A 57,671-nucleotide genomic window follows, 5' to 3' on the forward strand; every position below is an offset into this window, starting at 1 on the left:
CCGCTTCACTCTTCCGAGTTTTGCTTCGCATCGTTGTGTGCGTCAGCAGCAGAGAAACGAGATTATGAAGTACTTCTCACTCACTGTCAACTCCCTTCGCCCTTTCGCTTCGCTTTTTCTTCTCAGCTTAAATAGTCAACTAACTGAGAACCATTGTTGATTCCAATTTCAAGCTTTAGATAAGACGCAATGACTTCCCGATCGCCAGTCCTAAAATCATTGGATAATCATTGCATTGAGAGCCATGACAGATGCAGTAAACTATACAACTTCTCCACGCAAGACGGAATACATGATGACTTGGGATTACCCGCAGCCTTACACACTAAAGCTGACGCCAGCAAGCAGCGATATCGATGGCCTCCAACACACAAACAATGCTGTATATGTTCAATGGTGTGAAGTGATCGGATGGGCACATTCGGAGCAATTGGGTCTCAGTCTCAGCAACTATCAAGAACTGAATCGGGCGATGGCGATACGCCATGCCGAATACGATTACTTATTACCTTCAGTCCTTGGTGACAAACTCATACTCGGCACCTGGATTGTTGCCAGCGACGGAAAGCTGAATATGGAAAGGCGTTTTCAATTAATCCGGGAAGCTGATCAGGCCATTATTATGCGCGGAAAATGGGACCTGGTTTGCATAGAAATCAGCACTGGAAAACCAAAAAGAATGCCACCGGAATTTTGCGATATTTATCTGCCTGCAATTGTGAAATAAAGCATTGCTCAGATTGATCAGCACCAACAGAAAACTTATCAAGTTCACATAAATTTACTTTTTACAAAAGTATTCTATGTAATCCTAACAGGCAATTATTAATAAAAATCACTATTTACGCTTGCTTTTGATCAAAACAAATTCTGACCGCAGTTGTTAGATTTAGTTTATAGATGCAGAGATAACAGCAGGGCGAAATAGAGATTAATTTAAATAAGTTCGCCGAGTGATATCTTCGCCATCGCAACAAAAACAACAATAAATAACAGGGCTACTGAAAACACAGATGTAAATCAGAAACAGAGAAGCAACTGAATCGGCGTACATACAGCAACAAACATTTTTTAAGGTTCTTTATGTTGATTCACACACCGACAATGTTTTTGGTGATCGTAACAACGAGTTTTACGCTGGCATTGGCAATTGCCTGGATTTCGTATCGTAAAAATAATTCGCTGTTTAATCCGCTTTTCATGTGGTCGCTGGCTCTGGCTCTCCATGGTGGCGCCTATTTGCTATTCAGCTTGCGAGGCTACATCAATGATGCGGTCTCGATCGTCGTCGGCAATTCATTTCTTTCTGCTGGCTTTGCCTTGTTTGGTGAAGCTATTTATCGATTTCATGATGAGCAACCAAACCGCTTAACTTTGTGGGCGCCGGTTGTATTTATCGCTATCAGCTTTAGCATATTGCTGGATAACCAACAAGCTCGCCTGGTTATCAGCGCCCTGGTCTTTACTTTACAAAGTGCAGCCTTACTGGCATTCGCCATAAAAATGCGAAATAACACGATTGGACGAGGCCAATATATTATCGAAACAGGGCTAGTCTCAGTCATTGCAGCCATGATGTTGAGAGAGATCAGTTTTCTTCTGGGATCGACCAAATTAACATCGATCGCCGAATCCAATTCTATCCAGAGTTACACATTTATAACGGTGCTGGTCAGCCTGCTGTTACTCTCGATCGGATTTGTTCTCATGACGCACGAGCGAGCAGAAAAACGCGCATTGGATAATCAGGCATTCACAAAATTCAGCAATAAAATCCTTGATCTTCTTTCGCTTAACCGACCTCTCGACGATATTTTGAATGCGATCATTAATGGCATTGAACGGCTTCATCCGGAAATGTTATGCAGCATCCTGCTACTTGATAAGCGCGGCAGATTCCTTAGCCGCATCTTTGCTCCCAGCCTGCCAGAGTTTTACAACAGCGCTATCCAGGGCGTCGAAATAGGTTTGGGCGTTGGCTCTTGTGGTACGGCAGCCTATACAAAGCAGCGGGTAATTGCAGAAAAAATTGCAACCCATCCTTACTGGGTCTCTTATAAAGAACTGGCACTGCAAGCAGGACTGGCATCATGCTGGTCGCAGCCAGTGCTATCCTCCAACCAGAAAGTGCTTGGAACATTTGCTATTTATCACCGCGATGAACACGCCCCCGAGAGCAGCGATATTGAACTTATCGAAGCTGTTGCGAAACTAGCCAGTGTTGCTATCGAACGCAGTTCTTCCGTAGAGCAACTCAGAGAAAGTGAGAAACATTATCGTTTGCTGATTGAAACTGCGAACGAGGGTATTTGTGTTGTCAATGATGGCGTCTTGCGTTACGCCAATCCGAAACTTTGCGAATTGACCGGGTATGACGCAAATACACTGACAAACAAATCCATCATCGACCTCATCTATCACGAAGATCAGGCTATGGTGATAGAGAATCAGAAGAAATTATTCCTGACAACAGTCAACGATCTGAAATATGCTATCCGCATTTCGACCAGACACCGCGGCGTCCGCTGGTTTGAATTGAGCGGAGTCGCATTCGAGTGGCACGGTGACAATGCCAGTCTGAATTTTCTGACAGATATTCATGACCGCAAGCTCATGGATGAAAAAATTCAGCAGCTCGCTTATCTCGATGCATTAACTCAGCTACCTAACCGGCGCTTACTGATAGAACATCTGAAGCAAGCATTAGCACGGAATATACGCAATGCGAGTTATAGCGCACTGCTGTTTTTAGATCTGGATAATTTCAAACCATTGAACGACAAGCACGGTCACAACGTTGGCGATATGTTGCTGATTGAGGTCGCACGTCGTCTGCAATTGTGCGTGCGCCAGACCGATACCGTGGCTCGCTTTGGCGGTGACGAATTTGTCATACTGATTACCGACATGGACGCAGACGAATCAAGTGCACACACACAGGCAGAAAGTATCGCAAAAAAAATTCTTTCTGCTGTGGCTGATCCTTATTTGCTACAGACTGACAACAATGGTACAACAATCACCGTCGAGCATCGATGCACAGCCAGCATCGGCGTGATCACCTTTAATAACGACGATAGCAGCGGCGAGAAATTACTGGATCGGGCAGATGCCGCAATGTACCGGGCAAAACAGGAAGGTCGCAACACCATCCGTTTTTATCAATAAACAGTCAGCAAGTTTGCCTGATTCAGAATTGTAGTTAGAGAAACGCATCACTGCATGAGCCAGAGTTGAATAAACGTTCAGGCACGGGTCTTCTGTTACAGACACAATAAAATTTGTGCCAATTCAGCGTGTGTGCGGCAGTCACCATATCCGTATATTTTTCTGCCTCTATTGCCTCAGCAATTGCATCAATACGCGGCATAATCAAACCCGGCAACCTCCGTTCTTTCCTCCGGAAAGCGTGTCGTTTTTCAGCTGATCACAGCTTACATTTATTAAGCACTTCAGCAATAACACTCATCAACTTTTCACCTCTCACCGGCTTGGATATGTAACCATCCATGCCCGCATTCAGGCATAATTCCTTATCCTCGCTCATGGCATTCGCAGTCATAGCAATAATCGGAATATGGCTGCCACTGAGACGTTCCTTGTTTCGTATATTCACGGTCGCCTCAACCCCGCCCATGACAGGCATTTGCATATCCATTAAGATCAGATCAAATTTCCGGCGTTCAAGCAATTCCAACGCAAGCGCACCGTTGCCGCAGACTTGTATCTGATGCCCAGCCTTTTCCAGAATGACGGTAGCAATGCGTTGATTTATTTCATTATCTTCAACCAACAAAATACTCAGACGACTTTGTTGCAACTTATTTTCCGCAGACATTTCGACAGAAGATAAAGCGCGCACGTCATGATCAATAAATAATTGGCCAACAGCCGCTTTCAACTCCATCATTGAAAACGGCTTATTCAGATAAGCTAAATTCATTGACTGGCAAAGATCAATATCCTGAGGTGTCAATGCAGATGTCAGCAACAATATTTTTGGTGCCTTTTTCAGGTGTGCCGTATTACCAACCTCGTTGCATGCCTCGATCAGCTGAAAGCTGTTCTTATCGGGCATGTGTGCATCCAGCACCAGTAAATCAATTTCTCGCCCGGCGTCAGTGAGTTTGACAAACTCATCCCAAAACACCTGACCATTGCAAGCCTGAATAACTTTCATCCCAGATTGACGCAAAGCATCTGCCATCAGATTCAAGTGAGTTTGATTATCATCCGCAACCAGTACCTGCAAATCTGAAAACAAGGTTGCAGGTGGCAGACGGCTGGCTTCGGGCGCTGATTGGAATGGCAAAGTAAAACTAAATTTACTGCCAATGCCGACTTTACTTTCAACGGATAAGGTTCCCCCCATCAGCTCGACCAAACGGGAAGAAATAGAAAGTCCCAAACCTGTTCCACCATATTTGCGGGTAATCGAATTATCCGCCTGCGAAAACAAATCAAAGATACTTCTGATTTTATCTTCAGCAATACCTATGCCGGTATCGATAATATTGAAATACAAATCAGCCTGCCGCCGCTCGTACTGCGTATATCGCACCTGAACAGTGATCTCACCTTTCGTGGTGAATTTAATTGCGTTGCCCAGGATATTGAGTAAGATTTGTTTCAGCCTGCCAGCATCGCCGATCACAAACCGGCAGATATCTGGCTGAATATCCAGAATCAGTTCAACGCCTTTTTTTTCCGCCTGCAAACCAAGCGGTTTAATCACCTCATCCAGCACGCGGAATAAATCGAAATTCAGGCTTTCGAGATCAATCTTACCTGCGTCAATTTTCGACGAATCGAGAATGTCGTTAATCAGTACCAGCAAAGAATCTGCCGATGCTTTGATCATATTCACATATTCTCTTTGCTGCGGATTTAATTCCGTCTCCAGAACCAGCTCCGTCATACCAATCACGCCATTCATCGGCGTGCGGATCTCGTGCGACATTGAAGCAAGGAACAAGCTTTTGGCAACATTGGCCGCCTCAGCCAACTCCTTCGCTTTCATCAATTCTGCTTCGTGTTGCTTTTGCTCAGTAATATCCTGAACTATCCCCATCACTCTCATGGGCTGATGTTCATCCGGCTTATTCATTTTTCCGATCGCCAGTATCCATCTTTCTGCACCGTCTATCGGCCTGATGATTCTGTATTCCCGTCGGAAAGTGCCGCTATTGAGCCGGACTTCGCGCATGGTCTTACGTTCATCTTCGAGGTCAGATGGATGAAGCAGCTTCAACCAGGCATCATAGGTTTTATCTGTATCGGGAGAAAGACCAAATATTTCGTCCATATTTGGCGAACTCTCGAAACGAAAAGTATTCAGATCAAAAGAGTAGCTGCCAATACGCCCGACTTCTTGCGATTGCCGTAAAATTTCTTCCCGCTCTTCCAGCTTCAACTGTGCAGTATTTTTTTCATTAAACGCACGGAATAACATAAAAAACAGCAATGCACTGATGAGGCTGAAGACACTCGCAATGATCAGGACATTTCTCTTTGTTACTTGATACGGTACCAAAATGCCAGCAACAGACTCGCCAGTGATAAAGATCATCTGATATTCAGGCAAGCGCTGGTAACCGTAGATACGCTCCACTCCGTCTATCCTGGAGATAATCTGAAAATTCCCCTGAGAAGGAACACGGTCATCTACAAAGCGACTGACGTCAATCATTATCCCTTTGCTCAGATCGATATCCGGTGAGCGAGCCAACACAAAACCATTTTCTCTCGCTACAGTAATGGTGGCGTTGGAATTAATCTTTTCTGCAAATTTGGTAAACATATCGGGACTGACAGAAATCACCAGAACACCGTTGAACTGTCCGTCTTTAAAGATAGGCCGCGTAAACTGGATCGACCATTTGCCTGAGATTTTCCCCTTCAAGGGTTTACTGATAAAAAAATGGTCTTTATGCGGGTCAAGCTGATGAACACGAAAATGTTCGCGTTCACTCAGATCAACACGCTCGGATGGCTTGGCCAGATTCGAAAACTGCATAATGCCATCTTTATCAATGACGGCGACCTGAAAAGAAATGTCGTGAATGATTTCTTGCCGGCGCTGAACCAGTTCGGCGAACTCCTTCCAATCGCCCCGCCACGCTCTGCGAAGATCCAGCAGCGCTTCATTGAGACGCTTGATATTGGACGAAGAATATTCCGCAAAAATCTGCGCCTCCTCGGTGTTACGTATCTTTGCCTCGTTGAACACCGATTGATAACTACGATTCATTTCGTAAAAAGCGACAACCCACACCAATACCAACATCAGACTGAATAACAAAAAAAGTTGTAGCCGCAAACGCTTTTTTGCCATTTTCATGATGAGTGATGACCGTATGATATTGAGGTAAGAGTTATTGAAATGACGTCAGAAGGCGACGCTCAATGCAGATGAAATCTGTATAACTACGCGAATCAAAAAACTAAAAGAGAACTCAAAAAAAGAATAATGAGTGCCTGATTACTGCCGCAGATTAGCATGAAATTTCTACCTGAAAATGGTGCTTAATCATTATTTACATTCCTGATGGCAACACATTCAGAATACAGATACGGGCCTAAGAATCAAGCAGCAAGCTGAGCTGGCGCGCTGCATCCAATACCGCCATCGCTTTGGCAATGATTTCGTCTGCTTTATTTCCGCCACTTCTAATATCCGTCACATCGCTCAATGCCGCCACGATAAGCCGCGCGCTCAGACACAGGCGCAAGGCACTGACAGGAATCTGTTGGCAAACGCCACAAGTCACAGGTTGTCCCACTTGCATACGCTTTTCATTTTGCAAGCGGCGGTACACCAACATCGTCTGGTCGCGACTCAGTGGCTCGCCGGAAGCGTGATGCAGTACAAACGGAAAAATCGTCGGCCATTGATCCCAGCCTGGCGTCGTCGCCAACACTTGTCTATCGGGCACAGGAACCGGTAACAAGGTAAGACCAGAATGCGCATCAAAATACGTCAATACCGCACGCCGGAACGCTTGCACAAACTGATTGACTGCGTCGTCAGGCAAGCTGCGAAATGCCCTTAATTCCGCCATCGCCGCCACCCAGCGCACCAGCAATCCGACATTCGCCTTCTTCTGCAAACCGTCCATTCCAGTCCAGGATGCAGGCCAGTCAGCGCGGCTGGAATAAGCATATAAACCTGCCGGTGCGTTTTGCTGCCTGTATCTGATTGCCACTTCCGGCGGGAAAAATAAAGCACCGGAAAAACTGGGGCCAGAGATAAATTTAGATCCCGTCACCGCAACTAAAAAATGCTGATCCAAATAAGCATTCAGCGTCGCATTCGTCAGCCTGAATTGGCAGGCATCCACCAGCACCTCAAGCTGATCAGGAAATGTATTCCGCAACGCCAACGCACATTGCACAGACGGCCCTATCATGCCGGTCTTGGTCACGTCGGCCAACACCAGCAACACGCGCTTACTCTGACCACACGCTGTTGTGATCAGTGCCTCGATTTCTCTGTCAATATCTTCGGCGGCGCGTGGCTTTCCATCTGCCTCGCGCAAAGCGACATTGACTAATTCAGATACGCCAACCTGCCCGACTTGCTGCCCCGGACTAACAGGCTCACCCAGCGCCGCACAATCGCTGAAATGCAAACCCTGCAACGCCGCAGGCACCGAGCTTCCGGTCTCGCCCGCCTCTACCATCACGATCATCGAAGGACTTGAAGATGCCCCGGAAAATAGCTGCGATACGATTAAATGCAAATCGGTGCCAGAGGCTGCAAACGCCACATCCACCGCATCACCGGCCTGACACAACTGCTTTAATTCCAGACGCAGGCTCTGCATTTCCTGCTCATACAAGGAATACAGCGAAGACTGTGAGGACTGCGTTTCATCACGATACGCTTGCACTATCTTCTGATAGACGCGATTTGCCGCCGCAAAACCGCGTTGAGAAATAGTCGATGCGGTTGCCGAGCCAAATGCAAACGAGCTGTCTTGCGTACTTTGCGGCTCCACAGTACAGCCGTATTTATTCACACCGTACGTGTCCAGCGTAATACGCGAATCACCTCCATCAACCAGCAATTGCGCCAACGATGGAATACTCATGCCAGACGTGAATGCTGGTTTCAGAGCAGATAAAATAGCGTCGTTGCTCATGCGCCTCCTGCTTACTGCGCGCGCAATGTTGAAGCGGATGCGCGTTTGATTAACAAGTCTCTGAATGCCGCAAACAATTTTTTCATCGTCGCCTGTTTATAGGGAAACATCTCCACTGGGTCCATGGCGTGCACGATCATGTCGCTATCGACTTCAAATATGAGTAGCTTGCCATCCGGCGTTTCACCACAGTCGATGCCGACATAATCCAAGCCTAATTTGTCGTAGATTTCTTGCAGCGCCAGCGTGTGACGTGGCACAAATTCTGTATCAAAACTCGCCATAAAGCGCTGCTCTTCCGCGCGCTTTTCAGCGCTTTCCGCCATGCCGGCATTCAGATAATGAATCATCCAATGCTGCGAAATACCCATGTGTGCAATATACGGTTTGCCATCAATCAGCATGACGCGGTATTTTCTGAACTGACCATCGGCGCTGCGATAGTCAACAAAGCGGGCGATGTAAAACTCGTTGCTCTGAATTTCCTGCAGATAGGCAGCGATTTCTGTTGGCAAAATCAGCTTCTCAAGGCCATGCCCCGCATGGGAATCGAGCGGTCGCACGATGATGGGAAAATCATCGCCGGGCAATAAATCGCCGACAGATAATTCACCACGCCCGAGTTGTTCCAACATCTGGCGGGTAATGCGGCGCGACATCGGCATTTCAACGCCACGCGCCGATTGCAGCTGCACATACGCACGGTCGCGCCCCAGATGGGCGATGCGTTCCGGCGCATTGATCACTGGTCGCGGCCATTGCGAGACGATTTCCTGCAAATCGAGCAGCAGCGTATGCTTGGCGTCGGCCTCGCCAATCGCCACAAACATCACATCATGTTCAGGTAATTGATCCAGCGCTGGAATGCCCTGCCCCACGTACAACAAATCCAGTTCGATGTCCGAATCTTCAACCAAAAAATCGACTGGCGTATTCGCCATCAGATCGCCATCGGTCAGCAGCGCCAGCAATTTGATTTTTGCCGGATGTGCAGCGGGTACCGAGTACAAAGGCTGCCGCTTCAATGCTTCCATTTGCGTGCTCGCTGCCAATTCAGCATGGCCGAGCAAGAGCAACACCGTCGATAAATCCAGCATCGCATTCGCGTCATCGTGATACTGCTGCGCCCGCGCAATCAAGGCATTGGCCAAGGGTTTTAAATCTTCGCCTGCAAACGCCCGCCGCATCAAAGGTGCGAGGCCGATATAGGTACTATGCTGAGATTCGTGAAGAGTAGTCATATCTGAAACCAGGTTTATTGTGCGGATTGCGCCAGCAGGTCGCCCTGCGCGATGGTGGCATTGATGAGTGCATCAATATCTTCGGCTCGGGTGCGATGATTCACAATCGCCGCACGTATCGCCAGTTGCCCACGAATGAATGTCGTTGATGGCGCACAGATGCCGCCCTCATGCAAAGCGACGACAATGTCTGCATTTAAGGCATCCAGATCGGCACACAAGTCGCTACGGTAACGAAAACACACGATATTTAAATTCACCGGCGCGAGTAATTCCAGCTTAGGATTTTCCTCCACCTGTTGCTTCAGATATTGCGCCAGTTCGCAGGTGTGCGCAATCATTTGCCCCAGACGTTCAGTGCCATACACCTGCAAAGTGAACCACGTCTTTAAAGCGCGGAAGCCACGCGACAAATCCGGCCCGAAATCACAAGGCCAGGGCGAACCGCCAGCCAGCCCTCTGGTTTCCCGCCGCAAATAACCGACCGGCGCAGAAAAGGTCGCCAGATGCGCCTCGCGGTTTCTGACCAGAATAAAGCCAGCGTCGTAAGGCACCTGCATCCACTTATGAAAATCAAATGCCACCGAATCTGCGCGTTCTATCCCCGCCAGCCGTGGTGCCAGTTCAGGTGATAACATCGCCAGTGCACCGAACGCACCATCAATGTGAAACCAGATTTTTTCTTGTGCCGCGATCTCAGCAAGCGTAGTCAGATCATCAATCGCGCCGACATCCACCGAGCCAGCGGTGCCTGCGATAAAAAATGGCGTCAGCCCGGCAGCGCGATCCGCTGCAATCGCCTCGCGCAATAAAGCGGTATCCATTTCAAATTGGCTGGTCATCGGAATCATGCGCAAGGCATCCCTGCCTATGCCGGCAATATCCATCGCCTGCGCGATGCAACCATGCGCCCCCGCCGAGGTGTAGGCGACCAGACGCTGCTCATAGGAAGCCAGACCTGTTTTCCGGACCTCCGTTCCCAGCGCCACCGAACGTGCCACCAGCACCGCGATAAAATTCGCCATCGACGTGCCCGTCACAAACAAGCCACTCGCGGTTTCAGGGAAACCAAACAAGGTACTGACCCAGCGGCTGACCTGACGCTCCACGTCAATCGGAATATGATTGCGCCCGCCCAGATTCGCATTCAGCCCGGCGGCCAGCATCTCCGCCAGCGTACCCACTGGATTGCCGCCGCCCTGCACCCAGCCCATAAAACCGGGATGACTGTTTCCCACCGAGTACGGCAGAATATCCTGCATAAACTGCTGATGCACCGCCACTAAATCGCCCTCGCCCTGCGGCAAACCCTGCTGAAATTTCGCCCGCACCTCATCGGGAATTGGCTGCCACACTGGCCGCTCGCGAATATGCTCTGCGTAATCAAGAATATCGTCCAGCATGCGATGCCCCTGGGCGCGCAGCGCGCTCCAGTCGGCTGGGTCCAGCGTCGCTGAATCCAGTGTAGGTAAAGTTGGTGTTGCCATAATCCGCTCATCAATAGATTGTCGTATAGACGCATTATCTCTGAGACTCGCCGGATTTAAGCCAGAAACAAGCGATCTTTTGCAGTCTTTATTCAAATCACGGCAAATTCCCGCCGAATCCCGTCGCCACACACGAGCAACTTGCGCCGCCACACCAGTCAGACACCCACGCCAGAAACGTGGCCCACGGCTTCAGAATGCCTATTTTTGCCTGTCAATGAGAAAAATATACTGGGGGGGAGTATTTTTAAATGCCCTTATTTTCTGATGAGAATAAGGCGTTTTTGGCACATACTCCCCATTTTTTGCAAAAATTGAGGTGCTGCACGGTGAATTATTGACCTCAGCTAGGTAGTGAAGTACCAGATTACCAGTCAATAGCCATTCAGCGAATAGCATCAAAAAAAACTTGCAAATATTTTAAAAAATGCTTCATGTTTTACGAAGTTTAACGGCAAAATAGTATTTTTTACATCTACGAGCAAATTGATATGGCTAGGAAAATGACAGTTCACCTGTTTAAAGTTGAGGCACACCAAAATGCAATGGCGCTGGATGTAGCGTTACCACTTATTGCGGCACAGAATATAGAGACGCGAGTTAAAGATGTTTCCGGCAATCGAGTAAGGATTGAACAGATTATCCCTCCAAAAAGTGTTGGTAACGAATCTCCATATTGGTTACTAAATTTCACGAAATTCAGATTCGAAAATTGCCCAGGTAAAGTTGGGTTGAGTACGCCGATAGAGGGTTTTGATATCGGCAAGGACGAAGGATTTGGTGAGGAAACAGCGGCTATTTACGATCCTAAGAGTAAGTTCATGATCATTCAGTATCATCACTCCGGCGTTCGTGCGAGTGCGATAGAAAGCTACTTGTCCAATTATTTTCATGATGCTGATCAAATAACTGGTTACGAACTCAAAGTAAAGCTTGATCCAACAGCTGAAGCGAAGTTAGCTAAGAAAAAGTTCATTACTAAAGTGAAGTTGAAAATTGCCCCCGCACAAATCACAAAAGAATTTCACAATCAAAATTTATCGCTTGGACAAGTTTTGGATATGGGTAGTAGTACAAACTCAAAAGATGTTGAGTTAATTCTTGCAGCAGATAGAGGTGAAAATTTAAGTGATAAATTCATTACGCCATTAATCACTTTTCTCAAAAATTTACGTCAATTTGACTTAGACAACGACTCGGCTGCAATGACTAAATTTGAGGTTTGTGGAAGAAACGAGAAGGAAGATCGCGCCGATGCAATCAATATGCTTGCGCCAAAACTTAAGCTTGTGATTGATGGGCTTACTGTCGGTGGTGACAAAAGGTATACAATTAGGTCGCGATGGGATGGACTACTTAAAGCCGCGACTGGCTGGAAAGATTATTTAAAGTAGAGGGGAATTATGCTACTCCTTGAGCGTTTGCATCCATATATCCTCGCAATTGCGGCAGGGATAGCGTGGTATAACCTTGCATTGCCATTTCCAAGAGACGAAAAGGAGTTCTTGGCTGCAGCACTGAGTTTTGGTGCAATTTTTACTGGATTCATGGCTACGGCTCAGGCAATATTAATGGCACTACCAAGTGATACTGTAATGGCACAACTAAAGACCAGCGGTTACATCGAGACTTTAATTGAATATATTGCTACAGCGATATATGGCGCTATGGCTTTTTGTATAGTGAACATTGCAGGTTTTTTTCTACTTAAAGACGGTACAAGATTACCATTGCTCTATTCGACTCTCTGGATTGCTTTAGCAGCTTTCACTATTTTCACTTTTGTTAGAGTGGCGACAATTATGTTGAAAATCATGCGACATTAATTAACGAACAAACATAGTAAATAAGAGCCAAAGCACCATGGCATACTGATTAATAAAAAAAGCCCTTGAAAATCAAGGGCTTTTCTTTATATTTTGGCGGAGAGGGGGGGATTCGAACCCCCGATACCTGTTACAGTACGCCTGATTTCGAGTCAGGTACATTCAACCACTCTGCCACCTCTCCGGCTTGGTTGTTCGCTATAAAACGAAGCCGCCGATTATAGCAAAGAAATCTTTGCTTTCCTAGCAAAGTGCGATTCGATCACGCATCCATTCGATGGAGCTGATGTTAATTTATTCCCTAAAGGCAATAATGACACGCGCTTGTCATATCAACTATTTATATTGTTGCTATTGATTGTTTTTGCGTCTGCAGCCTGAAAAGCAAGCGGCGCGTTTTTGGGAAAGTCGCCGAATGAACAGCGCAGCGTCTGAGGAAAGAATGGCCATCGTGCATCAGCACCTGGCAACCGCCAATATTGCAGCCGGTGTGACGACGGACGATGCTGATGCGATGACGCTGGCGCATTTGCAGCGCATCATCGAACAACGCTCGCTGACGGCGCGTTTCCAGCCTATCGTTGAAATGCAGAATGGCGATATTCTGGGTTACGAAGGCTTGATACGCGGCCCGTCTGACAGCCCGCTGCATTCGCCGATTAATTTATTTAAAGCGGCATCGGCACACAATTTAACGGTCGTGGTCGAACATCTGTGCCGCAAAATCGTGCTGGAAGAATTTTTCGTACAGAATCTGCCGGGCAAGCTGTTTCTGAATGTCAGCCCGGAATGCCTGATCCAGCGCGATGTGCGCTATGGTGAAACGCTGGATTACATTCATCAGTTGGGCGTGAATCCAGACCGCGTCATCATCGAGTTGACCGAATATCAGCCGACGCATGATTACGCTTTGTTGTCGGAGGCGGTGATTCATTATCGCAGCATGGGTTTTGAAATTGCGATTGATGATCTGGGCGAGGGTTTTTCGAGTCTGCGTTTATGGTCGGAATTAAAACCGGATTACGTAAAAATCGATATGCACTTCATCCAGGGCATCGATCATGATCCGGTGAAGGCGCAGTTTGTCCGGTCGATACAAAGCATTGCAGAGAAATCGGCAACGCGGGTGATTGCCGAGGGCATAGAAACGCATGCGGAATTGCTGATGGTGCGCGATATCGGCGTAGCTTGTGGTCAAGGCTATCACATCGCCCGCCCTCACCCGACGCCAAGTAAGGCGATTCCGGCAGAGGTGGCCAAGGCGCTGGTATCCCATCATCAGCAACTGTCGCGCCGGGCCTCGGCCTTCTTTGAGCAAACCGCGGCAGTCGAAAAGATTCTGAAAGAAACGCCATCGATACCATCTAGTATGCTGAATAATCAGGTCGATGATATTTTTCTGCAGAACCCAAAATTACAAATGATACCGGTGGTTGATCAGGGCACACCGATCGGCATCATCAATCGCTATCACATGATCGACCGTTTTGCGCGCCCTTATCAGCGCGAGTTGTACGGCAAAAAATCCTGCAAGGTGTTTATGGACCCGCACCCGGTGGTGGTCGATAAAAACACCCGCATGCAGGATGTCAGTCACATCATTGTGGAGGCGAATCCTGAGCATCTGATCAACGGCATCATCATTACCGATCAGGGGCAATATCTGGGCATTTGTACCGGGCCGGATCTGATGCGCGAAATCACGCAAATGCAGATTACCGCCGCACGCTATGCGAATCCGCTGACGCAGTTACCCGGTAACGTGCCGATCAATGAACACATTGATCAGCTGCTGCAAAAACAGCAGAGGTTCAGCGCCTGTTATTGCGATCTCGATCATTTCAAGCCGTTTAATGACGTGTATGGTTACCGGCGCGGCGACGATATTATTCAGATGACGGGCGACGTGCTGAAACGGCATTGCGATTCGCAAATGGATTTTATCGGTCACATCGGCGGCGATGATTTTATTATTCTGTTTCGCAGCGATGACTGGGAGCAGCGTTGTAGCGATATTCTGGAAAGCTTTGCAACCGAGATTCAGGATTTTTATAACAATGAAGACCGCGAACGCGGTGGTTATCTGAGCGAAGACCGGCAAGGAAAAAAAGTGTTTTATCCTTTGGTGAGTCTGTCACTGGGCGTGGTCAAATCCAGCCCGAATCAGTTTTATTCGCATCATCAGATTTCGATTGCAGCTTCTGAAGCAAAAAAACAGGCAAAGAAAATTCACGGCAACAGCTTGTTTGTGGATCGCCGCGCCGAAGTTAAATAAAAATAGATAAAAAAAATCCCGCGTCGTTAAATATGACGCGGGATTTTTTTCAGATCAAATTATTGCAACAAGCTGAGTTACGCTGCCGGCACTAATTTTTCCATGCCGCCCATGTAAGGGCGCAGCGCTTCCGGAATCACCACTGAGCCATCTGCCTGCTGATAATTTTCCAGCACCGCGACCAGCGTGCGTCCCACTGCAAGGCCAGAACCGTTCAAGGTATGCACAGCTTCTGGTTTGCCTTGCGCATTGCGGAAACGTGCCTGCATACGACGTGCCTGGAAGGCTTCCATATTCGATACCGATGAAATTTCGCGGTAAGTATTTTGTGCTGGCAACCAGACTTCCAGATCGAAAGTTTTGGTTGCGCCAAAGCCCATATCACCGGTACACAAACTGACGACGCGGTAAGGCAAGCCCAGTTTCTTCAGAATCGCTTCGGCATGAGCTACCATTTCGTCCAGTGCTTCCATGGATTTTTCCGGGTGCACGATCTGCACCATTTCCACTTTGTCGAACTGATGCTGACGTATCATGCCGCGTGTATCACGGCCATAGCTGCCCGCTTCAGAACGGAAGCATGGTGTATGCGCCGTCATCTTGATCGGCAAGGCATCTGCCGGGATGATTTCGTCACGCACGGTGTTGGTTAATGTCACTTCGGAGGTCGGGATCAGATACAGCGTTTCGCCCTCGCCGTCTTGTCCGCCTTTTTTCACGGCAAACAAGTCTTCTTCAAATTTCGGCAACTGGCCGGTACCGCGCATGGAATCGGCATTCACCATGTAAGGCGTGTACATTTCTGTATAGCCGTGTTCGACGGTTTGCGTGTCGAGCATGAATTGCGCCAGCGCACGATGCAGACGCGCCATGCCGCCTTTCATCACCGAGAAACGCGAACCGGTTAATTTGACTGCGGTATCAAAATCCAGCCCCAGTGCGGAACCGATATCGACGTGATCTTTGATCTCGAAATCAAACACTGGCGGTGTGCCGACTTTACGGATTTCAACGTTCGCGGTTTCATCCTGCCCCACCACCACAGATTCGTGCGGCAGATTCGGTATCGTCTGCAAGAATGCCGTCATGGCGGTCTGCACTTCTGACAGACGCACTTCTGAGGCTTTCAATTCGTCGCCGATGCCGCCGACTTCGGCCATCACTGCGGAAGCATCTTCGCCTTTGCCTTTGAGCATACCGATTTGTTTGGACAAGCTATTGCGCTTGGCTTGCAGTTCTTCAGTGCGGGACTGAATCTGCTTACGTTCACCTTCGAGTGCGTTGAACGCATCGACATCGAGTTTGAATTTACGGGTAGCAAGACGCGCGGCAACAGCGGCGATATCTTTACGCAGGAGTTGAATATCTATCATAGTGATCTGATACGAATAAGTAGAATGAGCTAATCGGCTATTGTAGCAAGGGCGGGCGAATTTCCCTAAACTTATAGCATCCGACCGCGACTGAATTTCAACGCCAGCCAGCGCATGTAAATGCAAATAATGGGGAGTATATGAGCAAAATCAGCTTATCTCTATACAAACAAAGGGGTACAGGCTGGAAAAAACAGATACCCCCGGGAGTATATTTCAGGCTTTTTTCTGCTTTTTGAGTGATTTCTGAACGTTTTTTTTGCCGCGTTTTAACGACCGCAAATGCGCTCAAACCTGATCAAGCGCATCAGCAAATCGACAGACGCCGTTAAACGCCGTCCGCCTCATCATCCAGCCGCCGCAAATACGCCAGCTTTTCTGCAATTTTGATTTCCAGTCCGCGCGGTACCGGGTGATACCAGGATTCGCCTTCCAAGCCTTCCGGCAGATAAGTTTCGCCAGCAGCATACGCATCCGGCTCATCATGGGCATAGCGATACAGTTTGCCGTAACCGAGTTGCTTCATTAACTTGGTCGGCGCATTCCGCAAATGTTCAGGCACAACGCGCGATTTATCTTTCGCCACCAGCGCCCGCACCGCGTTATAGGCTTTATAAACTGCGTTCGATTTCGCCGCACACGCAAGGTAAATTACCGCCTCCGCCAACGCTAACTCGCCCTCCGGCGAGCCCAGACGTTCATAGGTTTCAGCCGCATCCAGACAAATACGCAAAGCACGCGGATCAGCCAGACCGATATCCTCCGACGCCATGCGGACAATGCGCCGCGCCATGTAGCGCGGATCAGCGCCACCATCGAGCATGCGCACCAGCCAGTAGAGTGCTGCATCAGGATTCGATCCGCGCACCGATTTATGCAAGGCAGAAATCTGATCGTAAAACGCATCGCCGCCTTTATCAAACCGTCGCAAAGCGTCGCCCAGACATTCACTGAGTAAAGCAGGATCGACGACATTCAGATTTTTGGCAGTCGCGGCATGCGCCACGATATCGAGGTTATTCAATAATTTACGACCGTCACCATCGGCGCTCGACACCAGACTGGCTTTGGCTTCCGGCAGTATCTGCAAGCCATCGAGCTGACGCTCACAGGCGCGATCCACCATCAGCGCAAGATCATCATCCGTGAGCGATTTCAGCACATACACAGCGGCCCGCGACAGCAAGGCACTATTGACTTCAAATGAAGGGTTTTCGGTGGTCGCGCCGATGAAGGTGAATAAACCACTTTCCACATGCGGCAAAAAAGCGTCTTGCTGGCTCTTATTGAAACGATGCACTTCATCGACAAACAAGATGGTGCGGCGTTGCGAGGTCGCTTGCAGAATCTGCGCCCGTTCAACGGCTTCGCGGATATCTTTAATGCCAGATAAAACGGCCGACAAAGCAATAAACTCGCAGTGGAATGCATCTGCCATCAGGCGCGCCAGCGTGGTTTTACCCACACCCGGCGGGCCCCACAAGATCATCGAATGTGGCTCGCCAGACTGAAACGCAACGCGTAGCGGTTTGCCCTCGCCCAGAATATGCTGCTGACCAATCACATCATCCAGCGTCGCCGGACGCATGCGCTCCGCCAACGGCGCGAGCTTCTTACGTGGTGCGTTCATCATGCAATCACATCTGCCATCTCATTTGTCATCTCATTTGCCAACATTATTGGCGGAACACATCCGCCCCGGCCGGGACGACGAATTTAAACTGATCGGCTTTCAAAGCAGGATTTTTTTCCATACTTTTGAGCGTCACCAGTGACACCTGACCAAACTGATCGCGCAATTCCAAAGCGTAAGGAACGCCGTCTTTCATGCCGATGCCGATATGATCGAACTGGCTGCCTTTGGCTTTCGCAGTCGCCTCCAGCCATTCCATGCCCTGCTTTGACGGCACATCTTTGAGGACGAAATTTTTATCCAGATCAGCGGCACCAGCGCTGCCAAACAGAATCGCTGCAGGGCTGGAACCCAACGCATTACCTAATTCTTTGATCGTGACCTGATTTAAATCTTTATCGAAGATGAAGAGCTTTTCACCATCGGCCTGCAACACTTGCTCGTAAGGCTTTTGGTAAGTCCAGATAAACTTGCCGGGACGGGCGAAAACAAATGCGCCACTGAAGGTCTTGGAGACTTTAGGGTTGCCATCCACCATCTTGATCTGCTGCTGAACGAATTCACCTTTGGCACTTTTGGTGTTCGAGACAAAGGATTTGAATTGATCGACTGCGGACGCCATGGCGATTGCGGGTAACAGCGTGGTGGCAACAACACATGCCAGCAGGCCACTTGCTACTTTAACTACTTTACTTTGCTTCTTCACTGATTTTCCTTGATTACTCATCTGTACTACTTATCATATCGACCGCTTGATTCGCCTGTCGCGGATATCCATGACTACTCAGCATTTCCGACCGGGACCAGAATTTCACGGTTACCGTTCGACTGCATCGTCGATACGACCCCGCTTTGTTCCATTTGTTCCAGCAAGCGGGCAGCGCGATTGTAACCAATGCGCAAATGCCTCTGTACCAGCGAAATGGAAGCGCGACGGTTTTTCAATACGATCGCCACGGCCTGATCGTACAAGGCATCAGCCTCACCACCACCTGCAACCTCGCCCGCAGCGCCGCTCTCACCGCCCTCTTCCAAAGTGCCGCCTTCGAGTATGCCTTCAATATAGTTAGGCTCGCCCTGCGCTTTTAAATGCTCAACCACACGATGCACTTCTTCATCCGACACAAACGCGCCGTGTACCCGTACCGGCAAACCGGTGCCGGGCGGCATGTACAACATATCGCCCATACCGAGCAAGGTTTCTGCGCCCATCTGATCGAGAATCGTGCGTGAGTCGATTTTACTGCTGACCTGAAACGCGATACGGGTAGGAATATTCGCCTTGATCAGGCCGGTAATCACGTCCACCGATGGTCGTTGCGTTGCCAGAATCAAATGTATCCCCGCCGCGCGTGCTTTTTGCGCAATACGGGCGATCAACTCTTCCACCTTTTTACCGACCACCATCATCAGATCAGCCAACTCATCAATGATGATGACGATGGTTGGCAATTTATCGAGCGGTTCCGGCGCATCCGGCGTGAGGCTGAATGGATTCGGAATATGTTGTTCTTTCTTTGCCGCTTCTGCGATTTTGACGTTATAACCAGCCAGATTACGTACGCCCAGTTTCGACATCAGCTTGTAGCGGCGTTCCATTTCGGCCACTGCCCAGTTCAGCGCATGCCCGGCCTGACGCATATCCGTCACCACCGGTGCCAGCAAATGCGGAATGCCTTCGTACACCGACATCTCCAGCATCTTAGGATCAATCAGTATCATGCGCACATCGTTAGGATCTGACTTGTACAGCAGCGACAATATCGTCGCATTAATACCGACAGATTTACCGGAGCCAGTCGTACCGGCCACCAGCAAATGCGGCATCTTCGCCAGATCGGCGCAAATCGGATTGCCTGCGATGTCTTTACCGAGTGCTACGGTGAGGCTTGATGAGCTATCGTGATAAATCTTGGAGCTGAGAATTTCTGTCAGGCGGACTATCTGCCGTTTCGGATTCGGCAATTCCAGCCCCATGTAATTTTTACCGGGAATGGTTTCCACCACACGTATCGACGTCAGCGACAATGAGCGCGCCAGATCACGCGCCAGATTGACGATCTGACTGCCTTTCACACCGGTCGCTGGCTCAATTTCGTAACGGGTAATGACAGGCCCCGGATAAGCGGCAACGACCTTGGCATCGACACCGAAATCGGAGAGTTTTTTCTCTATCAGACGACTGGTGAATTCCAGGGTCTGCACGCTGACGGTTTCCTGCACGGGCGGCGCATCATCAAGCAAAGAAAGCGGTGGTAGATTCGTGTCTGGCAGTTCATTGAATAAGGACACCTGTTTCTCTTTTTCCACGCGCTCAGAACGCTGCACTGCAACCACCTGAGGCTCGATTCGTATCGGCGATGCTTCCACAATCTTAGCGCGCTCTTGCACCACTACTTCTTCGCGCTTGACTGCGGCAGTCTGACCAACTCGCCGGTCTTCCGCCGCCGCGTATTTATTTTGTATGAACACAAAAACGGTTTCTATCGCCGCACCGGTTTTTTCTGCGATCGTCAGCCAGGACACCTGAAAATACAAGCTGATCCCCAATGCCATCGCCATCAGTAACACCAGTGTCGCGCCAGTAAAACCCATAGCGCTGTATGCAGCAGAACCAATTACATTGCCAAGTACGCCCCCGGGAGCCAATGGCAATGGCAGACTCAGGGTATGCATGCGCAAAAACTCCAGCCCCATGCTGCCGCAAATCAGTAAGGCAAATCCCGTGATCCGCGCGAGCAGATAAGGCAAGCCCTCTTCTTCGCCGGTTTTCGTTTCGACTTGCATCGATAGCCGATCGGCCAGACGCCGATAAGATTTCACGACCTGACGCAAGCAAACGACGCTCCACCACCAGGCAGAGAAACCGAATACATACAAAACCACGTCCGCCAGCCAGGCACCGAATTTCCCGCCCAGATTATGGATTTTCGGGACAACGCTAGACTGTGACCAGCCCGGATCTGCCTTAGAATACGTCGCCAGTATCAATATCAGGCAAACGCTTAATGCAGCGAAAATGAGCCAGCGTGCCTCCATCAGCAACACCACCATTTTATTTGGCAGTGGCGGGGGCGGCGGGCTTTTACTGCTACGGGTGTAGGCTTCGCTGTTACTTGTAGTCATAAATCAGGAAAATGTTCATCCAGACAACCAAAGACTGACAAGATAGCATGTTAGAGGCCGCTCGCCAAACACCGGGCACCTCACGCAGCGCCAGAGGATAGACTATAATTTGCGCTGATCTGCAGATGAAAATGCAAAAAAGCTCCGTCGCTTGCTTTTTTCTAAGGCAACACCATCTGCAAGCAAATAAGGCATCGATTATCCCGTCTGGCCTCCCCTTCAACTCTTTTTATGCAGGTCTGCTCATGTCTACATCTAAAAAACACGCTCGCGTATTGATTCTCGGCTCAGGTCCAGCGGGTTATTCCGCCGCTATTTATGCCGCCCGCGCCAATCTTAATCCGGTATTGATCACTGGCGTAGAACAAGGTGGGCAGCTCATGACGACAACGGATGTCGAAAACTGGCCAGCAGATCCGCTGGGTGTGCAAGGCCCGGAACTGATGCAGCGTTTTCTGCAACATGCAGAACGTTTTAACACTGAAATCATTTTCGATTACATCCATACAACCAAGCTCGATGAAAAACCTATCCGTCTGATCGGTGATCAGGGTGAATACACCTGTGATTCACTGATTATCGCGACTGGCGCTTCAGCACAATATCTGGGTTTACCTTCTGAACAAGCCTTTATGGGTAAAGGTGTCTCCGCCTGCGCCACTTGCGATGGATTCTTTTATCGCGGCAAAGAAGTTGCGGTTGTCGGTGGCGGGAATACAGCAGTCGAAGAAGCATTGTATTTATCAAATATCGCCAGCAAAGTCACAGTGATTCACCGTCGCGACAAATTCCGCGCAGAAGCTATTCTGATCGACCGCCTGATGGCAAAAGTTGCCGAAGGCAAAGTAGAAGTCAAATGGAATCACACTCTGGACGAAGTCACCGGAGATGATTCTGGTGTCACCGGCGTAAATATCAAATCGGCGGATGGGGTAATTACACAAGTGCCTGTCCATGGTGTGTTTGTCGCGATTGGTCACAAACCGAATACCGGCATTTTTGAAGGTCAGCTGGAAATGCATAACGGCTACATTAAAACCCGTACCGGCACTGAAGGCATGGCAACCGCAACGAATGTTCCCGGCGTATTTGCAGCTGGTGATGTGCAGGATCATGTTTACCGTCAGGCGATTACCAGCGCAGGTACCGGCTGTATGGCGGCACTGGATGCACAGCGTTATCTGGAAGAATAATCCAGGCTGAATCGATGTCGTCGCTGAAAAATTTTGCTGATCTGAAATCTCTGGGTCAGCAACTCAAAACACAACAGGAAGCCAGACAGCGCGCTGAAGCAGAACGTCTGGAGCAGGAAAAGAAAGCAAAAGCAGAAGCTAATATTTTCCGCTCCAGCATAGGTTCGGTTGAACCATTGAAAGTGGCGGTCAAGCATCAGGCAACTCCGGTACGCCCGGCACCAATACCATTTCAATACATCGCCGATGAGAAAGCAGCCCTGCAGGAATCGCTTTCTGATGAATTCGATGCGGATTCATTACTGGAAACAGACGAAAATCTGAGCTATACCCGTCCCGGAGTCGGCGTTGATGTCGTCAGAAAATTACGCAAGGGGCACTGGGTGATCCAGGCGCAATTAGATTTGCATGGTCTGCGCCGCGATCAGGCCAGAGACAGTCTGGGTGATTTTCTGAGGCGATGCGGTAGAAATGGAGTCCGTTGCGTACGGATCATTCATGGAAAAGGTCTGGGTTCTGTCAATAAAGAACCCGTTCTGAAGCACAAAGTAAGAAACTGGCTGATCCAGAAAGATGAGGTGCTGGCATTTAGTCAGGCGACTGCAGCGGATGGCGGCTCAGGTGCGCTGATCGTATTATTAAAGGCCTGAGTTTCCTCAGGCCTTTTTTATCAGTTCTTGAATTTTCCGTCTTTGCCAATCATGGTCATATCAACGAATTTTGAACCATTGTGATTTGACGATGAAAAGTTAATGTCAAAACCACCAGCATCGTAACTCTTAGTGTTCAACGACTCTAAAGAGGAAATCAATTTTTCGCGGGTCAGATTCTGGCCTGAACGACGCAAACCTTCCACAAATACCTTCGCTGCAATAAAACCTTCCAGACTGGAAAAATTCAGGTCTTTAATGCCGGCTTTATTCATGATTTTTGTGTATTCACCGACGACAGTTGCGTTTGCCGCTGACCAAGGGAAAGGCACGACTTGCGACACAACGACGCCGGAACCATCTTTACCCAAAGCATCCGACAAAGCCTGACTACCGACAAAAGAGACGTTATAAAACTGGCCGGTATAACCCAACCGGCGCATCTCTTTAATTAACGCTGCAGAAGAAGAATAGGCGCTGATCTGGATGATAACGTCGGGACGTTTTGCCATCATTTTTTCAACCGCTTTGGCAACATCAAGACTATTTCTCTCTACCGTTGCAGTATCAACAATAGGAAGATTTTTTTTCTTCAGCGCACGCTCTACGCCGGTTAATCCTGCTTTACCGTACGCGTCATTTTGATAGAACACAGCGATATTTTTAAGCCCGGTATTCACCAGACGATCAACCAGATGTTCGGTTTCGTCAAAATAGCTGGCGCGAACATTGAAGATCAACTTATTGAAAGGTTCCCGCAAAGACTGAGCACCAGTATAAGGTGCAAAGAATGGTACTTTCGCTTGCGTGAATATCGGCGTTGCGGCGTTGCTGGTTGCCGTGCCAACATAACCAAACAAGGCAAATACATCGTCAGTATCTATCAGTGCCTTCGTATTGGCAGCTGCAATGTCAGCCTCGTATTTATCGTCACGCTTAATGACTTCGATCTTACGGCCAAAGACGCCGCCAGTGCTATTCACGTGATCAAAATAGGCCTTCGCCCCTGCATGCAACTGTATGCCCAGTTGCGCTGCAGGCCCCGAAAAAGCAGCAGATTGGCCGATAATAATTTTATGCTCACTAACGCCATTTTCCGCGACAGCTGGCATGGCCAGCAGCGCTGCGAATACAGCAGTGAGTAATTTGGATGCCATCATAGTTGCTTGCACTCAGTTTAAGTAATAAATCAGACCGCTTCAGAACCAGTTTCACCGGTACGGATGCGAATTACCTGCTCAACGTTCTGCACAAAAATTTTGCCATCGCCTATTTTTCCAGTATGCGCCGCTTTAATAATGGCATCAACAACGTTATCGCAAATGTTGTCGTCCACAACAACTTCTACTTTAATTTTCGGCAAAAAATCCACAACATATTCGGCACCGCGATACAGTTCAGTGTGTCCCTTTTGGCGACCAAAGCCTTTTACTTCGGTCACGGTCAAGCCCGTTACGCCAACATCAGCCAATGCTTCGCGAACTTCATCCAACTTAAATGGTTTAATGACTGCTGTAATTTGTTTCATAATAAATTTCCTTTTTTAGTCTCTGAATTTTGAGGTGATCGGGTAGCGCCAGTCACGACCAAAAGCACGGTGAGTAATCCGCACACCTATTGGTGCCTGACGACGTTTGTATTCATTTATTTTAATCAAACGCGTAATTCGTTCAACATCCTCTTCGCGATATCCTGCTTCAATAATATCGGCACGGGATTTATTTTGTTCCATATACAACTGCATGATGCCATCGAGTATTTCATAGGGCGGCAAAGAATCCTGATCGGTTTGATCCGGACGCAGTTCGGCAGAAGGTGGTCGCGTCAGAATGCGCTCTGGAATAATCTCGGCAATACTGTTTCTGTATGCACACAAACGATATACCAGTGTTTTAGGAATATCCTTGATCACGGCAAAGCCACCAGCCATATCGCCATATAAGGTGCAATAACCAACGGCCATTTCACTCTTATTGCCGGTCGTCAGCACGATAGAACCATACTTATTGGATAAGGCCATCAGTATTGTGCCGCGGATCCGCGCTTGAATATTTTCTTCTGTCGTATCTTCTTTTAAGCCGGCAAACTCTACGCTCAGGGTGGTTCTGAATGCATCGAAACAAGCGCCGATTGAAATCTCATCGTAACGCACAGCAAGGCGCTCCACCATATCGCGCGAGTCTAACAGAGAGATATCTGCGGTATACGGTGAAGGCATCATGATTGCCCTGACTTTTTCTGCTCCCAATGCATCAACCGCGATCGCCAGAGTTAACGCAGAATCAACGCCGCCAGACAATCCCAGTAAGACGCCGGGAAAGCCATTTTTAGTCACATAATCACGCACGCCAAGTACCAGTGCACGATAAACCTGAGATTCTGTTGTACCCAATTCAGGCAAGGGCTGAGACACGGGTTGCCCACCGTCAAATTCTATGACTTGCAAAGCCGTTTCGCAGTGCGCCAACTGAGCAACGAGTTCCCCTTGCGAATTTAAAACAAAGGAATTTCCATCAAAAATCAGCTCGTCCTGACCACCAAGTAAATTTGCATAAACAAGCGACATGCCTGTAGTGCTGACATTCGCGCGCATCACATCAAGACGTTGCTGCTGCTTATCCATGTGAAATGGTGAGCCATTTGGCACCAACAATACCTGCGCCCCAGCACTCCTCGCGGCCAGAGGCGCATCTTTAAACCAGGTATCTTCACAAATATTGATACCAAAGCGCACGCCCTTCACGTCGAACACACAAGCCTCAGAACCAGCAGAAAAATATCTGACTTCATCGAATACCATGTCATTCGGCAGATTGCGCTTAAAGTAGCGAACAATGACGCTGCCGTTGAGCAAAACGGAAACCGCATTAAAATGACGTCCATCTCTGGCCTCAGGATGCCCGACCAACACACAAATATCTTTGAATGCCGCAAGCTGTGCAGTCAGATCAGATAACACCTGCTGTGTTTGCAGATAAAACCCGCTTCTTAACAGTAAATCCTCCGGAGGATAACCAACCAAAGACAGCTCAGGCGTTACAACAATATCGGCTCCCTGCTCAGCTGCCCGGCGGACATAATTTACTATTTTCGCGGCATTTCCGGCCAGATCACCGACCGTACTATTCATCTGAGCAATGGCAACTTTAATCGTCATAATCGTGCAATTTGAAAAAATCAAAAAATGGAATTAGTTTCTATCGACCAGTATTATCGCATGGGCTTCGCAAGTTCTCTCTCTGATATTGGACAAGAACAATGGGACAGTTTGCTGAAATCCGATCCGTCCGCCAATCCCTTTCTTTCGTATGCTTTTTTGCACGCCTTACACTCATCCGGATCGGCCTCGGCAAAAACTGGCTGGCATCCATATTATTTAACGATATGGCAAGATAAAACCTTGGTTGGCGCTTGCCCGCTTTATCAGAAAACACATTCTTACGGTGAGTACGTGTTTGACTGGTCCTGGGCACAGGCATATCAACAGCATGGGTTGCAGTACTACCCCAAGCTACTGTCCGCGATACCATTCACTCCTGTTACAGGCAGCAGAATTATTGCGAGTGATAATACGGTCAGAAACTTATTGCTGGAAAGTCTGAAAAACCTCACGCTGTCAGGAGACTTTTCCTCGTGTCACATTCTGTTTCCTGATGAAAATCAAATAACACAGCTGAAAAATGCAGGTTTTTTGATCAGAGCGGGGGTACAATTTCATTGGCAAAATGATCAGCACTCTGACTTCGAGAGTTTTCTGAATACGCTCAGTAAGAAAAAACGCAAAAATATCCGTGCCGAGCGAAAAAAAGTACAGGAACTAGGCATTGTTTTCTCGCATATTCAAGGTTTGGATGCGAACGAGGAAGACTGGCTTTTTTTCAAGCGCTGTTACGATGCAACGTATGAAAATCATCACTCAAAACCTTACCTGAATCTTGAGTTTTTCACACAAATTGGCAGCACAATGCCGCAGCACGTCCATCTTATTTTTGCGATTAAAGATGGAAAGAAAATTGCAGCTTCGTTGTTGATATTCAATCAAAGCAAGGTGTACGGTCGTTATTGGGGTTGTGTTGAGCATTATCCCTGCCTGCATTTCGAGACAGCTTACTATCAGGCGATAGAATTTTGCATTAAAAACGGTATCCGGACCTTTGAAGGCGGAGCCCAAGGGGAACACAAGATGGCCAGAGGATTTCTACCGCAAAAGACTGCCTCGGCACATTTCTTAACGCACCCAGAGTTCAGTAATGCTGTCGCCAATTTTCTGCAAAGAGAAACAAACGGCATAGAACTGTATCTGGACGATTTGAATGAGCATAATCCGTATAAACAACCACTTGAAATTTAAGATACATCAAGGCATCCTGCTGACATGCAAAAAAACAAAACAACATCCGATAATCCGAGTAACGCAATGAATATGCACAAACGCGCTGGTCGCTTTTACCTGACTGAAAAGCTAGGCACAGGATCGAATGGCACCGTCTTTCGGGGTCATGATCCAGTCATTGACCGGGATGTTGCCATCAAAATACTCAATGCAAGCGGGAATGCTGCGGACAAAAAGCAACGTGAACAGCAGTTCATCAACGAAGCACGGGCGGCCGGCAGACTTTCCCATCCGAATATTGTGACGATCTTCGATGCTTCCAGCGAAGGAGGTACGACATTTATCGCGATGGAATTCCTCGGTGGACAAGACTTAAAAATGATGCTGGCTGCGGGACGCACTTTCGATTCCATAGAAACCACAGATATCATTCAAAGAATTGCGGATGCACTTGCCTATGCCCATGAGAAAGCAGTCATTCACAGAGATATCAAACCTGGCAATATTTTTATTCTGACGAATAATCAACCCAAAGTAGTCGACTTTGGTATTGCCCGCGCACCGAATCGCCTGCTGGATGAAAACCAACCAGCTAATGTAACGCTGTTCAATAATAATATTCTCGGTACACCTAACTACATGTCTCCGGAACAGGCCATGGGAAAACAGGTGAATGCGCAGACGGATATTTATTCTCTCGGCGCGGTCATGTATGAAATGCTGACTTTGCAGAAACCATTTCAAAGTAACGATATAGACAAACTACTGAATCAGATCGCGTATAAAACACCGAAGACACCGTCAGAAATCAATCCCGCGATACCTGAATCGCTCTCAAGAATCGTAATGAAAGCAATGCAAAAAGAGCTGAGCGATCGCTACCAGACTGCACGCGAGATGGCTGATGATTTACAAAAAGTACTGGATCGGGATAAAAGACTGAAACGCAAGAGAGGAAAAATCAGTCCAGATGGTGCAGAGAACAACACCAGCACTGAGAGTAATACTCTTCTCTGGCTTAGTCTTGCAGCGATACTGATTGCAATCGCGTTTGCGGTCATGGTCAACCTGCCGCGCTAAGGTCTTATCCATGTGGGTTTTACAAGCAATTACAAACAAGACTTAATTGATTTTGAATTAAAAACGCGGCCACAATAGCCGCGTTTTTTAGGGAAACTTACTTATTCTTACTTATTTCTGAAGCTTTTTGAAATTTTCAACGCCATCCAGAATCTCTTTTTTTGCCTCTTCCGGGCCACCCCAACCTTCAACTTTCACCCATTTGCCTTTTTCGAGATCTTTGTAGTGTTCAAAGAAATGTTGAATCTGTTTCAGGCGCAACTCATTCATATCTTCTGGTTTCTGCCAATGCGTATAAATCGGCAAAATTTTATCGACAGGAACGGCCAACACCTTCGCATCTTCACCACCTTCGTCCGTCATTTGCAATACGCCAATGGCGCGACAGCGAACAACAACACCCGGAATCAAAGGAAATGGTGTGATGACTAATACGTCAACTGGATCACCATCACCTGCGATAGTCTGCGGAACATAACCATAATTACATGGGTAGTGCATTGCCGTGCCCATGAAACGATCAACAAAAATGGCACCAGTTTCTTTATCAACCTCGTATTTGATAGGGTCTGCATTCATTGGAATTTCAATGACGACGTTAAAGTCATTTGGCAGATCACGACCTGCTGGTACGTTATTCAAGCTCATGTCACTCTTTCTTAATAGATATCAATAAATTCAATTTACCGTGCAAAATTATATCGGGTTTATGGCTATATTTGTGCGGCGCAAAAGATAAGCCAGCCAAATTACAGCGTCGTCGCTATGGCACATTGCCGGTAATGGTAGGCAGCCTCTTCATCCTGCCCAAGCGCCTCGTGCAATTGTGCTAATTTCAGATTCGATTCTGTCACTGTCCGGGCTGAAACCGCGTCAGACAAGGCTTGTTCCATGTGTCGTTGTGCCTTGCCCCATAATTTTTGACGCAAACAAAGTACGCCAAGCGTTAATGCCAGTTCAGGATCAGTCGGATGATTCAGGGACCATTTTTCGCAATGTTCAATCTGAGATAACAATGCGGCCGAACCCTCTGCAGCGGCTGCATCGCGATAAGCCCGCAACAGGCGCTCATCCCAATCCTCTGTCAGTGCTTTCTCAACGATAGAACGTGCCTCATCATACAAACCTCTGGCATTAAAAGCGTTCGCAGCCTGATATGCGATAAAGGCTGATTTTCTGTCGTTTGCCGGTATTTCAAACCAGACGCGCCGCAAAGACTCAGCATCATGCTCATGCCCCTTTAACAAATCCTCGTAGGCTAATTCCTTCAGCCTTTTCGAGAGCGCTGGATGCAGGGCATGATGCTTATCGAGAGTACGAACCAGTTTCAGTACATCGCCCCACTTCTGCGCCTGCTGATTTGCTTTCAATGCCCAACGCAGCACCTGGATATGGCGACTACCATTGGCATGTAACTCCTTAACTGCCTCAAGCGCCTTATCTGACTGATGCTGATCAACCAGCAGCTCAGTCGCACTCACAAGCCTGGCGACTTTATAGTTGTTGTCAGCCTCAATTCCCGCCAACCACAGATCTCTGCGCTCAAATTGCCCCATGTGATGCGCCGCACGCGCACCAATCAGTGCAGCCACCCCGGCATTATCTGGTAGTTCGGCTGCGCGGATCGCCGCTTTCTCAGCATAGCCGAAACGTCCTTCAAACAGGGTCTTGAGCGACTCACGCAAAGCCTTGTTGCCATCACGTTCACGCTTCTGCTGGCGGTAAGCTGCCACTTTCTTGGGCATTTTACGGGTGGTGACGATTGCTCCGAAAATCGCATAGACAATCAGAAACAGCACTGCCACCAAAAAGAGAAATAAATTTAAAGATAAATCGATTCTGTAAGGCGGATAAAACAACACGACGTTTCCTGGATTGAAACGCGCACCTATCGCCAGACCAACGGCAAGAGAAAACAGAATCAGAAGCCGGATAAAAATTCGCATACGTTAAGGCTTCACTTTGTAGTTGCGTACTGCATTTAAACTTTCAGACAAATTCGGCATTTCTATCGACAGATTGCTGCCCTGAACCTGACGTAATAAGGCTTGCGCATTCTGAGTCTGTTTCGCCCTAGTGTCGAAATACTTTGTAATCGCATCTTGTGCAGACACCAAGTCACTACGGAAAACACTCTCATTTCTGGCCAGCAAGGCAAGTCTTGCGTTAAGCAGACGCAATTTAAGATTTTCGCGTGCGAAATAGGATTGCGTCGGGGTCAACAACAAAGCGTCAGGCGTTTCCACACTGCGGACACGAATCAATTGCTTAACCTCGCCCCACATCTCGCTGGAAAAACTCTGCCAAGCGTCCTGCAAACGCATGGAGAAAGTACTTTCCTCAACCTCGGCCACTTTCTTATCCTGCTTATCCTGCTTCGATGCACGCTGAGTTTTTGGAATAATTCTCAATGGTGCTTTTGGTGGGGTCGGAGAAACCACTGACTTCTCATCTGCCCACAAAGGAATATGATCAACCTGTGTAATGACGCTGTCGAGGCGTAACGCAATGCCTGGTAAATCAAGTGCCGGCAAAGACTTCAGACGATCAATGTCTTTCGCGATTGCTCTTCTGATCGTAATGAACTGAGGCTTGTCAGATTTAGCCAGGCGCCCATCCGCATTCTGCAACGCAATCAACGCACCCTGAACATTACCTGCCAACTGCAATTGCTGACTGGCTGTTGCCAATACCTGTTCAATTTCTGCCAATGCCCATTCATCACGATTTTTTGACAGATCTTGATACAGCTGCTCCAAAGCCAGTTGCTGGCTTTGAGATTCGATTTGTTTGCTTTCAATCAAAAGAACTTTGGCCTGAATTTCTTTTGTCGTTTCCTGCACATTTTTGGCCAGCAACTTTGTTTCATTACTTGTCGTGTCAGCACTAAGTAACCGTCGCGCAACCTCCTCTTTCAGAGCACTGATCTGATTTTGAGAAGACCACCATTGCGCAGCCAACAATACGGCTAAGACGCCTGAAATCAGAAAGGCAGGATGAGTCCAGCTACCTGACGACGAAGCCGGAAGCGAATTGGCCGCAGTAGCGACCACGGATTGATCAGGGCTTTGAGGTGGCAAAGAACCCCCTGTGTTTGTTTGCTGTTCATTCATACTCAGGATTGTAACGCGACAAGTAGCTGTTCGTCGCCTGATGCGGTTAAAGTGATGGAATGAAACCCCAGCGCCTGCGCTGTTTCGGCAATACGGACGTGGGGAACGATAATGTGTTGATGTTGGATTTTTGCCACGGCATCGTCGAGGGTTAATTGTTCACACCAGAAAATGAGCGTTCGCAATGCCTCAGAACTGGTAATCACCCAGTCATTCTCTGACTGGAGCAACTGTTCTAACTGCCTCTTCACAGAAATACTGAATTCGGGAGCAGAACGCCGATAAGCAGCCAGTTGCGTCACATGAATGCCACGGGAACGAAATGCATCGGCCAAAAATTCCCGGCCTGTTGTTCCTCGCACGATCAATACCTGCTTATCAGCCAGTGCAGCAAAGTCAATCTCTGCCGCCAAGGCCTCAGAATCCGTTTTCAGTTTATTCGAGGGACTGATGATCGTCGCATTGTCAGAATGAAGACCATAGCGCGCCAAAGCAAGCCTACTCCCCTCACCGACAACACCAATCGGAACCTGTAACGGCCATTGCGTGATATGCGAAAAAAAAGCATCAATCGCGTTCGGACTCACAAAAACAACTAATCCATAACTACTGAGATTAGTTACTTTGTCGCTAATCTCAGTCTGATTCTCTAAGTGATGTATTTCGATCAAGGGAAACAATTGACACGGACGCGATAAAGCCTGAAGTTGAGCGGCAAAATCCTGAGCCTGTGCCAATGGGCGCGTGACAATCACATTCCTGCGCGACATAAGAGAATTACTCAACAATCTGTGCTTTACACAAAGCCAGGATGCCCTCAGCATCTTGGGCAGACAAGGCCTGCGCCAGTTGTAAACCCAGCGCTCCTGGCTCAGACGCATCACCAAAAATCTCGGCACTCGCCACTCGCCGTCCATCCGGGGTTGCCACCATCCCACGTAAATGCATTTTTTGATCAGCTACGGTTGCGAACGCCGCCAGCGGTATCTGACAACTGCCGCCAAAAACCTTAGACACAGTTCGCTCGGCAATAACAGACTGAGAAGTTGCCAAATGATTCAACGGGGCAAGCAACTCAAGTAAATCAGGACGCGAATTCGACACTTCTATCGCCATAGCGCCCTGTCCAGCTGCGGGCAAGCTCGCCTCAGGCTCTAAAAATCCACGTATACGCTGAGGTAATTCGAGACGCTTTAATCCTGCCGCTGCAAGAATAATTGCAGCGTATTCGCCCTCATCAAGCTTACGTAAACGGGTATCAAGATTGCCACGCAAAGGGCGAATCACTAAATGCGGGAAACGGGCAGAAATGAAGGCCTGACGCCGCAGGCTGCTGGTACCGACAACAGCCCCATTCGGCAAGCTACTAAGGGAATCATAATCGTTGGAAACAAAAGCATCCCGCGGATCTTCACGCTCTAAAATCGCAGCCAAAGTGAAACCTTCGGGCAACTCCATGGGAACATCTTTGAGGGAATGTACTGCCAGATCGGCACGCCCTTCAGCCATCGCCACTTCCAACTCTTTAACAAATAAACCTTTCCCGCCGACTTTAGATAAAGCACGGTCTAAAATCTGATCGCCGCGCGTCGTCATTCCAAGAATATCGACCTGGCAATCGGGGTATAACGATAACAGGCGATCACGAACATGTTCAGCCTGCCACATTGCCAACCGGCTCTCTCTGGAAGCAATGACCAATTTTTTGGGAGAAACTGCAGTCAAAATAATTTTCTTTCTAAATATTCAGGCAATCAGATGTCATCTGGTAAATCAAGTGTGCCGAATTTTACCATTCAGAAATCATGATTTCGTCGGTTAAACTATTGAAAATTTGCAGACTTTTTGATCAATCCAGGCAAACTTGACACATAATCGGCGGTGACGGCATCATAACGCCTTGATTAGACGCACATATTCAAAATGCCGCCACAATTGAGCGGCATTTTTTACGCACGTAAACAACGGAATTTTTATGCAAGCAAGTACAACTGAAAATAAAAACCACACCATTCTGACTGGCGACCGCCCTACTGGCCCTCTTCATCTGGGACATTTTGTCGGCAGTCTGCGCAACCGCGTCAAATATCAACATCAATATCAGCAGTACATCATGCTCGCCGATGCACAGGCATTGACGGACAATATGGACAATCCGGCCAAAGTTCATGACAACGTACTTGAGGTTGCACTGGATTACCTTGCCGTTGGCATTGACCCCACTAAATCCACGATCTTCATTCAGTCGCAAATTCCTGAACTGACAGAATTAACGTTCTACTATCTGAATCTGGTTTCGGTTGCCCGTCTGGAACGCAATCCGACGATCAAACAAGAGATCATCCTGCGTAATTTTGAGCGCGATATTCCTGCTGGCTTTCTGACATACCCGGTCAGTCAGGCCGCCGACATTACGGCATTCAAAGCGAGCCTGGTACCTGTGGGCGAAGACCAGATTCCTATGATTGAACAGACAAACGAAATCGTTCGCCGATTCAATCGTCTGGCAAAGAAAGATATTCTGGTTGAGTGTCAGGCGTTGGTGCCAGAGATCGGTCGTTTGCCGGGTATCGACGGAAAAGCCAAAATGAGTAAATCCCTCGGGAACACGATCAACCTCGGCGCCAGCCCCGCAGAGATAAAAGCGGCAGTACGCAATGTCTATACAGATCCATTGCATCTGCGCGTCAGCGATCCTGGCCACCTGGAAGATAACGTCGCCTTTATTTATCTGGATGCGTTCGATGAAGACAAAATCGGATTACAAGCAATGAAAGACCACTACACACGCGGCGGCTTGGGTGACAGCGTAGTCAAGGCACGTCTTGAAGGAATATTACAGGATCTGCTTGCACCAATTCGTGAGCGTCGCGAGGAATATGCCAAAGATCGCGGTCAGGTTCTGCAAATGCTCAAAGAGGGAACCCAAAAAGCGCGGGAAATTGCAGCCAAAACGACTGATGAAGTGAAAGCAGCGATAGGATTAAAACATTTCTAAAAAAGATGCTGTACATCATTAATTCTCCCCTCTCGCTCAGTCCAGAGGGGGAACTATCTGCTGGAGGTATCAACGTGTGATTAACCACCTTAAAACTTGTTATTAATCAAACGCACATCCCTCAGATAATCCATTATGAAGGTTCGATCTGCCACTACTGAAAGGAAGAACGATGTATAGCAAAATTCTTATGCCGACCGACGGGTCTGAGCTGGCCAATGCCAGCATTCAAGCGGGTATTGAGTTTGCAAAAAAAGTAAATGCCAAGGTAGTTGGAATTTTTGTAGCGGCGAATTATCAGTACCCTATTTACATCGACATCATTCCGCCAAACACCCCGACTGAAGAAGAATACCAGGCGGCGATGCGTGCCTTTGGCGAATCTTATCTGGAGCCAGCCAGAGTAGCTGCGCATAAGGAAGGTCTGGAGTTTGAAAGTGTCGTCAAGTTTAGTGATGCGCCTGCAAAGGAAATCGTCCATACAGCACAGCAATATGCTTGCGACCTGATCTTTATCGCGTCCCACGGACGCAGTGGCGTCGGACAATTACTTTTGGGTAGCACGACAAGCAAAGTTTTATCCATGTGTGATATTCCAGTTCTGGTGCACAGAGTCAAAAAACACTGAGCTGGTAGCCACGGACATAGGCAATAAGCAACTAATCGGGTTGTACAGTACAATAGTGCATGCCTTGCGACTCAGCTTGCACAAAATTTAACTGCACCACTGATCAATGATTAGAATTCTTATTGCCGATGACCACACTATCATGCGTGAAGGACTCAAGCGCATACTTGATGGAAACGACGACATACGTGTGGTTGCAGAAGCTATCGACGGTTTTGACACTTTGGAAAAAGTGAGGAACACACAGTTTGATGTCCTGTTAATGGATCTGTCCATGCCAGGGCGAAGCGGCGTCGACCTGATACGTCAGATCAAAGATGAATTCCCCAAGCTGCCCATCCTGATTCTCACCATGCATGAAGAAGAGCAATACGCTGTGCGTGCGATCAGAGCCGGCGCCAGAGGGTATCTGACAAAAGAAAGTGCGGGCACACAACTGGTTACAGCATTGCGCAAAGTCGCGTCGGGCCGCCCCTATATCAGCATAGAAGTGGCAGAGCAGTTAGCCATGAATGCGATGCCTGCCGACGATAACCTTCCGCATACCAGCCTTTCTGATAGAGAATTTGAGGTTTTCAGCCATATCGTCAAGGGAAAAACGATTACAGAAATTGGTGATCTGCTACATCTCAGTGTAAAAACAGTCAGCACACATAAGATGCGTATTTTGCAAAAAATGAATATGAGCAACATTTCCGACCTGGTTCAGTACGCTGTCGCCCATAACCTTCTGATTCCTAACGCCTGACCAAGCACTTCCACCGTCACTATCTTGTAGGAATATTCCTATAAGATCAGCCTTAAATCTGACAATTCAAATCAGCATTACCTGATTTAAATCAAAAAGCGAAGCCGTGATAATAGACATCAAGCAAACAAGCGATGTCTTACATCACGCGCACCATGAATTTATTTATCGTTGAAGATTCGGTTTTAATTCAAAATCGACTCGTTCGTTTCATAGAAGAAATACCAGGGATGCACGTTATCGGTGTTTCTGGCGACATCGATACTGCCTACGACAGTGTTATCAATAGTGACACTGATGCAATGATTCTTGACTTGCAATTAGGTGATAAAAATGGCTTGCAACTTTTGAAAGATGTGAAGCAAAATAAACCAGAGGTCAAGATTGTCATTCTCACGAATCACTCAACTGAAGACAATCGCGTGCACGCTATGCGCGCTGGTGCAGACGGTTTTCTCGACAAATCTACTGACTTCGACCAGATACAGAATTTTCTGTACGACTGGGAAAGTCCAGATGCGTCGAAACAAGTTAATTAATTTTCGTTTATCCAGGAGACTCACATGACAACAGTTGCCCAATCATCCCGCCCAGTCAGCCAACATATTGCAGCAAACAAAGCGATGCTACCAGTGATGTCAAACGAGGCAGGTTGGCGTTGCCACGGCAATTTGTGGTCAGATCTGAGTCAGGTCTGTGATCTGTTAAATATTCCTACTCCTCTTAACTCAACGGATGAAGAAGCCTTATTTCAGCATGTTCGCTTTAAAGCTGGTCAGCGCATCCATACGATAGGCCAGAATTTTGAAGCGCTGTATGTTGTCAACTCGGGATTCCTGAAAACTGTATTAATTGATGAATACGGTAATGAACAAGTACTGAGCTTTCCGATGAAGGGTGATCTGCTTGGAATCGATGGCATCCATAATCAACAACACGCGTCAGAAGCTGTTGCTCTGTCAGATTGCGACATCATTATTTTGCCTTACAAGGCTTTTGCAAATCTGGGTCGCAACTATGTTGAATTAGAACATGCAATGTTCAGCGTCATGAGCCGCGAACTGGTTCGTGAACAATTAATGATAGGCATGCTTAGCGCACTTAGCGCAGAAGCCAAAGTTGCCCGTTTTCTGACCACACTGGGCGAACGCTTCAGCCAGTTAGGTTACTCTGGAAAATCATTCAACCTGCGTATGACTCGCCACGAAATCGGCAGCTACCTTGGCTTGACATTAGAAACCGTTAGCCGGACGCTGTCTGCATTTAACGAAATGGGATTAATCAGCGTCGACCAACGTGAAATATGCTTACTTGATACAACTGCGTTGAAAACCCTGCGTCGTCTGCCGCCAGCAAAAACCCGAAATAAAGTCAGTGAAAAAGTATCTGTAATGGTTGGAAAAAAACTACTTCCACAATGGGGAAGTGAAACAGCGGTTGCCGTATAAAATATTTAAGCTAGAATCTGGCAACTTATACAAAAATTTGCGTCACCAATTTTGATTCATTACCGATTTTTCTCTAAGAGTTTTTTAAGCTCTGGCGCGAAGAAAAAATTAACAGGAGCAATGACATGACATATAAAACCATACTTGTGCACGTTGATGAATCAGAGCGATCAAATTTAAGAGTCAAATTTGCGGCTGAAATTGCTAAAGCTGAAGATGCACATTTAATCGGGACAGCAGTCACCGGCGTTTCACGTTTTATCTATCAGGACGGAAACATTAGTGCCAGCGACCCGAACTTGACGATCCATCTCAATTTTCTCAGAGAACGCGCTGAAAAAGCCGTCGCCAATTTCAATCGCGAAGTGGAAACGATTGGTGTTTCATCACATGAAAGTATGGTTGCAAATGATGAGGCTGGTGGTGGAATTGGCCTTCAAGCCAGATATAGTGACTTGGTGATCATAGGACAAACCAATCACGATGAGCCCTCGCCTTCAGTATTACCAGATTTTCCTGAATATATTGTGATGAATTCCGGGCGTCCGGTACTAATCATTCCGTATGCAGGAGATTTTAATACGATCGCAAAACGCCCCTTGATCTCTTGGGATGCAAGTCGGGAATCGACCCGTGCAGTTACTGATGCACTGCCCTTACTAAAAAAGGCAGATGTAGTTCAGGTTGCCATTTTCAATCCAAAATCCACGCCTGATGCCCACGGCGAGCAACCCGGCGCTGATATCGCTCTTTACCTCGCAAGACATGGCGTTAAAGTCGAGGTTTCAGTGCACAAAACTTCCACTGATATCGGTAACGCATTGCTCTCATTAGCACATGACCTCGATAGCGATATGATAGTGATGGGTGGTTACGGACATTCCCGTTTCAGGGAAATGATCATGGGTGGCGTGACTAAGACCATTCTTGAAAGTATGACGGTTCCTGTATTTATGTCTCATTGATCATTACTGGCGTCAGGTTCACCGCCTCGGTAATAATGGCATCCACTGATGGGTGCCATTTTTTTTACCAAGACATCAATACAAGCTGATTTCAGCCCTTAAAATACACAGATATCACTCAATATCATCAAGTCGCATGTCATCAAATTCACTCTCACTAACATCAAGACTATCCGAAGCGCGTTGGATCGCGGGGTTCCTGTTTGTACTTTCCTGTTTTTTATGGGTAGACCAGGAGCGCCTCTCCGTCTTCGTCGTACCAGCGCCGCTCCCGGTACATACCTTTCTAGAGACAGTGACCATCGTTATTTTTGCCTCGGTGTTTATCGTTTGCTGGAATGCTTTTGGTGAAGTACGTAAAAAAAGTAGTGTGATACTGGCAGTCGCATTTCTCTGCACAGCAATATTGGGCTTTTTTCATACGCTCACATTTCAAGGTATGCCTGGATTCGAAACCGCAGGAGACATGCATAAATCAATGAGTTTCTGGCTTATTTCTCGATCAATAATCGCGACAACTTTGCTAGGGCTTGCGTTTGATCCGGAAGACTCAGAAATAAGTCAGATGCAATCGTATGGGGTTTTGAGTGCCGGCTTACTAGCCACGTTAGGCTGGGGGATTCTGGTTTTTGCATTTCCCAATTTAATTCCGCTTACATTCATTCAGGGAGCCGGTCAGACATCGTTCAAAGTCGCCTGCGAAACCTCATTAATTGCAGCACATATCTTAGCTGCAGTTTTATTTTACAGACACGCACTACGCTTCCAGATTGACAAATCTGCAGAGCATTTACATATCGACAGAGTTCCACTGTTTCTGGCCACCATCTTGATGGCAATGTCTGAAGTCTACTTCTCCATCTATGCGGAAACCAGTGATGTCAATGTCGTCATAGGGCATACATTTCTACTATTTTCCGCGATTGCGATTTACCGCAGCATGGTCGCTGTCAACATCCATACACCTTATGCAAGCCTCGCTGCTTCTACTAATAATCTGGCAAAATCTGCTGAAGAATTAAAACTGGAACGCCAACGTCTGAGTCGCATGATCGATACTGCAATTGATGGCATCATCACCGTTGACGACAAACAGGAAATCATTCTGGTCAATCCCGCCGCTGCGTTAATTTTCGGCTATGAAGTAAATGAATTAGTCGGAACATCCCTTAACCGTTTAATTCCGGCACGCCATCGCGAGACGCATAAAAGTCACGTGCAGCAATTTGGAGAGGCCGGTATCACGCGCCGCAAGATGGGCACCCATTTTGAAGACTTTTATGTCACCGGATGTCGCGCATCAGGTGAGGAGTTTCCGATCGAGGCGTCAATTGCACATCAACTGGAAAACGGAAAACGCTACTACACGGTCATCTTCAGAGACATTACGGACCGAAAAGTCGCAAAAGAGAAAATGGCAAAGTATCATGAGCAACTTAGCCAGCTCTCAGCGACACTACAATCGATCCGTGAAGAGGAGCGTAAGCACATCGCGCGTGAACTACATGACGATCTGGGTCAGCTGCTCGCTGCACTTAGGATGGATTTATCATTACTGCAACGGGATCTGTCATTTCTGGACAGAAATAAACCCACGATCAACAGCATGGATCAGTTGATATTGACTGCGATTACTACACTCCGTCGTATCGCCACAGATCTGCGCCCACGCGCGCTGGATGAGGGGGGACTGTTCTTTGCGCTACAGACTTTACAGAGAGATTTCTCTCACCGACATCGCATAAATTGCGAATTGATTGCAGACGAAGATCAACTGACATTAGACGATGCGCGAAGCACAGCCATTTTCCGCATTATTCAGGAGTCACTGACCAATGTCGCACGTCACTCTGAAGCAAGCGATGTTCAGATCGAATTTCAACGCTCTCACGCAGAACTTAAATTAAACATTAACGACAATGGTAAAGGAATCGTTGAAGAAGATATGGGGAAAACCAGCTCATTCGGCTTGGTAGGCATGAGGGAAAGAATTAAAGCAATGAACGGAGAATTTCAGGTTCTGAGCACACCTGGAGAAGGCACTACTCTGGAAATAAGATTACCGCTGACAGATTAAATATTGTAAAACACATCGTGATGCAAAAAAATACGGGATACACTCTGCATATGGCAATATTTTCAAAGGAAAGCTGATGCTATCTTCTATTTTGAGCAATGGACTGTCAGGTATGCGAGCAAATCAGACAGCCTTAGATGTTTCCAGTCACAATGTAGCGAACGCGGAAACACAAGGCTTCATACCTCAGCAAGCTGAGTTTCAAGAGGCAAGCAATGGTGGTGTGACCGTCAGCATCAGCCAACAGGGTTTTAAGATGGCAACACAAGAGACCAGCGGCACTGATCTTACGAAAGAGATAGTGCAGTCTATTCAGTACCAAGCTGGATTTGACATCAACGCAAAAATGGTGAAAACCGCTGATGAATTATTAGGAACGCTGATTAATACCAAAGCGTAGTCGCCACACTGACACCTAAAAAAGGCTAGCGATCAGGCAAGACACAAAGAAAACCGGGCATCTGCTGCATATCTGAATACCAGAGTCCGATTAATCCTATCCCTATCAGTACAAATGCGCCGGTGTATTTCAATACCGAAGGCACCCTGACCTTACTGACAGCATTAAATATGCCCTGACTCAACAACAGATGTGGCATTGCACTCAAACCGAATAACAACATCAGTATTGCACCCGAAAATGCATCTCCCGATAGCAAAGCAAAAGGTGCCATCCCCCAAAGTAATCCACAAGGCAGACATCCCCAAGCCATACCGACAAAGAACGGATATTCAATACTTTGCTTTAGCGGCGGGGCAAAAAAAAACAATGCTTGCTGTAGGCGCGAAAAATAAGGACTCAGAGCATTTATGTGAAAACGAAACCCAACAACTTTGAGCCCCAAAATAATCAGCGCAAGATTACCAATGACAAACAAAATCTGATGAACCGGAAAGTAAGGTTTCAAAATCATGCCTGCACTTCCCAAACCACCAAACACTGCACCAATCATCATATATGTGGAAAGTCTACCGGCCTGTAGCAAAGCCTGAAAACGAATACCAGTATTTACCAAGACTTGCGGCTGCCTTTCAGTATCATCACTCCGACTGATAGGAATCACTTTTCTTACATTGCTCCCGGCACGACTAAGCATGGAAGAGATACCACCGCACATACCTACACAGTGCACCCCTCCCGCGATACCGGCGGTTACAGCAGCAAGTATCAGGGGCAGAGTCAGCATAGTAATAATATAAATCGGAATGAACACGAGATAATAACTATATCTCGCTTAAGAGATGAAACTGACACGCATTGCGCAGCAGTATTCAAGAGCTATACACCGATTGAATAAAGATGTATAGCAGACCTGGTGTCTGATACGTGGTTAATGAGCCTTCTGTACCAGTAAAGCAGTCAAACCGCTGGAGAGAATGCCTAACAGCCAGAACATGAAAAAACCTATTGTGTACACACCTGTAAGATGCAACTGCAGACGCTGATCAAATATAATCAACTCCATAGGATCAACGAGACTAAAAAACAATCCTGTTGCAGCACATGCCATTAGAAATGCGGGCCACAACACTATCATCAACATTGGCCGTAAATAAGCTTTGCTGTGAGCTGAATTCTGATGTTCCAATCTCGTCCCCTTTAGTGATTATTCAACTGATCAGTCAACAAATCATAGGGATGCGCAATTATTTTGCCATACCTAATTGCGCGACCTTTTGCTCTGGTTCAAACCAATCCCCGGTCAGTCGCCAATCAGTCGTTTCTAATTTAATGTGAAACAATTTAACAGAGCTTGAAAAAATACTCGAGACTAACTTTAAGTCACCCTCATAAATCCCAGGGCTAACTTGCACCATAGGTAAGCGATGAACGACTTCGTTTACAGATGTCGCACCTTCAGCGGCATTAGCAAGACTCAGCTTCACAGTGTCAGGTAACAAACCGTCACCTTTCAACTGCATACGAAGTTTTCCAGAGGGCACGTCGAGACTCAGCGTTGCACCTAAATGCAATTCTCTTGATTTCGCATCACGCTGAATATCTTTATTGATCATTAAGCCTTGCTTATAATAATCTTCAGCAACAACCTTATCTGCTCCACGAAATGCAATGGCACCAGTAAAAATACTCGCACAAACAACGATTGCAGGTCCGCCCGCGACTAACAAAAGCCAAGGTTCTTTGAACCATTTATCTCTTTTTTTTGAAATCAGGATTGCATCCATAACCACTCCTTAGCGGGGAACAATAAACACAGCTTTTTCAGTGACGGAAACATCAGGCGCATCGAGATCTTTAACGACAAACCGAATTCGATTGGATCCTGTCTGTAGAACATTCGCCGGAACTCGTACACGCACCGGAAAAGCTTTTGCTGCGGCAGATTTAACGTCGATATCAACATTATTCAAAATTGTTGCACCCTTAACACCCTGAATTTCTACCGAATACCTGCGTGCAGATTCCTGCGTATTCATGACTTGCAGGCGGTAGACATTTTCTATCTCGCCATTTTCAGTAATTTTTGGCATACCACGATCACGAATCACGTCCACTTTTAATGGTACGTGATAGACCAGAGAAACTGCTGCGACTATGATAATTAATCCTAAAATACCGCTGTAAACCAAGGTACGTAAGCGGAATACCCGTTTCCACATCGCCTTGTTATCTAACTTGCGTGTCAGTGCATGTTCAGTTGTATAGCGGATCAATCCACGCTCATAACCCATTTTATCCATGACCTGATCACAACCATCAATACACAAACCACAAGCAATACACTCGTATTGCAAGCCGTTACGAATATCAATTCCAGTCGGGCAAACCTGAACACAGATACCACAATCAACACAAGAGCCCAGACCAGCAGCTTTAAAATCAACCTTCTTGTTTCGAGAACCACGTGGCTCACCGCGCTCGGTATCGTAAGTCACAATCAATGTGTCTTTATCGAACATTGCGCTTTGGAAGCGTGCATAAGGACACATATATTTGCAGACCTGCTCACGCATCCAGCCTGCGTTGCCGTAGGTGGCAAAACCATAAAAAAGGAACCAGAATGTTTCCCATGGACCCAAGGTAAAGGATCCGACAGAAATAGCTAATTCACGTATTGGCGTGAAATATCCAACAAAGGTAAAACCCGTCCACAAGCTTAAAATCAGCCAGAAAAAGTGTTTAACGAATTTTAAAGAGAATTTGCGAGCAGTTAATGGACCTGTATCAAGTTTGATACGCGCATTACGGTCACCTTCAACCTTGCGCTCTATCCATAAAAAGATTTCGGTGTATACCGTTTGCGGGCAGGCGTAGCCACAGAATAAACGTCCCGCGACTGCTGTAAATAAAAACAAGGACAACGCTGAGATTACCAGCAACACCGCGAGATAAATAAAATCCTGCGGCCAGAAAACAATTCCAAATATGTAAAACTTACGTGCAACCAGATCGAACAATACCGCTTGTCTCTCATTCCAGTTGAGCCAGGCAGTACCGTAAAACAGTAACTGTGTAAAAGCCACCATTACCCAGCGCCAGGATGCAAACCAGCCCTTTTGTGTACGAGGATAAACTTTCTTACGTTCCTCAAACAGAGCCAGCTCTACTTCATCCATCGGCACCGGAGTAATGGGGATATGCTTCATTTTAAAACTTCGTCTTTCTTATTTAAACAAATGCTCTTCCGCTTATTTTACGGCGTTATCGGCAGCAGGTACAACAGCGGTAGCAATTTGCTTGATGCTCTTAGCTTCAGAATCAGATACTTTCCCTGCTTCTGTATTGTTTGACAGCCCCCAGACATACGCTGCTAACAGATGAATTTTTCCTTCTGTAAGTATAGTCTTATGTGCAGGCATCTGGTTAGTGCGGCCTTTATTGATCGTTTCCATTACGGTATCGATACTGCCACCATACAACCAGATTTTATCTGTCAGATTCGGAGCACCCAAAGCCTGATTTCCCTTACCATCAGCACCATGACATGCTGCGCAAGCGGCAAACTTTGGCTTACCTATCGCTGCTTTGATAGGATCATGTGCAGAATTAGACAAACTCAATACATAGTTAGCGACGTTACGAACATCATCATCGCTACCAATTGCTGCGCCCATTGGAGGCATCATACCGTTACGACCATGAGTGATAGTAGTCTTGATGACTTCAGGATCACCACCATACAGCCAGTCGCTATCTGTCAGGTTTGGATAACCTTTACCGCCTTGGGCATCAGATCCATGGCATTGCGCACAAGTGTTCAGGAAAAGACGCTGACCAATTTCACGTGCTTGCGGATCTTTCGCAACATCCTTGATATCCATTGCCAGGTACTTATTGAAAATCGGACCGTATTGCGCCTCACCATCTTTCATTTCTTTTTCATAAGCACCAACCTGGCTCCAGCCGAACGACCCTTGATTTCCACCAAAACCTGGGTAGACAATCAAATAGCCCACACTGAAGATGATCGTCAGATAGAACAACCATTTCCACCATTGCGGAAGCGGGTTATTTTGCTCCATCAGAGTACCATCCCACACGTGACCAGTGGTTTCTGCTGGCAAAGGCTTACCATCAGCACCAACCTTCACCTTCACTTTTGACTGCGACCATAACAGCACAACGCAAAAGACCATGCCGAGAGCCACGATGGTGGCGATACCTATGCCCCACCATTCATTAAAAAAATCTGCCATGACTATTTTCCATTCTCATTATCAATTGGCAAGCGAGCCAGTTTTTCGAAGCGCTCCTTGTTACCGGAACTAAACGCCCAGTAGACGATGCCCAGAAATACAAACAGGCTAATCAACGTCACCACACTGCTCAGGATCGTGAAATTCATAATTTACCCTTTCAAAAAGTGATAACCCAAGGAGCCACTCTTTAGTTTTTATTTTTAATCGCTGTTCCAAGAACCTGCAGATATGCAATCAAAGCATCTTGCTCAGATTTATTTGCCAGTTCTGCGGGACCTGCTTTGATTTGCTCGTCAGTGTATGGAACACCTAAAGTTTTCATCGCATTCAGTTTTGGAACAATGCTATTTGGATCCAGCGGTGTTTTTGCCAACCATGGATAAGCTGGCATATTCGATTCAACAACAACTGAGCGAGGATCATTTAAGTGATCACGATGCCAGTTATCACTGTAACGACCACCGACACGTGCCAGATCAGGACCAGTACGCTTACTCCCCCATTGGAAAGGATGGTCGTAGACAGACTCACCCGCAACGGAATAGTGACCATAGCGCTCAGTTTCAGCACGGAAAGGACGAATCATCTGTGAATGGCAGCCGTAGCAACCTTCACGCAGATAAATATCGCGCCCCGCCAATTGCAATGGCGTATAAGGCTGCATTCCCTGAACAGGTTGCGTTGTCGATTTCTGAAAAAACAGCGGAACAATTTCAACCAGACCACCGAAGCTGATCGTCAGAATGGTCAGCACCAGCAGCAAGCCTACGTTACGCTCAATCAGATCATGAGTAAAATTACGCATCAAATTTCTCCTGTTGATTTAAGCATGAGCGGAATTAGCAGACAACGCAGGTATCGCGTTATTCACTGGTTTCGCAGCCATCAATGTTTTCGCAACGTTGTATGCCATGATAATCATGCCACTCAGATACATTGCACCACCTGTTAAACGGATGACGTAGTAAGGGAATGTCGCTTTAACAGACTCAACGAAAGAGTAAGTCAAAGTACCGTCTTCATTTACTGCACGCCACATCAGACCTTGCATCACACCGGCAATCCACATAGAAGCGATGTACAAAACAACGCCGATAGTCGCAACCCAGAAATGAATCTCGATCAGACGCTTGCTGTACATTTGTGTCTGTCCAAACAAACGTGGAATCAGGTAATACAAACTACCGATGGAAATAAAGCCAACCCAACCCAAAGCACCGGAGTGAACGTGACCAACAGTCCAGTCAGTGTAGTGTGACAAGGCATTCACGGTTTTGATCGCCATCATAGGACCTTCAAATGTCGACATACCATAGAAGGACAGAGACACGATCAGGAAGCGCAGGATAGGATCTGAACGCAATTTACTCCAGGCACCAGACAAAGTCATAATACCGTTGACCATACCACCCCAAGATGGAGCCAGCAGAATCAGGGAGAACACCATACCGATGGACTGCGCCCAGTCAGGTAATGCCGTGTAGTGCAAATGATGCGGACCCGCCCACATGTAGGTAAAAATCAATGCCCAGAAGTGAACGATCGACAAACGATAGGAGTACACAGGGCGCTCGATTTGCTTAGGAACGAAGTAATACATCATTCCAAGAAAACCTGCAGTCAGGAAGAAACCAACCGCATTATGACCGTACCACCACTGAACCATCGCATCCTGCACACCAGCATAAGCTGAGTAGGACTTAGTCAATGAAACTGGCAATGCAGCACTATTTACGATATGCAACACTGCGACGGCGAGAATAAACGCGCCGTAAAACCAGTTTGCAACATAAATATGCTCTACTTTACGTTTAGCCAGTGTGCCGAAAAATACAATCGCGTAAGCAACCCAAACGACCGCAATCAGCAAATCAATTGGCCATTCCAGTTCAGCGTATTCTTTACCCTGAGTAAAACCCAGTGGCAGAGAAACGGCTGCAGCAACGATCACCAGTTGCCAACCCCAGAAAGTAAATTCCGCCAAACCATCAGAAAACAAGCGTACGTTGGAAGTACGCTGAACTACATAATAAGATGTCGCCATCAGCGCACATCCGCCAAACGCAAAAATTACTGCATTAGTATGCAAGGGTCGCAAGCGCCCATAGCTAAGCCAAGGTATCCCTGTTAAAAATTCTGGAAAGGCCAGTTGAGTAGCAATCACCACGCCCACAAGCATGCCGACTATTCCCCAAACTACAGCCATGACAGAAAATTGGCGTACAACCCGATAGTTGTATGAGTTTTCTTTAGTTATCGTCATGATCTCACTCTGTTGTAAAAATACACTGAAAGAATAACAACCGCACTGCACAACTACATTGATACATATCAAATATTACCGGAATCTGCGCCTGCTTCATGCTATTCGCAACAGCCTCAAGAATAACGCCGATTAACGGTTTGCGCAAAAAAAAACGGCACCGTTCCGGTACCGTTTTATGGTCATCTTTTTTGATTACTGAACTACTTGAACCGGAGCTGCCAAAGCCGATTTATTGACGCTGACTTTCGCCTTTTTTTTCAACAACTCTATGTAAGTCAAAAGATCCTGTTGCGACTGCATACTGGCAATTTGCTGCGCATCTGATGCACGTTTTGCTGCATCAGGAACACCTGCACTCACCTTAGAAATACGGAAAACACTATAAACGCCACCGCCGAGCGCCACACCAACATAAGCTGGCAATTTTTGCGTATCCGCCTTCATCACCTGCACAAATGCTGCCGCCGGAATATCCTGCGGCTTCGCACGTGAAATCACTTTCACATCCGAGAATCCGGCAACAGAATCCGCCGCTTTCAATGCGGCCAGTTTAGCCTTACCTTCTTTTTCAGCCAAAGCCTCAGCTTCGGATTGCGTAAGTTTCGCAACGATCGTCGGCTTCACCTCTTCCAACGGGCGCTTGCTAGCCGCTTTGTATTCCAGAATACGACCGGCAATCAGAGTATTTGGCGCAACCTCAACCGCTTCTGTGTTGTGTTTTTTCTTCACAGCACCGTCAGCAAAAATAGCCGTCAGAAATTTGGCATTATTCGTCACCACAGAAGCCGGCAACGCCTTATTCGGTTCGCGCATCAAACCATCAACTACTTCTATTTTGAGCTTCAGTTTGTCTGCAACCGGCTTCAGACTATCCGCCTGCTCATAAACTGTATTACCAAAAGTTTCCGCCGCCTCTGCATACGCCTTTGCTGCTTTTTGCTTTTTAATATCAGCAGTAATTTGCGCCCTCACCTCATCCAGAGGTTTGACCATCGCAGGCTTAACATCCGTCAACTGAATGATATGAAAACCAAAATCAGACTGCACAACATCACTGACCTCACCTTGCTTCAGCTTGTAAGCAGCATCCTCAAAAGGCTTGACCATCGCACCTTTACCGAAGAAGTCAAGATCACCACCACGCTCTGCTGAGCCTGGATCCTGAGAGTTTTCTTTTGCCAGCTTTGCGAATGAAGCAGGATTTTTACGAACTTCCGCCAACAATGATTCAGCCTTCGCTTTTGCCTTCGCCTTTTCAGCATCACTCGCGTCTTTTTTCGCCGTAATCAAAATATGACTGGCTCGGCGCTGCTCATCAACGCTATAGGCTTTCGCATTGCTTTTATAAAACTCCTGCACTTCCGCATCAGAAACAGCAACCTGCCCCTGCAATACATCATTATTCAAGACAACATATTCGGCCTTGATTGACTCAGGAATTTCGAATTGCGCAGCATTTTTATCGTAATAAGCTTTCACCATTTCATCAGTGACTTTTACCTGCGAGGTAAAATCAGCCGTTTTAAAGTTCAACATCTGAACTTCACGCTCCTGCTCGCTGATCAGCGCAATACGATCCACGACCGTTTTTGGAATAAAACTCGTGTTCTGCACAGCGCCAGCCAACTGCTCAACCGTCAGATCCTGGCGCATACGCTGATCAAACATAGCCTGAGTCATCCCCTGAGAAGCAAGATAATTCAGATACCGTTCTTTATCGAAGCTACCATCCGCTTTCACCAGGCCAGGCAATGCCAGAATCTGTTGCTGCAGGGTCTGATCGGTCACCGTCAGTTTGCTATTTTTAATTTCAGCAGCAACGGCTTTACGGGCAATCAACTCATCCAGAACATTTTTCCTCATTTCCGGAGTATTCAACATCTTAGAGTCGAATTGAGGACCATAGCTCTGGCGAAATTTATCCAACTGTTCGCGCAAAGCAGCATCCAGCTCCTGCTGAGTGACCGCCTGACCTGCAACCGTTGCAACCGTCGCACCGGCAGTCGCTTGCGATCTGGTATAACTCTCGATGCCAAAAAAGGCGAACGAAGGAAAAATAATCAGCAACAATAAAAATTGCATTAAGCGCTGATGGGTACGAATAAATTCAAACATGTTCAACCTATCGTATGACGAAGAATAACAATCACAAAATTGCAAATATAAAAAAAGGCGAACTTTCGTTCGCCTTTTCAGTTTTCTGGCGGAGCGGACGGGGCTCGAACCCGCGACCCCCGGCGTGACAGGCCGGTATTCTAACCAACTGAACTACCACTCCTTTTTTTACTACTATGTATAAATTAACTGGTGGGCGCTGAGAGGCTCGAACTCCCGACCTAAGCCTTGTAAGGGCTCCGCTCTACCAACTGAGCTAAGCGCCCGCACCTGCAATTTACACTCGCGCCACCATTATCACGGCGTCGCGAAAGATCATTAGTTTACAGCATCTTTCAATGCTTTGCCAGGTTTAAATTTAGGAACCTTAGCCGCCTTGATTTTAATTGCTTCTCCGGTGCGTGGATTACGGCCAGTTCTCGCTGCACGTTTACCGACGGAGAAAGTACCAAAACCAACCAGTGTGACTGTACCGTTTTTCTTCAGCGTTGTTTTTACCGCACCGATCAAAGCGTCCAGAGCGCGGGAAGAAGCCGCTTTTGAAATATCCGCTGTTTTCGCAATATGATCGATCAACTCAGTTTTATTCACTTAAAGCCCCCTCACAAAAATTTGAATTTCGCGACGATGTATTCGATTGTTTCTCAGTCTCGCATCTATCACGGCAAGCAGGAAATCTGCATCCGGTATTAAAACAAGCCGGAAAGCCTTGTGTCAAGCGGTTTTACAAGCTTTCATTGCAATCTTAAAGATTAAGTTTGACTTTACTCAGTATAATTTCACCTTGATATCGTTGCTGGCTTTCTGTTAACGATAAATCGGCTCAACCGCGCATTGCATAAATAAGCGAAAGCCACATGCTGGTGGCGACGACAAAATCACACAAAAACTATCCGACATAAATATGAAACCGATTCAAACTTTAGGCACGCCACTCTCTCCTTCCGCAACCAAAGTTATGCTGCTGGGCTCAGGTGAACTTGGAAAAGAAGTCATCATTTCACTGCAACGACTGGGAGTCGAAGTGATCGCTGTGGATCGCTATGAAAATGCACCGGGTCATCAGGTCGCACATCGCGCTTACGTTATTGATATGACCGATGGCGCAGCATTGGCGGCGCTGATTGAAGTCGAGCAGCCTGATCTGGTTGTTCCTGAAATCGAAGCCATCGCTACTCCGACGTTGGTTGAACTCGAAAATGCCGGCAAGGTGCAGGTGATTCCGACAGCGCGCGCAGCGTGGCTGACAATGAATCGCGAAGGCATACGCCGCCTTGCGGCAGAAACATTAGGGCTGGCGACATCGCCATATCGCTTCGCCGATAGTCTGGACGAGTTGCGCGCTGCATGCACAGAAATTGGTTTTCCCTGCATCGTTAAACCAGTAATGTCTTCTTCCGGCAAAGGACAATCAAAACTCGACAGCGCCGCCGACGTAGAAACCGCATGGAACTACGCCGCAGCGGGCGGGCGCGTCAATTCTGGTCGCGTCATTGTTGAGGGCTTCATCGATTTCGACTACGAAATCACACAACTGACCGTACGCGCCGTAGGCAGCAATGGCGAAATCCAGACGCACTTCTGCGAACCTATCGGTCACGTTCAGGTGCAAGGCGACTATGTCGAATCATGGCAACCGCAGGCAATGCACCCGCAGGCGCTGCAAGGTGCACGTGATATCGCCAAGAAAATTACCGATGATCTCGGTGGTCTCGGTTTGTTTGGGGTTGAATTATTCGTCAAAAACGAGATGGTCTGGTTCTCCGAAGTCAGCCCACGTCCACATGACACAGGCATGGTCACCATGTCGAGTCAGGTGCAGAATGAATTCGAGCTACATGCGAAAGCCATACTGGGCTTGCCGGTCGATGTCGCATTACGGACACCGGCGGCATCAGCGGTCATTTACGGCCAACACGAAGCAAAAGGGATCGCATTTGAAGGCGTTGCGGAGGCATTACAAGTACCGGGCACAGATATCCGCCTGTTCGGCAAACCGGAATCTTTCGCACGCCGTCGCATGGGCGTGGCATTGGCAGCAGCGGGCGACACCGACACAGCACGCCGCCTGGCCAAAGAAGCTGCAGCCAAAGTGAGACCTGTCGTCATAAAATAATAAAATAAATCATTTCAACAAACGCAGGTCTGTCAGCACGTTTGCCGCGACTTAAAAATCGCGGCCATTTAACAACAAGACGGCGCAACAAGACAGCGCGTTTTTATAAAGCTCTTTATGAAGAATTTCGATGTAGTCATCGTTGGCAGCGGTCTGGCGGGCTTATCCGTCGCCTTGCATCTGGCACAAACACGCAAGGTTGCCATCATCTCCAAACGCGAATTGCTTGACGGTGCCAGCAATTGGGCTCAGGGTGGTATTGCAGCCGTTCTGGATTCACACGACAGCCACGATCAGCATATTTCAGATACGCTGATCGCCGGGGGCGGCCTGTGCGACGAGGGAGCAACCCGTTATATTGTTGAGCATGGGCGTGAAGCGATAGATTGGCTGATAGAACAAGGCGTGCCATTCACCAGAGACGAAGAAGCAGAACTCGGCTTTCATCTGACGCGCGAAGGTGGTCATAGTCAGCGCCGCATCATTCATGCCGCCGACGCCACCGGACATGCGGTGCAGGTGACACTAGAACAAAAGGTCCGCAATCACCCCAACATATCGCTGTTTGAACATCATTACGCGATTGACGTCATTACTTCTGCCAAGCTCGGCGATACATCCTCAACACCACGCTGTCTTGGCCTGTATGTACAGGATGTCAAAACCGGCAAAGTCGATACCTTTGCGGCCCAGCACACCGTGATGGCAACCGGCGGCGCAGGTAAGGTTTATCTGTACACCACGAATCCGGATACGGCGACTGGCGACGGGATAGCCATGGCATGGCGCGCAGGCTGCCGCGTCGGCAATATGGAATTCATACAGTTTCATCCGACCTGCCTGTATCACCCGTTTGCCAAATCTTTCCTGATCACGGAAGCGGTACGTGGCGAAGGCGGTATTTTAAAATTACCGGCCGAAGCAGGTGCTGCTGCTGGCAAGCGCTTCATGGCTGATCATGATGAGCGTCTGGAACTGGCACCACGTGACGTCGTGGCGCGCGCGATCGACTTTGAAATGAAAAAACGCGGTCTCGATTATGTAGAGCTCGACATCAGCCATCAACCGCCGGAATTTTTGAAGGAACATTTTCCGACGATTTATGCTCGCTGTCTGGAACTCGGTATCGACATTACCAAACAAGGTATTCCTGTCGTGCCAGCGGTGCATTTCACCTGTGGCGGCATTGTCACCGACACCGATGGCAGAACCGATCTGCACGGTTTGTATGCAGTCGGCGAAACGGCTTACACCGGCTTGCATGGTGCGAATCGTCTCGCCAGCAATTCCCTGCTGGAATGTCTGGTCGTTGGCCGCGCTGCGGCAAAACACATAGAAAGTCAGGAAAGAATCACACCGATCGCACTCCCAGACTGGGATGAAAGCCGTGTCTCTGACGCCGATGAAGAAGTCGTGATCGCCCACAACTGGGATGAATTGCGCCGCTTCATGTGGAATTATGTTGGCATCGTACGCACCACCAAACGACTGGAGCGCGCGAAGCACAGAATACGTTTGCTGAAAGAGGAAATCGACGAGTATTACGCCAACTTCCGCATTTCCAATCACTTACTGGAATTGCGCAATCTGGTTGAAGTCGCCTCACTCATCGTCAACAGCGCATTGTCTCGCCGCGAAAGTCGCGGCCTGCATTTCAGTCGCGATTATCCCGACACCTTACCAAAGGCCTTACCAACAGTGCTGACACCGAAGCGCAAAAAGTAAGCATCAGGCGATACAACGCAATCAAGAATCACGAAAACGGCAAAAAACAATGCCGCCACAGCCCAATATCCATGCGGGCTCTGGCGGCATTGCTTTATACGGAAAAGGAAAGAAAAAAAGTCCGCGCTCAGATAATCCGCAAAGAATAATCCGTCGCCTTGATATCCTTGGTCAGGCTGCCGATGGAAATACGGTCAACACCAGTTTCAGCAATCGCACGAACGGTGACATGATCAATGCCACCGGATGCTTCCAGCAAAGCACGTCCAGCATTGATCGCCACCGCTTCACGCATCATGTCGGTATTGAAGTTATCCAGCAAAATCGATGTCGCACCGGCTTGCAATGCCGTCTGCAATTGCTCCAGCGTTTCCACTTCTATCTGTATGCTGACGCCCGCATTCAGGCTCAGTGCCTGCTGCATAGCCGCAGCAACACCGCCGGCAGCCGCAATATGATTTTCCTTGATCAAAATGCCGTCATACAAAGCCAGACGCTGGTTTTTTCCACCGCCAACACGTACCGCATATTTTTGCGCCAGACGCAGTCCTGGCAAGGTTTTGCGCGTATCGAGAATCGCCGCTTTAGTGCCGGCGATGATAGCAACATACTTGCCGGTCGCAGTCGCAACCGCAGACAACAACTGCAGGAAATTCAACGCAGAACGTTCCGCCGTCAGCAAAGCGCGGGCTGGCGCCTTGATTTTACAGACCACGGTATTAGCCTTCATCTGCGCACCTTCGGCGTATTGCCAATCCACTTCGATAGCGGCATCCAGCGTCGTCATCACGGCATCGAACCACGGCGCACCACACAGAATGGCATCTTCGCGCACGATGACCTGCGCCTGTACGATTTCATCGGCAGGCACCAACAAGCCAGTCAGGTCGGCGGCACCGACATCTTCGGCCAGTGCATCGCGGATATTGCGTTCAAACGCTTTTTGCAGATTGGCATCAAACGGCGAATGAGAATTTTTCAAATTACTAGGCATAAGTACAAAATCCTGAGCAGAGTTCAGTTAAGCCGGACCAATGCCGGAAAATAAGCTGGCTTCTTTTGCCAGATCGGATGACGGACGCACATTGGCTTTTTTCGCCGCCGCAAAATCCAGCATGCGATCAATGCAGACCCGCGCTTTTTGCCCGACCACAGGATCAACATGAATTTCATGATCGCCGTTTTCCAGCACATGCAGCAGATTGCGCAAACCGTTCATCGCCATCCACGGGCAATGCGCACAGCTTTTACATGTTGCGCTATTGCCCGCCGTTGGCGCAACGATGAACGTTTTGCCGGGTGCAGCCAGCTGCATTTTATGCAGAATGCCGTTATCGGTGGCGACAATAAACTCCTGCGCATCCATGGTCTGCGCCGCGTGAATCATTTGCGACGTCGAACCCACCACATCGGCCAGCGCAACGACGGCGGCTGGCGATTCCGGGTGCACCAGAATTTTTGCATTCGGATGCTCGGTCTTCAGCAAATCCAGTTCTATGCCTTTGAATTCGTCATGCACAAGGCAGGAGCCCTGCCACAACAACATGTCGGCACCGGTTTTTTTCTGGATATAGCTGCCCAGATGTTTGTCCGGCGCCCACAAGATTTTTTTGCCCTGCGCATGCAGATGCGCGACGATATCGAGACCGATACTGGAGGTCACCATCCAATCGGCACGCGCTTTGACAGCCGCACTGGTATTGGCGTACACGACCACGGTGCGATCAGGATGCGCATCGCAAAACGCCGCAAACTCATCTGCCGGGCACCCCAGATCGAGCGAGCAGGTCGCATCCAGATCCGGCATCAGTATCGTTTTTTCAGGACTCAGAATTTTGGCTGTTTCGCCCATGAATTTAACACCAGCGACGATCAGCGTTTTGGCAGGATGATCACGCCCGAAACGCGCCATTTCTAGCGAGTCAGACACGCAACCACCGGTTTCTTCGGCCAGATCCTGCAAGTCTGCATCCACATAGTAATGCGCAACCAGCACCGCCTGCTTTTCTTTCAGCAAGGCACGAATACGGTTTTTCAGGGCGATTTTTTCTTCCGGTGTCGGCATATCCGGCACTTTGGCCCAGGCATTAGCGACACAACTGCTGCCTTCTTCCATTAAAGGACGTTCAAATTCAACGACTTTGGTAGCTTCCATCATTCTCTGCCTATCGCCGGAAGCGCGCTGGAAGGCGTTCCGGCATCAAAATATACTCCCCGGGGTATATAAAAAGACCCATTGTTTATGCTGACAATAGGCCGATTTTGGCATATACCCCCTGTTTTTCAGGGAAATTGAGGATAAAAAACGCCGGTTGCGCTGTGGGCGAAACCGGCGTTGGGATCACAGCAAAGGCGACAGTATACGCTGTTACCAGATGTTCACGCGCTTCGCGCCCTGACGCAATGGCGAACGATCGCCCTTACATTGGAATGCCTCCGCAAATTCCGGCATGTTTGCCAGTGGCGCAATGACGCGGTATTTGTCCGGTGCATGCGGATCTGTTGCCAGTTTCATGCGCAACATTTCATCACGAATCAGGCTGCGGAAACTTTGGGCATTCGCAACGAAGAAACGCTGATCCGGCGTCAGGCCGTCAATTTCTGCGGCCTGCGGTTTAACCTTCAACGATTGGCGCAAGGCTTGTAACGCGATTTTCAAGCCACCCAGATCAGCGATATTTTCACCGGCAGTCAGCTTGCCGTTAATGTGCAGTTGATCGATAGGATTAAATTCATCGAACTGACGCTCAATGGCCTTGGCGCGCAACAGGAATTTTTTCTCATCCTGCGGCGTCCACCAGCTTTTCAGATTTCCCTGTGCGTCGAACTGCCGCCCTTCATCATCAAAACCATGCGTGAGTTCATGCCCTATCGTCGCACCGGTATTACCGTAATTCGCTGCCGGGTCGGCATTCACATGGTACAGCGGCGGTTGCAGTATCCCGGCCGGGAAGACCATTTCATTCATGGTCGGGTTGTAATAGGCGTTCACCGTTTGCGGCGTCATACCCCATTCATTGCGGTCGATAGGCTTACCTAATTTTGCCAGCACACGCTTAAACTCGAATTCAGAGGCGCGCGCGATATTATCGGCATAAGAGGCTTTGTCGATCTGCAAGCCGGAATAATCGCGCCAGACATCGGGGTAACCGATTTTCACCATCACTGTATCGAGTTTTTTATACGATTGCTGCTTGGTCACATCGGACATCCACTCCAGCTTACTGATGCTGTCGCGCATCGCCGCCTTGATGTTCATCACCATTTCCTGCACACCTGCTTTTGCTTCGGGTCCGAAGAACTGAGCCACATACAACTCACCCATGGCCTCACCAGTCTGGGCATCGATGCTTGCCAGCACCCGTTTCCAGCGCGGTTGCAGCTCTTTCGTCCCGGCCAGAGTTTTGCCGTAAAAATCAAAATGCGCATTGACCAGTGCAGAGCTGAGTGCTGATGCCCGCGTGTTCAACAATTCCCAACGCAAATAGGTTTTCCACTGATCCAGTGGTACGCGATCCAGCAGGCGATCGGCTTCGGCGAAAAATTTAGGATGCGCAATATTGATCTGCCCCGGCTGTGTCAGCCCAACACCCGAAAAATACGTGGCCCACGGCGTGGATTTCGTCAGTTTCTGCAACCCAGCCAAGTCGGATAAATGATAGCTGGCCTGCGGATCACGCAACTCAACCTTGGTCAGAGAAACCTTGGCGAGACGGGTTTCCAGCGCCAGCACATCTGCTGCATTTTTTGCTGCGACCTCAGATGTATCGCCCAGAAAGCCAAACATCTGCGTCATGTAAGACAGATATTTAGCGCGAATCTCTTTCGTTTTTGCATCGGTTTTCAGATAGTAATCACGATCCGGCAAACCGAGGCCGCCCTGCATTAACTGCGGAATATAGCGGGTCGCACTTTTCGCATCCTGGTCAATGGTAAAACCGAATAAGGGATTGACACCCTGCTTATGCAATACAGCGATCATGGAAATAAGCTGCTGCTTATCATTGATAGCGTTAATTTGTGCCAATGTTGCATCCAGTGGTCGCACGCCTTCTTTTTCGATTTGCGCTTCATTCATACCGCTGGCGTAAAACGCGCCAACCAGTTGCGCTGCACGGTGTTGATCCAGCCCCGTAGCGGCCGCTTCTGCAATCTTTTTCAAGGCAATCATATTGCGCTCGGTGACCTCATCGTAAGCACTGTAGCGCGAGCGATCAGCAGGAATAGGATTATTTTTCAACCATAGCCCATTCGCATATTCAAAAAATTGTGTGCATGGATCTGCTTTCAAATCCATCGTTGATGATTCAAGCACCAATTGGTTTGAGGTGGCGGTTTGCGCCTGCAACGGCGCAGACATACAGGCAAGGCTCACCAGAGTAGCAAGGATGCTGCGTTTGAAGAATTGAGTTGTCGACATAATTTTTCGTTTTATTGAAATATAAGTGA

The 57,671-nt window shown here is 47.9% G+C and carries 47 protein-coding genes and 3 tRNA genes; 19 read left to right on the forward strand and 31 right to left on the reverse strand.

Features of this window, described 5'->3' with window-relative positions; translation table 11 throughout:
- The first annotated feature begins 244 nt into the window (after positions 1 to 244).
- Together H8K29_RS13995 and H8K29_RS14000 are read left to right on the forward strand one after the other, a co-directional pair.
- Positions 245 to 727 (forward strand): thioesterase family protein, encoded by a 483-nt coding sequence (locus tag H8K29_RS13995; protein ID WP_255423398.1) that lies wholly within the window; start codon positions 245 to 247, stop codon positions 725 to 727.
- A 356-nt stretch (positions 728 to 1,083) separates the two neighbouring features.
- A complete protein-coding gene (locus H8K29_RS14000; protein WP_186898090.1) occupies positions 1,084 to 3,168 on the forward strand; it encodes a diguanylate cyclase domain-containing protein in 2,085 nt (694 codons plus the stop codon).
- Positions 3,169 to 3,427: 259 nt separating this feature from the next.
- Here H8K29_RS14000 and H8K29_RS14005 read toward each other — a convergent pair whose 3' ends face one another.
- The 4 genes from H8K29_RS14005 to H8K29_RS14020 form a co-directional block, all read right to left on the reverse strand.
- Entirely contained in the window at positions 3,428 to 6,340 is a 2,913-nt protein-coding gene (locus H8K29_RS14005; RefSeq protein WP_186898091.1) for a hybrid sensor histidine kinase/response regulator, read from the reverse strand.
- Between the two features lie 238 nt (positions 6,341 to 6,578).
- Complete coding sequence (locus tag H8K29_RS14010) at positions 6,579 to 8,144, reverse strand: hypothetical protein (protein WP_186898092.1); 1,566 nt, start codon at positions 8,142 to 8,144, stop codon at positions 6,579 to 6,581.
- An 11-nt stretch (positions 8,145 to 8,155) separates the two neighbouring features.
- Positions 8,156 to 9,385 (reverse strand): RimK family alpha-L-glutamate ligase, encoded by a 1,230-nt coding sequence (locus H8K29_RS14015; protein WP_186898093.1) that lies wholly within the window; start codon positions 9,383 to 9,385, stop codon positions 8,156 to 8,158.
- A 14-nt stretch (positions 9,386 to 9,399) separates the two neighbouring features.
- Positions 9,400 to 10,872: a pyridoxal-dependent decarboxylase gene (locus tag H8K29_RS14020; RefSeq protein ID WP_255423389.1), complete on the reverse strand. Its 1,473-nt coding sequence runs from the start codon at positions 10,870 to 10,872 to the stop codon at positions 9,400 to 9,402.
- Positions 10,873 to 11,363: 491 nt separating this feature from the next.
- Between H8K29_RS14020 and H8K29_RS14025 the strand changes: the two genes are divergently transcribed.
- Together H8K29_RS14025 and H8K29_RS14030 are read left to right on the forward strand one after the other, a co-directional pair.
- Positions 11,364 to 12,266 (forward strand): DUF6731 family protein, encoded by a 903-nt coding sequence (locus tag H8K29_RS14025; RefSeq protein ID WP_186898094.1) that lies wholly within the window; start codon positions 11,364 to 11,366, stop codon positions 12,264 to 12,266.
- A gap of 9 nt (positions 12,267 to 12,275) precedes the next feature.
- Complete coding sequence (locus tag H8K29_RS14030; RefSeq protein ID WP_186898095.1) at positions 12,276 to 12,698, forward strand: hypothetical protein; 423 nt, start codon at positions 12,276 to 12,278, stop codon at positions 12,696 to 12,698.
- Between the two features lie 94 nt (positions 12,699 to 12,792).
- On the opposite strand, the gene H8K29_RS14035 is transcribed toward H8K29_RS14030, so the two are convergent.
- Positions 12,793 to 12,882: transfer RNA gene (locus tag H8K29_RS14035), tRNA-Ser, on the reverse strand.
- 330 nt (positions 12,883 to 13,212) lie between these two features.
- On the opposite strand from H8K29_RS14035, the gene H8K29_RS14040 reads away from it, so the two are divergent.
- Positions 13,213 to 14,973 (forward strand): GGDEF domain-containing protein, encoded by a 1,761-nt coding sequence (locus H8K29_RS14040; protein ID WP_255423399.1) that lies wholly within the window; start codon positions 13,213 to 13,215, stop codon positions 14,971 to 14,973.
- A 77-nt stretch (positions 14,974 to 15,050) separates the two neighbouring features.
- Here H8K29_RS14040 and serS read toward each other — a convergent pair whose 3' ends face one another.
- The 4 genes from serS to H8K29_RS14060 all read right to left on the reverse strand — a co-directional run bounded on the left by serS (position 15,051) and on the right by H8K29_RS14060 (position 21,105).
- Positions 15,051 to 16,346, reverse strand: coding sequence for a serine--tRNA ligase (serS, locus tag H8K29_RS14045; RefSeq protein ID WP_186898096.1), 1,296 nt, complete (start codon positions 16,344 to 16,346; stop codon positions 15,051 to 15,053).
- Positions 16,347 to 16,674: 328 nt separating this feature from the next.
- Positions 16,675 to 17,979 carry a replication-associated recombination protein A gene (locus H8K29_RS14050; RefSeq protein ID WP_186898097.1) on the reverse strand — a complete coding sequence of 435 codons (1,305 nt, stop codon included), beginning with the start codon at positions 17,977 to 17,979 and terminating at the stop codon, positions 16,675 to 16,677.
- A gap of 43 nt (positions 17,980 to 18,022) precedes the next feature.
- A complete protein-coding gene (lolA, locus tag H8K29_RS14055) occupies positions 18,023 to 18,706 on the reverse strand; it encodes an outer membrane lipoprotein chaperone LolA (protein ID WP_186898098.1) in 684 nt (227 codons plus the stop codon).
- A 53-nt stretch (positions 18,707 to 18,759) separates the two neighbouring features.
- Positions 18,760 to 21,105, reverse strand: coding sequence for a DNA translocase FtsK (locus H8K29_RS14060; protein WP_186898099.1), 2,346 nt, complete (start codon positions 21,103 to 21,105; stop codon positions 18,760 to 18,762).
- 245 nt (positions 21,106 to 21,350) lie between these two features.
- Between H8K29_RS14060 and trxB the strand changes: the two genes are divergently transcribed.
- Both trxB and H8K29_RS14070 read left to right on the forward strand, forming a co-directional pair.
- Entirely contained in the window at positions 21,351 to 22,298 is a 948-nt protein-coding gene (gene trxB, locus H8K29_RS14065; RefSeq protein ID WP_186898100.1) for a thioredoxin-disulfide reductase, read from the forward strand.
- A gap of 14 nt (positions 22,299 to 22,312) precedes the next feature.
- On the forward strand, positions 22,313 to 22,948 hold the full coding sequence (locus H8K29_RS14070; protein ID WP_186885858.1) for a Smr/MutS family protein: 636 nt from the start codon (positions 22,313 to 22,315) through the stop codon (positions 22,946 to 22,948).
- Between the two features lie 20 nt (positions 22,949 to 22,968).
- On the opposite strand, the gene H8K29_RS14075 is transcribed toward H8K29_RS14070, so the two are convergent.
- From H8K29_RS14075 to H8K29_RS14085, 3 genes are read right to left on the reverse strand one after another with little or no spacing between them, the layout of a single operon-like run.
- Complete coding sequence (locus H8K29_RS14075) at positions 22,969 to 24,108, reverse strand: ABC transporter substrate-binding protein (protein ID WP_230407789.1); 1,140 nt, start codon at positions 24,106 to 24,108, stop codon at positions 22,969 to 22,971.
- Positions 24,109 to 24,137: 29 nt separating this feature from the next.
- Entirely contained in the window at positions 24,138 to 24,476 is a 339-nt protein-coding gene (locus H8K29_RS14080) for a P-II family nitrogen regulator (protein ID WP_186885856.1), read from the reverse strand.
- A 15-nt stretch (positions 24,477 to 24,491) separates the two neighbouring features.
- Positions 24,492 to 26,105, reverse strand: a complete 1,614-nt coding sequence (locus H8K29_RS14085) for an NAD+ synthase (RefSeq protein WP_186898101.1) — start codon at positions 26,103 to 26,105, stop codon at positions 24,492 to 24,494.
- Between the two features lie 27 nt (positions 26,106 to 26,132).
- Between H8K29_RS14085 and H8K29_RS14090 the strand changes: the two genes are divergently transcribed.
- Together H8K29_RS14090 and H8K29_RS14095 are read left to right on the forward strand one after the other, a co-directional pair.
- Positions 26,133 to 27,299 carry a GNAT family N-acetyltransferase gene (locus H8K29_RS14090; RefSeq protein WP_186898102.1) on the forward strand — a complete coding sequence of 389 codons (1,167 nt, stop codon included), beginning with the start codon at positions 26,133 to 26,135 and terminating at the stop codon, positions 27,297 to 27,299.
- Positions 27,300 to 27,323: 24 nt separating this feature from the next.
- Positions 27,324 to 28,361: a serine/threonine-protein kinase gene (locus H8K29_RS14095; RefSeq protein WP_186898103.1), complete on the forward strand. Its 1,038-nt coding sequence runs from the start codon at positions 27,324 to 27,326 to the stop codon at positions 28,359 to 28,361.
- Positions 28,362 to 28,472: 111 nt separating this feature from the next.
- Here H8K29_RS14095 and ppa read toward each other — a convergent pair whose 3' ends face one another.
- The 5 genes from ppa to hemC form a co-directional block, all read right to left on the reverse strand.
- Positions 28,473 to 29,009: an inorganic diphosphatase gene (gene ppa / locus H8K29_RS14100; protein WP_186885852.1), complete on the reverse strand. Its 537-nt coding sequence runs from the start codon at positions 29,007 to 29,009 to the stop codon at positions 28,473 to 28,475.
- A 101-nt stretch (positions 29,010 to 29,110) separates the two neighbouring features.
- Positions 29,111 to 30,307 (reverse strand): heme biosynthesis protein HemY, encoded by a 1,197-nt coding sequence (locus tag H8K29_RS14105; protein WP_186898104.1) that lies wholly within the window; start codon positions 30,305 to 30,307, stop codon positions 29,111 to 29,113.
- A gap of 3 nt (positions 30,308 to 30,310) precedes the next feature.
- Entirely contained in the window at positions 30,311 to 31,474 is a 1,164-nt protein-coding gene (locus H8K29_RS14110; protein ID WP_186898105.1) for a uroporphyrinogen-III C-methyltransferase, read from the reverse strand.
- A gap of 2 nt (positions 31,475 to 31,476) precedes the next feature.
- Positions 31,477 to 32,259, reverse strand: coding sequence for a uroporphyrinogen-III synthase (locus H8K29_RS14115; RefSeq protein WP_255423391.1), 783 nt, complete (start codon positions 32,257 to 32,259; stop codon positions 31,477 to 31,479).
- Positions 32,252 to 33,199 carry a hydroxymethylbilane synthase gene (gene hemC, locus H8K29_RS14120; protein WP_186898106.1) on the reverse strand — a complete coding sequence of 316 codons (948 nt, stop codon included), beginning with the start codon at positions 33,197 to 33,199 and terminating at the stop codon, positions 32,252 to 32,254. The genes H8K29_RS14115 and hemC overlap by 8 nt, the downstream gene beginning before the upstream one ends.
- A gap of 250 nt (positions 33,200 to 33,449) precedes the next feature.
- Here hemC and trpS point away from each other — a divergent pair, with 250 nt between their 5' ends.
- The 8 genes from trpS (at position 33,450) to H8K29_RS14160 (ending at position 40,738) form a co-directional block, all read left to right on the forward strand.
- The gene (gene trpS / locus H8K29_RS14125) at positions 33,450 to 34,472 is read left to right on the forward strand and encodes a tryptophan--tRNA ligase (RefSeq protein ID WP_186885848.1); all 1,023 of its coding nucleotides are present in this window, start codon (positions 33,450 to 33,452) and stop codon (positions 34,470 to 34,472) included.
- A 172-nt stretch (positions 34,473 to 34,644) separates the two neighbouring features.
- Positions 34,645 to 35,100 (forward strand): universal stress protein, encoded by a 456-nt coding sequence (locus H8K29_RS14130; RefSeq protein WP_186885847.1) that lies wholly within the window; start codon positions 34,645 to 34,647, stop codon positions 35,098 to 35,100.
- 106 nt (positions 35,101 to 35,206) lie between these two features.
- Positions 35,207 to 35,848, forward strand: coding sequence for a response regulator transcription factor (locus H8K29_RS14135; protein ID WP_186898107.1), 642 nt, complete (start codon positions 35,207 to 35,209; stop codon positions 35,846 to 35,848).
- 134 nt (positions 35,849 to 35,982) lie between these two features.
- Positions 35,983 to 36,387, forward strand: a complete 405-nt coding sequence (locus H8K29_RS14140) for a response regulator transcription factor (RefSeq protein WP_186898108.1) — start codon at positions 35,983 to 35,985, stop codon at positions 36,385 to 36,387.
- A gap of 96 nt (positions 36,388 to 36,483) precedes the next feature.
- Positions 36,484 to 37,296, forward strand: a complete 813-nt coding sequence (locus H8K29_RS14145; RefSeq protein WP_370527203.1) for a helix-turn-helix domain-containing protein — start codon at positions 36,484 to 36,486, stop codon at positions 37,294 to 37,296.
- A 125-nt stretch (positions 37,297 to 37,421) separates the two neighbouring features.
- Positions 37,422 to 38,261 (forward strand): universal stress protein, encoded by an 840-nt coding sequence (locus H8K29_RS14150; protein ID WP_186885844.1) that lies wholly within the window; start codon positions 37,422 to 37,424, stop codon positions 38,259 to 38,261.
- Between the two features lie 136 nt (positions 38,262 to 38,397).
- Positions 38,398 to 40,338 carry an MASE3 domain-containing protein gene (locus H8K29_RS14155; protein WP_186898109.1) on the forward strand — a complete coding sequence of 647 codons (1,941 nt, stop codon included), beginning with the start codon at positions 38,398 to 38,400 and terminating at the stop codon, positions 40,336 to 40,338.
- A 76-nt stretch (positions 40,339 to 40,414) separates the two neighbouring features.
- Entirely contained in the window at positions 40,415 to 40,738 is a 324-nt protein-coding gene (locus H8K29_RS14160) for a flagellar basal body rod C-terminal domain-containing protein (protein WP_255423392.1), read from the forward strand.
- A 25-nt stretch (positions 40,739 to 40,763) separates the two neighbouring features.
- On the opposite strand, the gene H8K29_RS14165 is transcribed toward H8K29_RS14160, so the two are convergent.
- The 11 genes from H8K29_RS14165 to H8K29_RS14215 all read right to left on the reverse strand — a co-directional run bounded on the left by H8K29_RS14165 (position 40,764) and on the right by H8K29_RS14215 (position 49,972).
- Positions 40,764 to 41,552, reverse strand: coding sequence for a sulfite exporter TauE/SafE family protein (locus H8K29_RS14165; RefSeq protein ID WP_186898110.1), 789 nt, complete (start codon positions 41,550 to 41,552; stop codon positions 40,764 to 40,766).
- Between the two features lie 433 nt (positions 41,553 to 41,985).
- Complete coding sequence (locus tag H8K29_RS14170; RefSeq protein ID WP_186898111.1) at positions 41,986 to 42,525, reverse strand: FixH family protein; 540 nt, start codon at positions 42,523 to 42,525, stop codon at positions 41,986 to 41,988.
- 9 nt (positions 42,526 to 42,534) lie between these two features.
- Complete coding sequence (gene ccoG / locus H8K29_RS14175) at positions 42,535 to 43,947, reverse strand: cytochrome c oxidase accessory protein CcoG (protein WP_186898112.1); 1,413 nt, start codon at positions 43,945 to 43,947, stop codon at positions 42,535 to 42,537.
- A gap of 42 nt (positions 43,948 to 43,989) precedes the next feature.
- Positions 43,990 to 44,997, reverse strand: a complete 1,008-nt coding sequence (gene ccoP, locus H8K29_RS14180; RefSeq protein WP_186885839.1) for a cytochrome-c oxidase, cbb3-type subunit III — start codon at positions 44,995 to 44,997, stop codon at positions 43,990 to 43,992.
- Positions 44,998 to 44,999: 2 nt separating this feature from the next.
- Positions 45,000 to 45,146 (reverse strand): cbb3-type cytochrome c oxidase subunit 3, encoded by a 147-nt coding sequence (locus H8K29_RS14185; RefSeq protein WP_186885838.1) that lies wholly within the window; start codon positions 45,144 to 45,146, stop codon positions 45,000 to 45,002.
- A gap of 41 nt (positions 45,147 to 45,187) precedes the next feature.
- Complete coding sequence (gene ccoO / locus H8K29_RS14190) at positions 45,188 to 45,805, reverse strand: cytochrome-c oxidase, cbb3-type subunit II (protein ID WP_186898113.1); 618 nt, start codon at positions 45,803 to 45,805, stop codon at positions 45,188 to 45,190.
- 18 nt (positions 45,806 to 45,823) lie between these two features.
- A complete protein-coding gene (gene ccoN / locus H8K29_RS14195; RefSeq protein WP_186885836.1) occupies positions 45,824 to 47,263 on the reverse strand; it encodes a cytochrome-c oxidase, cbb3-type subunit I in 1,440 nt (479 codons plus the stop codon).
- Positions 47,264 to 47,458: 195 nt separating this feature from the next.
- Positions 47,459 to 49,381, reverse strand: a complete 1,923-nt coding sequence (locus H8K29_RS14200) for a SurA N-terminal domain-containing protein (protein WP_186898114.1) — start codon at positions 49,379 to 49,381, stop codon at positions 47,459 to 47,461.
- A gap of 86 nt (positions 49,382 to 49,467) precedes the next feature.
- Positions 49,468 to 49,544, reverse strand: a tRNA-Asp gene (locus H8K29_RS14205).
- Positions 49,545 to 49,571: 27 nt separating this feature from the next.
- A tRNA-Val gene (locus H8K29_RS14210) sits at positions 49,572 to 49,647 on the reverse strand.
- Positions 49,648 to 49,699: 52 nt separating this feature from the next.
- Positions 49,700 to 49,972: an HU family DNA-binding protein gene (locus tag H8K29_RS14215; RefSeq protein ID WP_186885834.1), complete on the reverse strand. Its 273-nt coding sequence runs from the start codon at positions 49,970 to 49,972 to the stop codon at positions 49,700 to 49,702.
- Positions 49,973 to 50,285: 313 nt separating this feature from the next.
- Here H8K29_RS14215 and purT point away from each other — a divergent pair, with 313 nt between their 5' ends.
- Both purT and nadB read left to right on the forward strand, forming a co-directional pair.
- Positions 50,286 to 51,497: a formate-dependent phosphoribosylglycinamide formyltransferase gene (gene purT, locus H8K29_RS14220; RefSeq protein ID WP_186898115.1), complete on the forward strand. Its 1,212-nt coding sequence runs from the start codon at positions 50,286 to 50,288 to the stop codon at positions 51,495 to 51,497.
- A gap of 117 nt (positions 51,498 to 51,614) precedes the next feature.
- Entirely contained in the window at positions 51,615 to 53,222 is a 1,608-nt protein-coding gene (gene nadB, locus H8K29_RS14225) for an L-aspartate oxidase (protein ID WP_186898116.1), read from the forward strand.
- A gap of 127 nt (positions 53,223 to 53,349) precedes the next feature.
- Here the strand turns inward: nadB and nadC are convergent, their stop codons facing one another.
- The 3 genes from nadC to H8K29_RS14240 form a co-directional block, all read right to left on the reverse strand.
- Positions 53,350 to 54,216: a carboxylating nicotinate-nucleotide diphosphorylase gene (gene nadC, locus H8K29_RS14230; protein ID WP_186898117.1), complete on the reverse strand. Its 867-nt coding sequence runs from the start codon at positions 54,214 to 54,216 to the stop codon at positions 53,350 to 53,352.
- A 27-nt stretch (positions 54,217 to 54,243) separates the two neighbouring features.
- Entirely contained in the window at positions 54,244 to 55,380 is a 1,137-nt protein-coding gene (nadA, locus tag H8K29_RS14235) for a quinolinate synthase NadA (RefSeq protein ID WP_370527199.1), read from the reverse strand.
- A gap of 210 nt (positions 55,381 to 55,590) precedes the next feature.
- On the reverse strand, positions 55,591 to 57,642 hold the full coding sequence (locus H8K29_RS14240) for a M13 family metallopeptidase (RefSeq protein WP_186898118.1): 2,052 nt from the start codon (positions 57,640 to 57,642) through the stop codon (positions 55,591 to 55,593).
- Positions 57,643 to 57,671: the final 29 nt, after the last annotated feature.

Origin of the sequence: Undibacterium sp. CY21W (assembly GCF_014284265.1) — a bacterium.
Classification (GTDB): Bacteria; Pseudomonadota; Gammaproteobacteria; order Burkholderiales; family Burkholderiaceae_D; genus Undibacterium; species Undibacterium aquatile.

Excerpts from the sequence above, each read along its gene's own strand:
- H8K29_RS14105 (WP_186898104.1), bottom strand. The coding sequence starts at position 30,307 with ATGCGAATTTTTATCCGGCTTCTGATTCTGTTTTCTCTTGCCGTTGGT.
- H8K29_RS14155 (WP_186898109.1), top strand. The coding sequence starts at position 38,398 with ATGTCATCAAATTCACTCTCACTAACATCAAGACTATCCGAAGCGCGT.
- H8K29_RS14145 (WP_370527203.1), top strand. The coding sequence starts at position 36,484 with ATGTCAAACGAGGCAGGTTGGCGTTGCCACGGCAATTTGTGGTCAGAT.
- nadB (WP_186898116.1), top strand. The coding sequence starts at position 51,615 with ATGAAGAATTTCGATGTAGTCATCGTTGGCAGCGGTCTGGCGGGCTTA.
- H8K29_RS14170 (WP_186898111.1), bottom strand. The coding sequence starts at position 42,525 with ATGGATGCAATCCTGATTTCAAAAAAAAGAGATAAATGGTTCAAAGAA.
- H8K29_RS14090 (WP_186898102.1), top strand. The coding sequence starts at position 26,133 with ATGGAATTAGTTTCTATCGACCAGTATTATCGCATGGGCTTCGCAAGT.
- H8K29_RS14020 (WP_255423389.1), bottom strand. The coding sequence starts at position 10,872 with ATGGCAACACCAACTTTACCTACACTGGATTCAGCGACGCTGGACCCA.
- purT (WP_186898115.1), top strand. The coding sequence starts at position 50,286 with ATGAAACCGATTCAAACTTTAGGCACGCCACTCTCTCCTTCCGCAACC.
- H8K29_RS14140 (WP_186898108.1), top strand. The coding sequence starts at position 35,983 with ATGTCTTACATCACGCGCACCATGAATTTATTTATCGTTGAAGATTCG.
- H8K29_RS14030 (WP_186898095.1), top strand. The coding sequence starts at position 12,276 with ATGCTACTCCTTGAGCGTTTGCATCCATATATCCTCGCAATTGCGGCA.
- H8K29_RS14135 (WP_186898107.1), top strand. The coding sequence starts at position 35,207 with ATGATTAGAATTCTTATTGCCGATGACCACACTATCATGCGTGAAGGA.
- ccoP (WP_186885839.1), bottom strand. The coding sequence starts at position 44,997 with ATGGCAGATTTTTTTAATGAATGGTGGGGCATAGGTATCGCCACCATC.
- H8K29_RS14200 (WP_186898114.1), bottom strand. The coding sequence starts at position 49,381 with ATGTTTGAATTTATTCGTACCCATCAGCGCTTAATGCAATTTTTATTG.
- H8K29_RS14060 (WP_186898099.1), bottom strand. The coding sequence starts at position 21,105 with ATGACTACAAGTAACAGCGAAGCCTACACCCGTAGCAGTAAAAGCCCG.
- H8K29_RS14025 (WP_186898094.1), top strand. The coding sequence starts at position 11,364 with ATGGCTAGGAAAATGACAGTTCACCTGTTTAAAGTTGAGGCACACCAA.
- nadA (WP_370527199.1), bottom strand. The coding sequence starts at position 55,380 with ATGATGGAAGCTACCAAAGTCGTTGAATTTGAACGTCCTTTAATGGAA.
- trpS (WP_186885848.1), top strand. The coding sequence starts at position 33,450 with ATGCAAGCAAGTACAACTGAAAATAAAAACCACACCATTCTGACTGGC.
- H8K29_RS14070 (WP_186885858.1), top strand. The coding sequence starts at position 22,313 with ATGTCGTCGCTGAAAAATTTTGCTGATCTGAAATCTCTGGGTCAGCAA.
- H8K29_RS13995 (WP_255423398.1), top strand. The coding sequence starts at position 245 with ATGACAGATGCAGTAAACTATACAACTTCTCCACGCAAGACGGAATAC.
- trxB (WP_186898100.1), top strand. The coding sequence starts at position 21,351 with ATGTCTACATCTAAAAAACACGCTCGCGTATTGATTCTCGGCTCAGGT.
- H8K29_RS14185 (WP_186885838.1), bottom strand. The coding sequence starts at position 45,146 with ATGAATTTCACGATCCTGAGCAGTGTGGTGACGTTGATTAGCCTGTTT.
- H8K29_RS14150 (WP_186885844.1), top strand. The coding sequence starts at position 37,422 with ATGACATATAAAACCATACTTGTGCACGTTGATGAATCAGAGCGATCA.
- ccoN (WP_186885836.1), bottom strand. The coding sequence starts at position 47,263 with ATGACGATAACTAAAGAAAACTCATACAACTATCGGGTTGTACGCCAA.
- H8K29_RS14085 (WP_186898101.1), bottom strand. The coding sequence starts at position 26,105 with ATGACGATTAAAGTTGCCATTGCTCAGATGAATAGTACGGTCGGTGAT.
- serS (WP_186898096.1), bottom strand. The coding sequence starts at position 16,346 with ATGATAGATATTCAACTCCTGCGTAAAGATATCGCCGCTGTTGCCGCG.
- ccoG (WP_186898112.1), bottom strand. The coding sequence starts at position 43,947 with ATGAAGCATATCCCCATTACTCCGGTGCCGATGGATGAAGTAGAGCTG.
- ppa (WP_186885852.1), bottom strand. The coding sequence starts at position 29,009 with ATGAGCTTGAATAACGTACCAGCAGGTCGTGATCTGCCAAATGACTTT.
- H8K29_RS14160 (WP_255423392.1), top strand. The coding sequence starts at position 40,415 with ATGCTATCTTCTATTTTGAGCAATGGACTGTCAGGTATGCGAGCAAAT.
- H8K29_RS14015 (WP_186898093.1), bottom strand. The coding sequence starts at position 9,385 with ATGACTACTCTTCACGAATCTCAGCATAGTACCTATATCGGCCTCGCA.
- H8K29_RS14040 (WP_255423399.1), top strand. The coding sequence starts at position 13,213 with ATGACGCTGGCGCATTTGCAGCGCATCATCGAACAACGCTCGCTGACG.
- H8K29_RS14010 (WP_186898092.1), bottom strand. The coding sequence starts at position 8,144 with ATGAGCAACGACGCTATTTTATCTGCTCTGAAACCAGCATTCACGTCT.
- H8K29_RS14130 (WP_186885847.1), top strand. The coding sequence starts at position 34,645 with ATGTATAGCAAAATTCTTATGCCGACCGACGGGTCTGAGCTGGCCAAT.
- H8K29_RS14095 (WP_186898103.1), top strand. The coding sequence starts at position 27,324 with ATGCAAAAAAACAAAACAACATCCGATAATCCGAGTAACGCAATGAAT.
- H8K29_RS14110 (WP_186898105.1), bottom strand. The coding sequence starts at position 31,474 with ATGAATGAACAGCAAACAAACACAGGGGGTTCTTTGCCACCTCAAAGC.
- H8K29_RS14075 (WP_230407789.1), bottom strand. The coding sequence starts at position 24,108 with ATGATGGCATCCAAATTACTCACTGCTGTATTCGCAGCGCTGCTGGCC.
- H8K29_RS14000 (WP_186898090.1), top strand. The coding sequence starts at position 1,084 with ATGTTGATTCACACACCGACAATGTTTTTGGTGATCGTAACAACGAGT.
- nadC (WP_186898117.1), bottom strand. The coding sequence starts at position 54,216 with ATGCCTAGTAATTTGAAAAATTCTCATTCGCCGTTTGATGCCAATCTG.
- H8K29_RS14240 (WP_186898118.1), bottom strand. The coding sequence starts at position 57,642 with ATGTCGACAACTCAATTCTTCAAACGCAGCATCCTTGCTACTCTGGTG.
- H8K29_RS14005 (WP_186898091.1), bottom strand. The coding sequence starts at position 6,340 with ATGAAAATGGCAAAAAAGCGTTTGCGGCTACAACTTTTTTTGTTATTC.
- H8K29_RS14080 (WP_186885856.1), bottom strand. The coding sequence starts at position 24,476 with ATGAAACAAATTACAGCAGTCATTAAACCATTTAAGTTGGATGAAGTT.
- H8K29_RS14050 (WP_186898097.1), bottom strand. The coding sequence starts at position 17,979 with ATGATGAACGCACCACGTAAGAAGCTCGCGCCGTTGGCGGAGCGCATG.
- ccoO (WP_186898113.1), bottom strand. The coding sequence starts at position 45,805 with ATGCGTAATTTTACTCATGATCTGATTGAGCGTAACGTAGGCTTGCTG.
- lolA (WP_186898098.1), bottom strand. The coding sequence starts at position 18,706 with ATGAGTAATCAAGGAAAATCAGTGAAGAAGCAAAGTAAAGTAGTTAAA.